The sequence below is a fragment of the Pseudogemmobacter sp. W21_MBD1_M6 genome, from assembly GCF_052119585.1.
Taxonomy (GTDB): Bacteria; Pseudomonadota; Alphaproteobacteria; order Rhodobacterales; family Rhodobacteraceae; genus JBGQOJ01.
In genome coordinates, this window is the sequence record NZ_JBGQOJ010000003.1 from 1 (window position 1) to 54,708 (window position 54,708).

60 protein-coding genes and 1 pseudogene (1 of these 61 only partly in view) are annotated in these 54,708 nt (G+C 62.0%); 42 read left to right on the forward strand and 19 right to left on the reverse strand.

All coding sequences use genetic code 11. The features are described from left to right. From ACEN2R_RS05490 to ACEN2R_RS05510, 5 genes are all read left to right on the forward strand, one after another. The coding region (locus tag ACEN2R_RS05490) for a transposase (protein ID WP_442040036.1) at positions 1–378 on the forward strand (378 nt) is incomplete at its 5' end. Between the two features lie 484 nt (positions 379–862). Next, positions 863–2,299, forward strand: a complete 1,437-nt coding sequence (locus ACEN2R_RS05495; protein ID WP_442040038.1) for an FAD-binding oxidoreductase — start codon at positions 863–865, stop codon at positions 2,297–2,299. A gap of 179 nt (positions 2,300–2,478) precedes the next feature. Further along, the gene (locus ACEN2R_RS05500) at positions 2,479–3,411 is read left to right on the forward strand and encodes a VOC family protein (RefSeq protein WP_442040040.1); all 933 of its coding nucleotides are present in this window, start codon (positions 2,479–2,481) and stop codon (positions 3,409–3,411) included. A 133-nt stretch (positions 3,412–3,544) separates the two neighbouring features. Next, entirely contained in the window at positions 3,545–4,492 is a 948-nt protein-coding gene (locus ACEN2R_RS05505; RefSeq protein WP_442040042.1) for a DnaJ C-terminal domain-containing protein, read from the forward strand. Beyond that, on the forward strand, positions 4,489–4,821 hold the full coding sequence (locus ACEN2R_RS05510; protein ID WP_442040044.1) for a hypothetical protein: 333 nt from the start codon (positions 4,489–4,491) through the stop codon (positions 4,819–4,821). The genes ACEN2R_RS05505 and ACEN2R_RS05510 overlap by 4 nt, the downstream gene beginning before the upstream one ends. A gap of 47 nt (positions 4,822–4,868) precedes the next feature. Here ACEN2R_RS05510 and ACEN2R_RS05515 read toward each other — a convergent pair whose 3' ends face one another. Next, complete coding sequence (locus ACEN2R_RS05515; protein ID WP_442040046.1) at positions 4,869–5,165, reverse strand: ArsR/SmtB family transcription factor; 297 nt, start codon at positions 5,163–5,165, stop codon at positions 4,869–4,871. A gap of 78 nt (positions 5,166–5,243) precedes the next feature. Between ACEN2R_RS05515 and ACEN2R_RS05520 the strand changes: the two genes are divergently transcribed. From ACEN2R_RS05520 to ACEN2R_RS05550, 7 genes are all read left to right on the forward strand, one after another. Further along, a complete protein-coding gene (locus tag ACEN2R_RS05520; RefSeq protein WP_442040048.1) occupies positions 5,244–5,465 on the forward strand; it encodes a YgaP family membrane protein in 222 nt (73 codons plus the stop codon). 4 nt (positions 5,466–5,469) lie between these two features. After that, on the forward strand, positions 5,470–5,892 hold the full coding sequence (locus ACEN2R_RS05525) for a YeeE/YedE family protein (RefSeq protein ID WP_442040050.1): 423 nt from the start codon (positions 5,470–5,472) through the stop codon (positions 5,890–5,892). A gap of 5 nt (positions 5,893–5,897) precedes the next feature. Then, positions 5,898–6,332 carry a DUF6691 family protein gene (locus ACEN2R_RS05530; protein WP_442040428.1) on the forward strand — a complete coding sequence of 145 codons (435 nt, stop codon included), beginning with the start codon at positions 5,898–5,900 and terminating at the stop codon, positions 6,330–6,332. A 117-nt stretch (positions 6,333–6,449) separates the two neighbouring features. Next, positions 6,450–7,334 (forward strand): MBL fold metallo-hydrolase, encoded by an 885-nt coding sequence (locus ACEN2R_RS05535; protein ID WP_442040052.1) that lies wholly within the window; start codon positions 6,450–6,452, stop codon positions 7,332–7,334. Positions 7,335–7,379: 45 nt separating this feature from the next. Next, the gene (locus tag ACEN2R_RS05540; protein ID WP_442040054.1) at positions 7,380–9,050 is read left to right on the forward strand and encodes a TIGR01244 family sulfur transferase; all 1,671 of its coding nucleotides are present in this window, start codon (positions 7,380–7,382) and stop codon (positions 9,048–9,050) included. Positions 9,051–9,172: 122 nt separating this feature from the next. Further along, positions 9,173–10,912: a SulP family inorganic anion transporter gene (locus tag ACEN2R_RS05545; protein WP_442040056.1), complete on the forward strand. Its 1,740-nt coding sequence runs from the start codon at positions 9,173–9,175 to the stop codon at positions 10,910–10,912. Positions 10,913–10,927: 15 nt separating this feature from the next. Further along, positions 10,928–11,356, forward strand: coding sequence for an EF-hand domain-containing protein (locus tag ACEN2R_RS05550; RefSeq protein WP_442040058.1), 429 nt, complete (start codon positions 10,928–10,930; stop codon positions 11,354–11,356). A gap of 39 nt (positions 11,357–11,395) precedes the next feature. On the opposite strand, the gene ACEN2R_RS05555 is transcribed toward ACEN2R_RS05550, so the two are convergent. Beyond that, entirely contained in the window at positions 11,396–11,887 is a 492-nt protein-coding gene (locus ACEN2R_RS05555) for a DUF1097 domain-containing protein (protein ID WP_442040060.1), read from the reverse strand. Between the two features lie 178 nt (positions 11,888–12,065). Between ACEN2R_RS05555 and ACEN2R_RS05560 the strand changes: the two genes are divergently transcribed. The 7 genes and pseudogenes from ACEN2R_RS05560 to ACEN2R_RS05590 all read left to right on the forward strand — a co-directional run bounded on the left by ACEN2R_RS05560 (position 12,066) and on the right by ACEN2R_RS05590 (position 17,401). Next, a complete protein-coding gene (locus tag ACEN2R_RS05560) occupies positions 12,066–12,575 on the forward strand; it encodes an Lrp/AsnC family transcriptional regulator (protein ID WP_442040062.1) in 510 nt (169 codons plus the stop codon). Positions 12,576–12,675: 100 nt separating this feature from the next. Beyond that, the gene (locus ACEN2R_RS05565) at positions 12,676–14,052 is read left to right on the forward strand and encodes an aspartate aminotransferase family protein (RefSeq protein WP_442040064.1); all 1,377 of its coding nucleotides are present in this window, start codon (positions 12,676–12,678) and stop codon (positions 14,050–14,052) included. Between the two features lie 18 nt (positions 14,053–14,070). Further along, on the forward strand, positions 14,071–15,252 hold the full coding sequence (gene doeA / locus ACEN2R_RS05570) for an ectoine hydrolase DoeA (RefSeq protein ID WP_442040066.1): 1,182 nt from the start codon (positions 14,071–14,073) through the stop codon (positions 15,250–15,252). Positions 15,253–15,256: 4 nt separating this feature from the next. Beyond that, positions 15,257–16,249 (forward strand): N(2)-acetyl-L-2,4-diaminobutanoate deacetylase DoeB, encoded by a 993-nt coding sequence (gene doeB, locus ACEN2R_RS05575; protein WP_442040068.1) that lies wholly within the window; start codon positions 15,257–15,259, stop codon positions 16,247–16,249. 138 nt (positions 16,250–16,387) lie between these two features. Further along, positions 16,388–16,597: pseudogene (locus ACEN2R_RS05580) on the forward strand (pyridoxal-phosphate dependent enzyme); the annotation flags it as partial. A gap of 358 nt (positions 16,598–16,955) precedes the next feature. Further along, positions 16,956–17,246 carry a hypothetical protein gene (locus ACEN2R_RS05585; RefSeq protein ID WP_442040070.1) on the forward strand — a complete coding sequence of 97 codons (291 nt, stop codon included), beginning with the start codon at positions 16,956–16,958 and terminating at the stop codon, positions 17,244–17,246. Further along, positions 17,243–17,401, forward strand: a complete 159-nt coding sequence (locus tag ACEN2R_RS05590) for a hypothetical protein (RefSeq protein WP_442040072.1) — start codon at positions 17,243–17,245, stop codon at positions 17,399–17,401. The genes ACEN2R_RS05585 and ACEN2R_RS05590 overlap by 4 nt, the downstream gene beginning before the upstream one ends. 115 nt (positions 17,402–17,516) lie before the next feature. Here the strand turns inward: ACEN2R_RS05590 and gph are convergent, their stop codons facing one another. Both gph and ACEN2R_RS05600 read right to left on the reverse strand, forming a co-directional pair. Beyond that, complete coding sequence (gene gph / locus ACEN2R_RS05595) at positions 17,517–18,188, reverse strand: phosphoglycolate phosphatase (RefSeq protein ID WP_442040074.1); 672 nt, start codon at positions 18,186–18,188, stop codon at positions 17,517–17,519. 37 nt (positions 18,189–18,225) lie between these two features. Beyond that, positions 18,226–18,894, reverse strand: coding sequence for a GntR family transcriptional regulator (locus ACEN2R_RS05600; RefSeq protein ID WP_442040076.1), 669 nt, complete (start codon positions 18,892–18,894; stop codon positions 18,226–18,228). Positions 18,895–19,042: 148 nt separating this feature from the next. On the opposite strand from ACEN2R_RS05600, the gene dctP reads away from it, so the two are divergent. The 5 genes from dctP to ACEN2R_RS05625 all read left to right on the forward strand — a co-directional run bounded on the left by dctP (position 19,043) and on the right by ACEN2R_RS05625 (position 24,807). After that, positions 19,043–20,032 carry a TRAP transporter substrate-binding protein DctP gene (dctP, locus tag ACEN2R_RS05605; protein ID WP_442040078.1) on the forward strand — a complete coding sequence of 330 codons (990 nt, stop codon included), beginning with the start codon at positions 19,043–19,045 and terminating at the stop codon, positions 20,030–20,032. Between the two features lie 75 nt (positions 20,033–20,107). After that, complete coding sequence (locus ACEN2R_RS05610; protein ID WP_442040080.1) at positions 20,108–20,656, forward strand: TRAP transporter small permease; 549 nt, start codon at positions 20,108–20,110, stop codon at positions 20,654–20,656. Next, positions 20,656–21,972, forward strand: a complete 1,317-nt coding sequence (locus ACEN2R_RS05615; protein WP_442040082.1) for a TRAP transporter large permease — start codon at positions 20,656–20,658, stop codon at positions 21,970–21,972. The genes ACEN2R_RS05610 and ACEN2R_RS05615 overlap by 1 nt, the downstream gene beginning before the upstream one ends. Further along, positions 21,969–23,300 (forward strand): malonyl-CoA decarboxylase, encoded by a 1,332-nt coding sequence (locus tag ACEN2R_RS05620; RefSeq protein ID WP_442040083.1) that lies wholly within the window; start codon positions 21,969–21,971, stop codon positions 23,298–23,300. The genes ACEN2R_RS05615 and ACEN2R_RS05620 overlap by 4 nt, the downstream gene beginning before the upstream one ends. Beyond that, the gene (locus tag ACEN2R_RS05625) at positions 23,293–24,807 is read left to right on the forward strand and encodes a malonate--CoA ligase (protein WP_442040085.1); all 1,515 of its coding nucleotides are present in this window, start codon (positions 23,293–23,295) and stop codon (positions 24,805–24,807) included. The genes ACEN2R_RS05620 and ACEN2R_RS05625 overlap by 8 nt, the downstream gene beginning before the upstream one ends. On the opposite strand, the gene ACEN2R_RS05630 is transcribed toward ACEN2R_RS05625, so the two are convergent. After that, positions 24,797–25,888, reverse strand: a complete 1,092-nt coding sequence (locus ACEN2R_RS05630; protein WP_442040087.1) for a Gfo/Idh/MocA family protein — start codon at positions 25,886–25,888, stop codon at positions 24,797–24,799. The two genes, ACEN2R_RS05625 and ACEN2R_RS05630, sit on opposite strands and share 11 nt — an antisense overlap. A gap of 8 nt (positions 25,889–25,896) precedes the next feature. Next, positions 25,897–26,598: a GntR family transcriptional regulator gene (locus ACEN2R_RS05635; RefSeq protein WP_442040089.1), complete on the reverse strand. Its 702-nt coding sequence runs from the start codon at positions 26,596–26,598 to the stop codon at positions 25,897–25,899. A 95-nt stretch (positions 26,599–26,693) separates the two neighbouring features. On the opposite strand from ACEN2R_RS05635, the gene ACEN2R_RS05640 reads away from it, so the two are divergent. From ACEN2R_RS05640 to ACEN2R_RS05665, 6 genes are read left to right on the forward strand one after another with little or no spacing between them, the layout of a single operon-like run. Then, the gene (locus tag ACEN2R_RS05640) at positions 26,694–27,851 is read left to right on the forward strand and encodes an LLM class flavin-dependent oxidoreductase (protein WP_442040091.1); all 1,158 of its coding nucleotides are present in this window, start codon (positions 26,694–26,696) and stop codon (positions 27,849–27,851) included. Next, complete coding sequence (locus tag ACEN2R_RS05645; RefSeq protein ID WP_442040093.1) at positions 27,851–28,744, forward strand: aldo/keto reductase; 894 nt, start codon at positions 27,851–27,853, stop codon at positions 28,742–28,744. Before ACEN2R_RS05640 ends, ACEN2R_RS05645 begins: the two co-directional genes overlap by 1 nt. A 23-nt stretch (positions 28,745–28,767) precedes the next feature. Then, complete coding sequence (locus ACEN2R_RS05650; RefSeq protein ID WP_442040095.1) at positions 28,768–29,262, forward strand: flavin reductase family protein; 495 nt, start codon at positions 28,768–28,770, stop codon at positions 29,260–29,262. A gap of 56 nt (positions 29,263–29,318) precedes the next feature. Next, positions 29,319–29,978 (forward strand): TRAP transporter small permease, encoded by a 660-nt coding sequence (locus ACEN2R_RS05655; RefSeq protein ID WP_442040097.1) that lies wholly within the window; start codon positions 29,319–29,321, stop codon positions 29,976–29,978. Further along, positions 29,978–31,267, forward strand: a complete 1,290-nt coding sequence (locus ACEN2R_RS05660) for a TRAP transporter large permease (protein WP_442040099.1) — start codon at positions 29,978–29,980, stop codon at positions 31,265–31,267. Before ACEN2R_RS05655 ends, ACEN2R_RS05660 begins: the two co-directional genes overlap by 1 nt. Positions 31,268–31,296: 29 nt before the next feature. Then, on the forward strand, positions 31,297–32,355 hold the full coding sequence (locus ACEN2R_RS05665) for a TRAP transporter substrate-binding protein (RefSeq protein WP_442040101.1): 1,059 nt from the start codon (positions 31,297–31,299) through the stop codon (positions 32,353–32,355). A gap of 171 nt (positions 32,356–32,526) precedes the next feature. On the opposite strand, the gene ACEN2R_RS05670 is transcribed toward ACEN2R_RS05665, so the two are convergent. The 8 genes from ACEN2R_RS05670 to ACEN2R_RS05705 form a co-directional block, all read right to left on the reverse strand. Further along, positions 32,527–32,742 carry a hypothetical protein gene (locus ACEN2R_RS05670; RefSeq protein WP_442040103.1) on the reverse strand — a complete coding sequence of 72 codons (216 nt, stop codon included), beginning with the start codon at positions 32,740–32,742 and terminating at the stop codon, positions 32,527–32,529. Positions 32,743–32,755: 13 nt separating this feature from the next. After that, a complete protein-coding gene (gene scpB, locus ACEN2R_RS05675; protein WP_442040105.1) occupies positions 32,756–33,409 on the reverse strand; it encodes an SMC-Scp complex subunit ScpB in 654 nt (217 codons plus the stop codon). Then, positions 33,402–34,199: a segregation and condensation protein A gene (locus tag ACEN2R_RS05680; protein WP_442040107.1), complete on the reverse strand. Its 798-nt coding sequence runs from the start codon at positions 34,197–34,199 to the stop codon at positions 33,402–33,404. Before ACEN2R_RS05680 ends, scpB begins: the two co-directional genes overlap by 8 nt. Continuing rightward, positions 34,192–35,202, reverse strand: coding sequence for a glycoside hydrolase family 3 N-terminal domain-containing protein (locus ACEN2R_RS05685; RefSeq protein ID WP_442040109.1), 1,011 nt, complete (start codon positions 35,200–35,202; stop codon positions 34,192–34,194). Before ACEN2R_RS05685 ends, ACEN2R_RS05680 begins: the two co-directional genes overlap by 8 nt. Continuing rightward, positions 35,203–36,216, reverse strand: coding sequence for an SPOR domain-containing protein (locus tag ACEN2R_RS05690; protein ID WP_442040111.1), 1,014 nt, complete (start codon positions 36,214–36,216; stop codon positions 35,203–35,205). It lies immediately after the preceding gene. Positions 36,217–36,299: 83 nt separating this feature from the next. Continuing rightward, a complete protein-coding gene (argS, locus tag ACEN2R_RS05695; protein ID WP_442040113.1) occupies positions 36,300–38,030 on the reverse strand; it encodes an arginine--tRNA ligase in 1,731 nt (576 codons plus the stop codon). Positions 38,031–38,098: 68 nt separating this feature from the next. After that, positions 38,099–39,979: a cation:proton antiporter gene (locus ACEN2R_RS05700; RefSeq protein WP_442040115.1), complete on the reverse strand. Its 1,881-nt coding sequence runs from the start codon at positions 39,977–39,979 to the stop codon at positions 38,099–38,101. Positions 39,980–40,029: 50 nt separating this feature from the next. Next, a complete protein-coding gene (locus ACEN2R_RS05705; RefSeq protein ID WP_442040117.1) occupies positions 40,030–41,190 on the reverse strand; it encodes a deoxyguanosinetriphosphate triphosphohydrolase in 1,161 nt (386 codons plus the stop codon). Between the two features lie 61 nt (positions 41,191–41,251). Between ACEN2R_RS05705 and ACEN2R_RS05710 the strand changes: the two genes are divergently transcribed. The 3 genes from ACEN2R_RS05710 to xth all read left to right on the forward strand — a co-directional run bounded on the left by ACEN2R_RS05710 (position 41,252) and on the right by xth (position 43,402). Beyond that, positions 41,252–41,575 (forward strand): HesB/IscA family protein, encoded by a 324-nt coding sequence (locus ACEN2R_RS05710; RefSeq protein ID WP_442040430.1) that lies wholly within the window; start codon positions 41,252–41,254, stop codon positions 41,573–41,575. Positions 41,576–41,826: 251 nt separating this feature from the next. Beyond that, on the forward strand, positions 41,827–42,549 hold the full coding sequence (locus ACEN2R_RS05715; RefSeq protein WP_442040119.1) for a hypothetical protein: 723 nt from the start codon (positions 41,827–41,829) through the stop codon (positions 42,547–42,549). Between the two features lie 73 nt (positions 42,550–42,622). Continuing rightward, positions 42,623–43,402: an exodeoxyribonuclease III gene (gene xth / locus ACEN2R_RS05720; protein WP_442040121.1), complete on the forward strand. Its 780-nt coding sequence runs from the start codon at positions 42,623–42,625 to the stop codon at positions 43,400–43,402. Here the strand turns inward: xth and ACEN2R_RS05725 are convergent. Both ACEN2R_RS05725 and dksA read right to left on the reverse strand, forming a co-directional pair. After that, positions 43,399–44,565, reverse strand: a complete 1,167-nt coding sequence (locus ACEN2R_RS05725; RefSeq protein WP_442040123.1) for an FAD-dependent oxidoreductase — start codon at positions 44,563–44,565, stop codon at positions 43,399–43,401. The genes xth and ACEN2R_RS05725 overlap by 4 nt on opposite strands. A gap of 75 nt (positions 44,566–44,640) precedes the next feature. After that, a complete protein-coding gene (gene dksA / locus ACEN2R_RS05730) occupies positions 44,641–45,063 on the reverse strand; it encodes an RNA polymerase-binding protein DksA (RefSeq protein ID WP_442040125.1) in 423 nt (140 codons plus the stop codon). A gap of 187 nt (positions 45,064–45,250) precedes the next feature. Here dksA and ACEN2R_RS05735 point away from each other — a divergent pair, with 187 nt between their 5' ends. From ACEN2R_RS05735 to ACEN2R_RS05775, 9 genes are all read left to right on the forward strand, one after another. Further along, the gene (locus ACEN2R_RS05735; RefSeq protein WP_442040127.1) at positions 45,251–46,090 is read left to right on the forward strand and encodes an AAA family ATPase; all 840 of its coding nucleotides are present in this window, start codon (positions 45,251–45,253) and stop codon (positions 46,088–46,090) included. Next, positions 46,090–46,530 carry a GNAT family N-acetyltransferase gene (locus ACEN2R_RS05740; RefSeq protein ID WP_442040129.1) on the forward strand — a complete coding sequence of 147 codons (441 nt, stop codon included), beginning with the start codon at positions 46,090–46,092 and terminating at the stop codon, positions 46,528–46,530. The genes ACEN2R_RS05735 and ACEN2R_RS05740 overlap by 1 nt, the downstream gene beginning before the upstream one ends. 2 nt (positions 46,531–46,532) lie before the next feature. Further along, positions 46,533–47,900, forward strand: a complete 1,368-nt coding sequence (locus ACEN2R_RS05745) for a DUF2927 domain-containing protein (protein ID WP_442040131.1) — start codon at positions 46,533–46,535, stop codon at positions 47,898–47,900. A gap of 3 nt (positions 47,901–47,903) precedes the next feature. Beyond that, positions 47,904–48,065, forward strand: a complete 162-nt coding sequence (locus ACEN2R_RS05750) for a hypothetical protein (protein WP_442040133.1) — start codon at positions 47,904–47,906, stop codon at positions 48,063–48,065. 4 nt (positions 48,066–48,069) lie between these two features. Further along, the gene (locus ACEN2R_RS05755) at positions 48,070–49,257 is read left to right on the forward strand and encodes a vWA domain-containing protein (protein ID WP_442040135.1); all 1,188 of its coding nucleotides are present in this window, start codon (positions 48,070–48,072) and stop codon (positions 49,255–49,257) included. 206 nt (positions 49,258–49,463) lie between these two features. Next, a complete protein-coding gene (locus ACEN2R_RS05760) occupies positions 49,464–50,612 on the forward strand; it encodes a M24 family metallopeptidase (protein WP_442040137.1) in 1,149 nt (382 codons plus the stop codon). A gap of 6 nt (positions 50,613–50,618) precedes the next feature. Next, positions 50,619–50,963, forward strand: a complete 345-nt coding sequence (locus ACEN2R_RS05765) for a hypothetical protein (protein WP_442040139.1) — start codon at positions 50,619–50,621, stop codon at positions 50,961–50,963. Then, positions 50,960–51,580 (forward strand): DedA family protein, encoded by a 621-nt coding sequence (locus ACEN2R_RS05770; RefSeq protein WP_442040141.1) that lies wholly within the window; start codon positions 50,960–50,962, stop codon positions 51,578–51,580. Before ACEN2R_RS05765 ends, ACEN2R_RS05770 begins: the two co-directional genes overlap by 4 nt. Positions 51,581–51,622: 42 nt before the next feature. Beyond that, positions 51,623–52,309, forward strand: coding sequence for a M48 family metallopeptidase (locus tag ACEN2R_RS05775; RefSeq protein WP_442040143.1), 687 nt, complete (start codon positions 51,623–51,625; stop codon positions 52,307–52,309). Between the two features lie 15 nt (positions 52,310–52,324). Here the strand turns inward: ACEN2R_RS05775 and ACEN2R_RS05780 are convergent, their stop codons facing one another. The 3 genes in view from ACEN2R_RS05780 to ACEN2R_RS05790 are tightly spaced (at most 41 nt apart) and all read right to left on the reverse strand, a layout consistent with a single transcriptional unit that may run on beyond the window. After that, complete coding sequence (locus tag ACEN2R_RS05780; protein ID WP_442040145.1) at positions 52,325–52,879, reverse strand: RSP_2648 family PIN domain-containing protein; 555 nt, start codon at positions 52,877–52,879, stop codon at positions 52,325–52,327. Then, positions 52,879–54,078, reverse strand: a complete 1,200-nt coding sequence (locus ACEN2R_RS05785; protein ID WP_442040147.1) for an RSP_2647 family RNA methyltransferase — start codon at positions 54,076–54,078, stop codon at positions 52,879–52,881. The genes ACEN2R_RS05780 and ACEN2R_RS05785 overlap by 1 nt, the downstream gene beginning before the upstream one ends. A 41-nt stretch (positions 54,079–54,119) precedes the next feature. Next, positions 54,120–54,708, reverse strand: partial view of a DUF6778 family protein gene (locus ACEN2R_RS05790; protein WP_442040149.1) — the 3' portion only. 62 nt of this gene lie beyond the right edge of the window; the window shows 589 of its 651 coding nt (coding positions 63–651); its start codon lies beyond the right edge, outside the window; it ends in the stop codon at positions 54,120–54,122.

A 54,708-nucleotide genomic window follows, 5' to 3' on the forward strand; every position in this document is an offset into this window, starting at 1 on the left:
GCCGCCGTGCATGACAGCCAGGCGGTGGATCAATTGTTGACGCGGGGGAACACCGGTTCCGGGGTCTGGGCCGACGCTGCCTATCGGTCGGCCGAGATCGAAGCGGTGCTGAAAGCCAGGAAGCTGACCAGCCACATTCACCGCAAGGGCAAGCGGGGCAAGCCGCTGACCCAGCAGGCTAAGGCGAGCAACCGCACCAAATCCACCGTGCGGGTCCGGGTCGAGCATATCTTTGGCGCGCAGGCCAATGACATGGGCGGCACCCTAGTGCGAACCATCGGCCTCGTGCGGGCCAAGGCCAAGATCGGGATGAAGAACCTCGCCTACAACATGCGCCGTCTCGGGCAACTGGGCCGCCTGAACCCATGCCCGGCATGAAAACCCGGCGACCGGAAGCGCGGATCAGGCCGCGAGGCCGCGTGGCCCCGGCGCAAAGAGCCAGGCGACAGACACAAAACCACCCACCGGCCCGCTAGTCAGTGGTCTCCGGCCACCTTCAAACCGGTAGCGCCGAGGTGTGGAGCTGAAAACTCGTAAAAATCGAGGTGCCCTATAGCTTCCCTTGGTCATAAGTCCCTCCGTGATAACGGAATGCAAAGCACGACACTGCGACTTTAGCACAGATCGGCCTAGTCCAGAAACTGAACCTTTTGGTCCAGACCTGCGACTGGCCACCTAAGGGTGCAATCGGCAATCATCGGGAATCGGTATAATATGTGCCCGGCGGCCCGTTTGATCTGACCGACTGTGCCGTCACAATACCCGGTTTTTTTGCTGTGATGCGTTAATTTGCGCGACCCTTCGCCCGTGGATCGGTGTTCCGGGCAGGGTGTCGTTGCCATTTCAATCAAGGGAGACGAAAATGACTGTCACTTTGAAAGCTTTGGATTCAGGGACAAAGACAATTCCCGATGACACACTGGACGCCCTGCGCGGGGCCGTGCGGGGCGCGGTTCTGCTGAAGGGTGACGCGGGCTATGACACGGCGCGCACAATCTGGAACGGCATGATCGACAGGCACCCCGGCCTTGTGATCCGTGCGCTGGGAACCAGCGACATCCAGACCGCGGTGAACTTTGCCCGCGACAACGGCGTGCTGATGGCGGTCCGCGCGGGCGGGCACCAGATTGCGGGCCATGCGGTGGCCGATGGCGCCGTGATGCTGGACCTGTCGCAGATGCGGTCGGTCCATGTGGACCCGGTGGGCCGCAGGGCGCGGGTTGGCGCGGGGTGCCTTTTGTCCGACGTCGACAAGGAAACACAGGCGCATGCATTGGCGGTGCCCGTCGGCGTCAACTCTACCACAGGCATCGCGGGGCTGACGCTGGGCGGCGGCTTTGGCTGGATCACCCGCAAGCACGGCATGACCATCGACAATCTGGTATCCGCCGAGGTGGTGACCGCCGACGGCAACATCCGCACCGCAAGCGCCGACCAGAACCCCGATCTGTTCTGGGCCATTCGGGGGGGTGGCGGTAATTTCGGCGTCGTATCCTCGTTCGACTATGCCTTGCACCCGATCGGGCCGCAGGTGATGTCGGGGCTGATCGTGCATCCCATTGATCAGGCGAAAACCCTGTTGCGCGACTTTCGTCAGATCTGCGCCGATGCGCCGGATGAGTTGACCGTCTGGGCGGTGATGCGCAAGGCCCCGCCCCTGCCGTTCCTGCCTGCGCAATGGCACGGAAAAGAGGTGCTGATCTTTGCCGCCTGCTATGCCGGCGACATGGCCGCAGGGGAAAAGGCGATGGTGGGCCTGCGCGCCCTTGGCGACCCGATCGCCGATGTGATTTCGCCGCATCCCTATACCGGATGGCAGGCGGCGTTTGACCTTCTGGTGCCGGGTGCGCGCAACTATTGGAAAAGTCACGATTTTACCGAACTGTCCGACACGGCGATCGGGGTCATCCTTGATGGGATCGACACCTTGCCCGATCCGCAGTCCGAGATTTTCATCGCCCATGTCGGCGGGGCGATGGCGCGGGTTGCAGGCAATGCCACCGCCTTTCCGCAACGCAATGCGCATTTCACGATGAACGTCCACACCCGCTGGGAGGATGCGAAAAAGGACAGCGCCTGCATCGGTTGGGCCCGCGACCTGTTCGACAAGGTGGCCCCCTATGCCACGGGCAGCGTCTATGTGAACTTCATGCCAGAGGACGAAAGCGGGCGACTTGGCGGCGCCTATGGCGACAACCTGCCACGGCTTAGCCGGATCAAGGCGAAATACGATCCGGGCAACCTGTTCCGCGTCAACCACAACATCCCGACGCAGGTGGCCGCACAGGCGGCAGAGTAACCCGTCGGCAGGACAGTGCCCGCGATCCTGCGCTGTCCTGCCTTTGCCAGTGGCGGGTGGCGGGTTCGCGCCGTCGATCGCGCATCATTTGCAGGTTTTGCGTCTTATCATTCGCACCGGATGCCCCTATCTTATGTCGTATCAAACATACCGCAGCCCCCTGCAACAGGAGCACCTGAATGATCACGCGGATTCAAGGCCTGCATCACATCACCTCCCTCGCAAGCGACGCCCGGACCAACAACGCGTTCTTCACAAAGGTGCTGGGGTTGCGGCGGGTCAAGAAGACCGTGAACTTTGACGCGCCGGATGTGTATCACCTGTATTACGGCGACGAGACCGGCACGCCCGGCTCTGTCCTCACCTATTTCCCCTTCCCGCAGATGCCCAAAGGCCGCGCGGGCACGGGTGAGGTGGGAACCACCGTTTTCGCCGTTCCCGAAGGCGCGCTTGGTTACTGGAAGGAGCGGCTGGCGACCTTCAATGCGGGCGAGATCGTGCAAGACACAAGGTTTGGCGAAGCGCGCCTTTGCTTTCAGGGACCGGACGGCGAGGGCTTTGCCCTTGTAGAGGCAAAAGGCGACACCCGCACCGGCTGGACCGATGGCGGCGTGCCCGCAGACGCGGCGATCCGCGGGTTCCATTCCGCGTCACTGCGGGTGCGCGACGGCAGCGCGATGGGCGAACTGCTGCGCTTCATGGGGTATGACATGCAGGAAACGGCGGGCAACGTCGCACGGTTCACTTTGCCCCAAGGCAGTGCCGCCACCGTGCTGGACGTCGAGACCCTGCCAGAGACCGCCCAGGCCAAACAGGGGACGGGGTCCGTGCATCACATTGCCTTTGCGGTGGAAAACCGTGCCGCCCAGCTGGAGGTGCGCGAAGCGCTGACCGGGGCAGGATACAAAGTAACGCCGGTGATCGACCGCGACTATTTCCGGGCGATCTACTTTCGCACTCCGGGCGGCGTGTTGTTCGAGGTGGCGACAAACGAGCCGGGCTTTGAGCGCGACGAGGACAGGGCGCATCTGGGCGAGGCCCTGAAACTGCCGGCGCAGCACAGCCACCTTCGGGCAGAGCTGGAACAATCGCTTCCACCGATCGTCGATTAAGGGCGCAAACACGACATCCGCCGGTCAGACGTGACGCGGCATAGCACCACACAGACGATCCAACCCCTTGTTGTTTTTACCGGTCTCCCCGATATTCAATGCATGTGCAGACCACCCTTAGGCTGGAGGCAACATGACCGACGATCCCTATGCGTCCCTTGGATTGACAAAAACCGCAACGGCGGACGAGATCAAAAAGGCCTACCGCAAGATTGCGCGGACCAGCCACCCCGATCTTAACCCCGACGACCCCAAGGCCGAGGCGCGGTTCAAAGCCGCGTCCAACGCCTATGACCTGCTGAAGGACCCCGAAACCCGCGCAAAATTCGACCGTGGCGAAATCGACGCCAGCGGGGCCGAACGGCGCGAGCGGCAGTTCTACCGCGATTATGCGGAATCCCCCCGCAACCCTTACCGGTCGGGCCAAAGGTTCGACGACGCAGAAGGGTTCGAGGGCTTTGGCGATACATCCGACATCTTTGGCGATTTTCTGCGGCAGGCCCGTCAGGGCGGCGCAGGCCGGTCGCAGCACGGCTTTCGCGCGGCAGGCCCTGACATGAGGTTCTCGCTGGAGGTGCCGTTCCTTGACGCGGCGAACGGTGGCAAAACGCGGATCACCCTGCCCGATGGCTCTGGCCTCGAGGTTACAATCCCCGAAGGCACCGCCGAGGGCCAGACGATCCGCCTGCGCGGCAAGGGCGGCCCCGGTTTCGGCGGCGGCCCGGCGGGCGATGCGCTGGTCACCCTGTCGATCCGTCCGCACCCCGTGTTCCGGCGCGAGGGCAACGACATCGTCATCACGCTGCCGATCACCCTGGACGAGGCCATTCTGGGGGCCAAGGTTCCCGCGCCGACCATCACCGGCAGTGTCAACCTGACCGTTCCCAAAGGCGCCAGCAGCGGCCAGATCCTGCGGCTGCGCGGGCGCGGTGTGAAACCGGCGGGCGGTGGCGCCAAGGGCGACCAACGGGTCGAACTGCGCATCGTTTCGCCGCCGCAAATCGACGACGCGCTTGCCGCCTTTATGGAAGACTGGCGCAAGACCCACAGCTATGATCCGCGAAAGGGGATGGCGACATGACCGACCGTTATTCCGAAGAAGAGGCCATTCTGGCCGTCGCGCAACTGACCCGCACACGGCTTGTGTCCTTCATCGAGGCAGAGATCATAACGCCCGTGCAAACCGGCGATGGCCACATGTTCCGCCAGATAGATCTGGCCCGGATGGAGTTGCTGTGCGAGCTGTCAGAGCAGTTCGATCTGGACGACGACGCGCTTGCCCTTGTGATCGGGCTGATCGACCAGCTGCACGGCGTGCGCGGAGAATTGCGCGCTGTATTGGGGGCTGTCGCGCTGGAAAGCGAAGAAGTCCGCGCGCGGATCGCCGAGGCCCTGCGTCAGCCGCTATAGGCCGTGACCCGGCGCTGGAATGATCCGGGTCAATGCCATCATCGGCATTATGTGCAATAAATCCCGTGCAGTGTGTTCAGCACTGTTTCGACTTCGGCACCATTCAGGGAATTGTAGATTGTCTGGGCGTCGCGGCGTGTCTTGACCAGCCCCGCCTCGCGCAGCAGCTTAAGATGATGCGAGACGGCAGGTTGCGACATGCCCAGTTGCCCGACAAGCGTCTGGACGCTTTTCTCTCCGTCCAGAAGAAGGCACAAAAGGTGCAGGCGCACAGGTGTGGAAAGCATCTGCATCAGGCGTGCGGCCTCGTCCATTTTTGGACCGAGTTCGGTCATATCCGACATTTACATTCTCTTACTTGAATATCAGTGATTATTTATATAAGTAATCCCCATCGAGATATCAACACAAGGAATCGCGCTATGTTCAAATCCGCAAATGTCGGCCCCACAGATCGCATAATCCGCCTGATCGTCGGCGCCATCCTGATCGCCCTGCCCTATGTCTACACCTCGCCGATCTGGGCCAATGGCGCTGTGCGCTGGGGTGTCCCCGCTGTCGGGCTGGTTCTGGTGCTGACCGCGCTGGTCCGGTTCTGCCCCGCCTACCGCCTGTTCGGCACGAGCACCTGCAAAGCGAAATAAACACATGACCGAATTTACTCCCTTCCTGTCGTTGGGCGGCGGCATCCTGATCGGGCTGGCCGCTGTCCTGTTCATGGCTCTTCACGGGCGCATCGCCGGTATGACCGGCATTCTGGGCGGTGTGATCCCGCCGCTGGCCTCTGACTGGCCCCTGCGCGCCGCGTTTCTGGCGGGGGCAATTGCCGCACCCGCGATTTTCGTGATGGCTGGCGGATCGATCCCCTTCGCTGTGCCCGTCGCAACACCCCTGCTGGCCATCGGCGGCTTTATCGTCGGCATCGGCGTCTACTATGGCTCTGGCTGCACCAGCGGGCATGGCGTGTGCGGTATGGCCCGCCTGTCGCCCCGGTCATTCGTGGCCACCTGCACCTTCATGATCGCGACCTTCGTCACGGTCTATGTCACGCGTCACGTTCTGGGACTGTAATCATGCTGAAACATATATCTTCCGCGCTGGTCGGCGCTGTTTTCGGCCTTGGCATTGCGATATCGGGCATGGCGAACCCCGCCAAAGTGCTGAACTTCTTCGATGTGTTCGGCACTTGGGACCCCAGCCTGATTTTCGTGATGGGCGGTGCCATGCTGACTGCGATGGCGGGCTACCGCATCGTGCTGGGTCGCCAGCCAAAGCCGATGTTCGAGCATCAGTTCGCAATCCCCACGAACAAGGCGATCGACATGCGCCTGATCGCAGGCTCTGCCGTTTTCGGCATCGGCTGGGGCATCGCGGGCTTTTGCCCCGGTGGTGCCATTCCGGCGCTTGGGCTTGGTTATTCCGAGACCTTCGTTTTTGTCGCCACGATGGTCGCGGGCCTTGTGTTCTCCCGCTGGCTGAACAGCCGCAAAACAGTCCTGTCCCGCGCATAACCGCGCGGGCCACGGCCCCCCCGCCCGCAGGCTGCGGCAAAATGTAAACTTACATATTCAATATACCTAATATATCTCCCGCTACATCCGACGTGAAACATCCGAATGGAGAGACCGATGACCACCTATCCCGTAAACATGGACATCCACCCAGAGGTTACCGCGTTCTTTGACGAAGCGACGAACACGATCAGCTACATCGTCAAGGACCCCGACAGCCAGTCCTGCGCCGTGATCGACAGTGTGATGGACATCGACTATGCCGCTGGCCGGATCACCTATGACCACGCCGACGCGCTGATCGACCACATCAAAAAGAACAACCTGACGCTGGAGTGGATCATCGAAACCCACGTCCACGCCGACCACCTGTCCGCCGCGCCCTATCTGCAGGACAAACTGGGCGGCAAGATCGGCGTTGGCGAAAAGATCATGGTCGTGCAGGAAACCTTCGGCAAAATCTTCAACGAGGGCACCGAATTCCAGCGCGACGGGTCGCAGTTCGACCGTCTGTTCAAGGATGGCGACACCTATATGATCGGCACGATGCCCGCCTTTGCGATGTATACTCCCGGCCACACCCCCGCCTGCATGGTGCATGTGATCGGCGACGCGACCTTTACCGGCGACACGCTGTTCATGCCCGATGGCGGATCGGCCCGCGCCGATTTCCCCGGTGGCGATGCCGGCACCCTGTATGACAGCATTCAGAAGGTTCTGTCCCTGCCCGACGCCATGCGCCTGTTCATGTGCCACGACTATGGCCCCAACGGTCGCGAGATCCAGTGGGAAACCACCGTGGGCGATGAAAAAGCGCACAACATCCATGTCGGCACAGGCAAGACCAAAGAGGACTTCGTCAAGTTCCGCACAGAGCGGGACGCGACGCTGGATATGCCCAAGCTGATCATCCCCTCCTTGCAGGTCAACATGCGGGCGGGCGAGGTGCCGACAGACAAAGACGGGCATCCGATGCTGAAAGTGCCACTGAACCTGCTGTAACGGCAGGTTCAAATCGTAACCCATCCACGGGAGGAAACGCGCGCGATGGATATCAAGAAGATCAACTCTGGACTGTCTGTCAGCCCGCAAATCGAGGTCGCCGAACTGGCCGAGATCGCAAAGCTTGGCTTTCGCTCTGTCATTTGCAACCGTCCCGATGGCGAAGGCGCCGATCAGCCGACCTTTCCCGAGATCGAGAAAAAGGCCCGGGCCGCAGGGTTGCAGGCGCGCTATATCCCGATCACGCCCGGCAAGGTGCAGGACGATGACGCGACCAAATTCTCGGACGCGCTGACCGAACTGCCGGGGCCGGTTCTGGCCTATTGCCGCACCGGCACGCGCTCTGCCACGCTGTGGTCGCTGGGCGAAGGTGCCAAGGGCACGCCGGTTCCCGATATCCTGTCCGCGACCAAGGCCGCCGGTTATGACATGTCCGGCGTCGCCCGCCGCATTGCCAATGGTGGCAGGACGCCCACCGATGTGGCCGATGTGGTCCATGACATCGTGATCGTCGGGGGCGGTGCCGCCGGTATTGCCGTGGCCGCCAGCCTGCTGTCGCGCGACAAGGATCTGGACATCGCCATCATTGATCCCGCCGATGTGCATTACTATCAGCCCGGCTGGACGATGGTCGGTGGTGGCATTTTCACCGCCGAAGAGACCGCGAAAACGATGGCCTCGCTGATCCCCCAAGGGGTCAAATGGATCAAGGCCGCCGTCAGCGCCTTCGAGCCGCAGAACAACGTGGTCATTCTGGATGGCTGCCGCGTGGTGAAATACACCCGCATGATCGTGGCGCCGGGGATTAAGCTGAACTGGAATGGCATCGAGGGGCTGGTGGACACACTGGGCCGCAATGGCGTCACGTCGAATTACCGTTACGATCTGGCACCTTACACCTGGAACCTCGTGCAAAACATGAAGCAGGGCCGCGCGCTGTTCACCCAGCCGCCGATGCCGATAAAATGCGCGGGTGCACCGCAAAAGGCGATGTATCTGTCGGGCGACCACTGGACCCGCACCGGCGCGATCAAGAACATCGACATCGCGTTCTACAACGCGGGCGGCGTGCTGTTCGGGGTCAAGGAATATGTCCCCGCATTGATGCAATACATCGACCGCTACGGCGTCGATCTGAAGTTCACGCACACACTGAAACGCATCGACGGCCCCGCGAAAACCGCATGGTTCACCAGGACTGACGCCGATGGCACGACCTCCGAGGTCGAGGCGAAGTTCGACATGATCCATGTTGTTCCGCCCCAGACCGCGCCCGATTTTATCCGCGTCAGCCCGCTTGCCGATGCCGCCGGATGGGTCGATGTGGATCAGGCCACCCTGCGCCACAAGACCTATGACAACATCTGGTCGCTCGGCGATGTGATGAACGCGCCCAACGCGAAAACCGCCGCCGCCGCGCGGATGCAGGCCCCGATCGTGGCCAACAACCTGATCGCGGACATGCGCGGGGCGTCTGCCGTGGCGCATTACAACGGTTATGGCTCCTGCCCGCTGACGGTAGAGCGCGGCAAGATCGTGCTGGCCGAATTCGGATACGGCGGCAAGCTGTTGCCGTCCTTCCCGAAATGGCTGATCGACGGAACCAAGCCGTCGCGGGCCGCATGGCTGCTGAAGGAAAAGATCCTACCGCCCATCTACTGGAAAGGGATGCTGCGCGGGAAAGAATGGATGGCGAAACCCGAAATCGCCAACTGACCCGTAACGGGGTCCAGCCGGCTTGCACGCGCCGCCGCGCGGGTGCAGGCCAATTCCCCCTGCCCGATGGCGCGCCGCACCCGCGCGCCCTTGGTGCCTGCTTGTGATGAAAGACATGCCCGATGGCCTCGCCTGCCCTGATCCGTTCCCTTGCCCGCTATGTTCCTGTTCTGGACTGGGGCCGCACGTATAACCGCGACAACCTGACCAACGATCTGGTTGCCGCCGTGATCGTCACCATCATGCTTGTGCCGCAATCGCTGGCCTATGCGCTGCTCGCGGGGCTTCCGGCCGAAATGGGGATCTATGCCTCGATCGTGCCGATCATCCTTTACGCGATCTTCGGCACCAGCCGCGCGCTGGCCGTGGGGCCTGTCGCCGTTGTGTCACTGATGACCGCCGCCGCCATCGGCAAGGTCGCGGCCCCCGGATCGCCCGAATACATCACCGCCGCCCTGACGCTGGCCTTTCTGTCGGGCGCGTTCCTGCTGGGCATGGGTTTTTTGCGTCTGGGGTTTCTGGCGAACTTTCTGTCGCATCCGGTGATCGCGGGTTTCATCACCGCGTCGGGCGTGCTGATCGCCACCAGCCAGATCAAACATATTCTGGGCATCAAGGTTTCGGGCGACACGATGCCCGAAATGCTGGAGGGGATTTTCACCCACCTGGGCGACACCAACCTGATCACGCTGGTCATCGGCGTATCCGCCACCGCCTTTTTGTTCTGGGTGCGCAAGGGGTTGCGACCGCTTCTGATCCGCGCGGGTCTGGGCAAGCGCCTGACGGACATCGGCACAAAGGCCGGTCCGGTGGCCGCTGTTGTCGTCACCACCCTTGTCGTCTGGCTGTTCGGTCTGGCGGATTACGGCGTGCGCGTTGTGGGCGAAGTTCCGCAAAGCCTGCCACCGCTGACCATGCCGTCGTTTTCCCCCGACCTTTGGGGTAGCCTGATCGGTTCTGCCATCCTTTTGTCGGTCATCGGGTTTGTGGAATCCATTTCCGTGGCGCAGACCCTTGCCGCCAAGAAACGTCAGCGTATCACGCCGGATCAGGAACTGATCGGTCTGGGGGCCGCCAACATCGGCGCGGCCTTTACAGGCGGCTATCCGGTGACGGGCGGATTTTCGCGGTCGGTGGTCAACTATGACGCGGGCGCCGAAACGCCCGCGGCGGGGGCCTACACCGCTGTCGGTCTTGCCTTTGCCGCCCTTCTACTGACACCGCTGATCTACTTCCTGCCGCAGGCAACCCTTGCCGCGACGATTATCGTGGCTGTACTTAGTCTGGTGGATTTCAGCATTCTGCCAAAAACATGGGCCTATTCGAAATCGGATTTCGCTGCGGTTTCCGCTACGATTGTCCTGACGCTGTTGTTCGGGGTCGAGGCGGGCGTCAGCGCGGGCGTGGCCCTGTCGATCCTGATCCACCTGTTTAAAACCTCGCGCCCACATATGGCAGTCGTCGGTCAGGTTCCCGGATCCGAGCATTTCCGCAATGTGCTGCGTCACGAGGTGGTCACCCAGCCCGAGATCCTGACCCTGCGCGTCGACGAAAGCCTGTATTTCGCCAACGCCCGGTTTCTGGAAGACAAGGTCTATGACATGGTTGCGTCCCGCCCCGACCTGAAGCATGTCATCCTGATGTGCCCCGCAGTCAACGCCATCGACATGAGCGCGCTGGAAAGCCTTGAGGCGATCAACGAACGCCTGCGCGACCTTGGCGTCACCTTCCACCTGTCAGAGGTCAAAGGCCCCGTCATGGACCGCCTGAAAACCAGCGACTTTTTGCATCACCTGACGGGCCGCGTGTTCCTGAGCCAGCATCAGGCCATCGCAGAGCTTAAACCAACCCAAGCCGCATAATCCAAAGGAATTCCTATGAAACTGATCCTCGCCGCCACCCTTATCCTGTCCGCAGGCAACGCCATTGCACAGGACGGCCCCGGCGCCCATTTCCTGTCCGTCTGGGATCTGGACAGCGACGGCACCGTCACACTGGCCGAGGCGCAAGAGCAGCGCACAAACGTGTTCAACACCTTTGACGAAAACACGGACGGCCAGTTGGACGCTGCCGAATATGCCGTCTTCGACGCGCACCGCGCCGAAGACGCGCAGCAAAACGGTATGGGCCACGGCGCGGGCGCACAGAAGATGCACGAAGGCATGGCAATGACCTTCAACGATGTGAACGCGGATGGTTCGGTCGCTCTGGACGAGTTTCTGACACAGGCAGAAGGCTGGCTGGCACTGGTTGACCGGAACGCCGACGGTGCCGTGACACAGGCCGATTTCGGCCCGAAAGCCTGAAAGTCCGGGCAGGCCTTCGCTGGCCTGCCCGCCCCCCGTCTAGGACTTGACCATCAGACCGGCGGCTTTTTCAGACACAAAGCCGAAGACGTTGCCAAGGACCAGCGAAGCCGCGATCAGCGCGCTTGCCGGGATCAGCGCCGATACATCGCCGATCGCCACGCCGGTCAGCAAGGCGAATGCCGCCGTCGACGCATAGCCGTACACACCGGCCGGAATGGTCGACAACGCGCGAAGATGGGCGCCCATCACCAGAACCACAACCGACAGCCCCACCAGCACGGATGTCACCACGACAGAGCCGCCAACGGTGCCCACGACCAACAGCGCCACAGTTGCCACGACAACACCCCAGATATGGTTGGTGCATGATTTGGTCAGGGCTTCGGTCTTGCCGCCGGTGTGGTAAAAGCTTCCCCAACCGATGAAAAGTGCCCAGACCTGAAGCCCGAAACCGGTGCCCAGACAAATCCAGGTCGCAACAGCGGCCAGCACGCCGATCGACAGAGCAAGTGCATTTATTAGGTTCATTGTATCCCTCCCTTTGATCCCTGATGGCATTCAGGGCTGCGCAAAGGCTAGGTCGGTCGGCGGGGTTTGCGTATTCGACTTTGGTTTATGGCACTTTGGTCTCTGCGACCCTCGGGCAATCGCGGTCCGGTTCTGGACAAACCGCGTCATTTGACCGAAGGCTTGGGCGACCCACCCGATGGAACCCGAACAGGCGACAATGACCCGACTGGATGCCCGAGATATAGAGATCCTGAAAATCCTGTCGCGCGAGGGGCGGATTTCCAAGGCCGATCTTGCGGCGCGGATCAATCTGTCGGCCTCTCCCGCGTGGGAACGCCTGAAACGGCTGGAGGCGGCAGGGGTCATCACCTGCTACCGCGCCGAGGTGGCATTGAAGCGAATCGCGCCCCATGTCACCATTTTTGTGACGCTGGAACTGGACCGCCACGACGCGGGCAGTTTCAGGACATTCGAGACGCTGGCAGAGGCAGAACCGCAAATCACCGCCTGCTGGGCGCTGGGGGGCGGGTTCGACTATCTGGTGCAGGTCGTCACCCGCGACATCGACAGCTATCAGCGGCTGATGGATGACCTGCTGGACCGCGGCGCGGGCATCGCGCGCTATTACACCTATGTCGTTACAAAGACGCTGAAATCCGGGGCATCGCTGCCCTTTGATGTGCTGCTTGGTCCCGACCGGCCCTAGACACCGAAGATTCGTCTGCGCGGCCCCCCGTTTTCGGACCCATGTTCTGCACCATCCTTGCTAGGGTTCCGCGAAACCTGATTTTTTGCCGGAGGATGCCATGCTGCTGAATGACCAACTGGACGAGTGGGATCGCTCTAGCTTTTTCCACCCCTCGACCCATCTGGCGCAGCACGCCCGCGGGGAAAGCCCCAACAGGATCGTCACAGGCGGCAAGGGCGTGTTCATCGAGGACCGCAACGGCACCCGCCTGCTGGATGCTTTCGCCGGGCTATACTGCGTCAACGTCGGCTATGGCCGGACGGAAATCGCCGATGCGATTTCGAAACAGGCGCATGAGTTGGCCTATTACCACTCTTACGTCGGCACCGGCACAGAGGCCTCTATCACCTGCGCGAAAATGGTGATCGACCGCGCGCCCGACACCATGTCCAAGGTCTATTTCGGCCAAAGCGGATCGGACGCGAACGAAACAAACGTGAAACTGGTCTGGTATTACAACAACGTCCTTGGCCGCCCCGCGAAGAAAAAGATCATCAGTCGCTGGCGTGGCTATCACGGATCGGGCCTGATGACGGGGTCATTGACCGGTCTGTCGCTGTTCCATAACCAGTTCGACCTGCCCCTGCCGCAGGTCAAGCACACGCTGGCCCCTTATTATTTCCGCCGCGAAGACCGCAGCATGACCGAAGCGCAGTTCAGCGCCCATTGCGCCGCAGAGCTTGAGGCGATGATCCTGACCGAAGGCCCCGACACCGTCGCCGCCTTTATCGCCGAACCGATGCTGGGCACCGGCGGCATCGTTCCGCCCCCCGCCGGATACTGGGCCGCGATCCAGCCGGTGCTGAAGAAATACGACATTTTGCTGATCGCGGACGAGGTCGTCACCGGCTTTGGCCGCCTTGGCACCATGTTCGGCAGCACCCATTTCGGCATGACGCCCGACATCATCACCATCGCCAAGGGGCTGACCTCTGCCTATGCGCCTTTGTCCGGCTCGATCATCTCTGACAAGGTGTTCAAGGTGCTGGAGCAAGGCACCGACACCTTCGGCCCCATCGGCCACGGCTGGACCTATTCCGCCCATCCCATCGGCGCAGCGGCGGGTGTCGCCAACCTGAAACTGATCGACGACCTTGGTCTGGTCGCGGCGGCGGGCGCGCAGGGCGCCTATCTGAACGCATCGCTGAAAGCAGCGTTGGCCGATCACCCATTGGTGGGCGATGTGCGGGGAGAGGGCATGCTGGCCGCCGTCGAATTCGTGCAGGACAAGGATGATCGCGTGTTCTTTGACCCCGCGCAAAAGGTCGGGCCGATGATCTCGGCCGAGGTGGCAAAGCTGGGCGTCATCGCGCGGGCCATGCCACAGGGCGACATTCTGGGCTTTGCGCCGCCGCTGTGCATCACCCGCGCCGAGATCGACACCGTGGTTGCCGCAACGATCGCGGCGGTGAATACTGTCGCCAAGACCCTTTAGCCCAAGGACCGCCCGCCCATGTCCACCTTCGAGGCAAACTTTCCCACTGCGGAATACCACCGCCGCATCGCCCTGACCCGCGCCGAAATGGACAAGAGGGGCCTTGATATGATCGTGGTCACCGACCCGTCGAACATGTCATGGCTGACCGGCTATGACGGCTGGTCGTTCTATGTGCATCAGGCGGTGGTTCTGGGGCCGACGGGCGATCCGGTGTGGTGGGGGCGCGCGATGGATATGGCCGGGGCGGAACGCACCGTGTTCATGCCCTCTGACCGGATCACCGGATATGACGATACCTTTGTGCAGAACCCCGAAAAGCACCCGATGCAGGAACTAGCCGCGCTGATCAGGGACATGGGTGCAGAAACGGCGCGTCTGGGCGTCGAGACCGACAACTACTACTACACCGCCGCCGCCCATATGACCCTTTTGACCCATCTGCCAAAGGCCGTGATCCGCGACAGCACCGGACTGGTGAACTGGCAACGCGCCGTCAAATCCCCGCGCGAGATCGACTACATCCGCCGCGCCGCCCGCATCGTCGAACACATGCACGACACCATCCTGCAAAAGGCCGAGCCGGGCATGCGCAAGAACGATCTGGTGGCCGAGATCTATCACGCGGGCATCACCGGCGCCGACGGGCATTGGGGCGATTACCCCGCCATTGTGCCCATGGCCCCCTCCGGGCTGGATGCCACCGCACCGCATCTGACATGGGACGACCAGCCGTTGCGCCGCGGCGAGGCGACGTTTTTCGAGATCGCCGGCGCCCACCGCCGCTATCAGTGCCCGCAGTCGCGCACGCTGTTCTTCGGCCAGCCGCCGCAAACCTACCGCGACGCGGAATCCGCCGTACTGGAGGCGGTCGAAGCCGGGCTGGAACAGGCGAAACCGGGCAATCTGGCCGAGGATATCGCCAATGCCTTCAACGCCGCGCTGAACGCCAACGGCTTTGAAAAGGACAGCCGCTGCGGCTATGCCATCGGCCTGTCCTACCCCCCAGACTGGGGCGAGCGCACGATCTCGTTCCGGCGCGGCGACAAGACCGTGTTGCAGGCCGGCATGACCTTCCACTTCATGCCCGCGCTTTGGCTGGACGACGGCGGGCTGGAAATCACCGAACCGATCCTGATCACCGAAACCGGAGCGGAATGCCTTTGCAACACCCCGCGCATACTTTTCGTCAAGGACTGACCCGATGACCGCAAACCCGATCCGCCCCACGATCCCGCTGGACCGCGACGGCGTCCACCACGGGTTCCTGCGTCTGCCCCACAGCCGCAACGACAGCGCGTGGGGGGCGGTGATGATCCCGATCACCGTGGTGCAAAACGGCAATGGCCCCACCGCCCTGCTGACGGGTGGAAACCACGGTGACGAATACGAAGGGCCGGTGGCGCTGCAACAGCTTGCCGCGACCCTGACCGCCGACCGGATCACAGGCCGCGTCATCATCGTGCCCTTCTTCAATGCGCCTGCTGTTCAGGCGGGCACGCGGGTCTCTCCCATTGATCAGGTCAACCTGAACCGCGCCTTTCCGGGCGATCCAGCGGGCACGGCGACATCCAAGATCGCGGATTACTTCAACCGGGTGCTGGTACCGATGGCCGATGTCGTGCTTGATTTCCACTCGGGCGGTAAAACGCTGGATTTCCTGCCCTTCGCCGCCATCCACATCCTGCCCGACGCACGCCAACAGGCCGCATCCGAGGCCGCGATGATGGCCTTCAATGCGCCCTATTCGATGCGGATGCTGGAAATTGACGGGGCCGCAATGTATGATACCGCCGTCGAGGCGCAGGGCAAGGTGTTCGTGACAACCGAACTGGGCGGCGGCGGCACAGCGACAACGCAAACCATTGGAATTGCAAGAAAGGGCGCGCGAAACCTGCTGATCCATGCGGGTATCCTGAACGGCAGGCCGGACATCGCGCCCAGTGTCATGCTGGATATGCCGGATAGCGATTGCTTTGTGATTTCGAACGACGCAGGCCTGTTCGAGCCGCTTGTCGATCTGGGCGATACCGTCACCAAGGACCAGCCCGTCGCCCGCATCTGGTCTGTTGACCGCAGCGGTCAGCCCCCCGTCACCTATACCGCCAACCGCGCCGGTCTTGTCACCGCACGGCATTTTCCGGGGGTGATCCAGATGGGCGATTGCATGACCGTTGTGGCCGTCGTGCTGACCTGAGGGGCCCGCAATGCATGGCTACGCAAATCCCTTTCGCGGTCCCGGTCTGCCAACCCACCCGCGCCCTGTCCTTTGGTCAATGCGGGTGCCGTTCAGGCGCTTCTGGCGTAGTGCCCTGCGGCCCATACCATCCCCCTGATCAAGGCCACGGGCACCGCCGGAGTTGCCGAAGTCTGGGTCAAGGACGAACGCAGCCGCAAGGGTCTTGGTAGCTTCAAGCTGCTCGGGGCCGAGTTTGTCATTGCCCGCGACGCAGCTGCAGGCGACGTCAGCACACGCACCTATGTCGCGGCAAGTGCGGGCAATCACGGCATGTCGGTCGCAGCCGGTGCCAGGGTTTTCGGCGCAAGGGCGGTGATCTATCTGGCGCGAACCGTGCCGGACAGTTTCTTCCAACGCCTGCGCTCATCGGACATGCGTCACCGACATCCACACATGGGTCGCCCCCGATCTGATGGACGACGGCGTTACTCTGCTTGCAGAAACCCTGACAGAGATAACACCACCGAACGGCCGCATCGGCACCCCATGGGCCCGGAAACACATCTGCGCATGCCTCTGGCGGATTTCGAACGCGTCAAGGCCCGTGTGCCCGGCCCCTTTACCGATGCGACCGGCACGGTCCGCCGCGTGCGCGAGGTGAAATCCCCCGCCGAGATTTCACGAATTCGCGCCGCCTGCGACCTTGCCACCCGCGCCTTTGACCATGTGCCGGACTTTGCCCGCGCGGTTGGTCAAACAAACCGCCGACACCGCGCATGTCACCAACCCGCTGGCCGCTGTGATCGCGGCCTGTCGGGCCCTCAGGGTCCGGCGGATCGGCTTGATCTCGGCCTATATCGCCGATGTTTCCGCCGCCTTGCGACAGGCGCTGACCGACTGCGGCCTGACCGTGCAGGCTTTCGCGTCCTTAGACGAAGAAACCGAGGCCCGTGTGGCGCGTATTGATCCCGCCTCTAGTCTTGCCGCGCGTTGCGGATCGGTGCTGATCCGATGATCGAGGCGGTCGTCCTGTCCTGCACCAACCTGAGCGCGCTGGACATCGTCGCGCAGGCAGAACTGCGATCGGGAAAGCCGCTGATCAGGTCCAATGAAGCCCTGGCCTGGATATGGCCGGACTGCCGCCTTTGCCTGCGGCTTATGGGTGTCTGATGCAGCACCGACCCTGATCATCTTACTTCTGCAAATATCCCCGCCGAAGGCAAAATCCTTGAACAAGGATTTTCCGCGCTCCGCGCGGGGTGAGTATTTGGTCCGAGAAGATGGGCTAGAACAAGGTGTGGCGGGTCACGTCCGCAGTGCATGCCAGTTCGAACTCGGGTGCGTAGCCCGCGATCGGTGTGACCTGATAGCCCCCGGTGAAATAGGCAATGGGAAGGCCCGCGTTGCGCGCCGTCCTATAGTCCGTCTCGCTGTCGCCGACATAAAGGGTGCGCGCGGGATCGGCGGACATCAGGGTCATGCAATGCAGCAAAGGCGCCGCGTCGGGTTTCTTGACGCTCAGGGTATCGCCGCCCACAACGACGGGGAAATAACGCAACAGATCAAGCGCCTGCATCGCCTCGCGGGCCGGGGCTTCGGGTTTGTTGGTGCACAGACCCAGTTGCACGCCTGCGGATGAAAGCTGCGCCAGCATCTCCGGCACGCCGTCATAGGCGCGCGTCAGCACGGTCAGGCGGCTGTTATAGATGACGCGGAAACGGGACAGGATCTTTGCCTCTTCATCCGGCGCGGGGCGTCCGCCCGTGGCGGTCAGCGCGCGCGCCAGAAGCACCTCTATCCCGCGTCCGATCATCGAGATGATCGTGTCCAGATCCAGTGTCGGCCGGTCGATTTCCGACAGGATCTGCGCGGTGGCCGCATGGATGTCGGGGGCGCTGTGGATCAGCGTTCCGTCAAGGTCGAAAATCACCGAAGTAAAGGGCATATGCTGTGTCATGCGGCCCTTATTCCCTGCAAAAGGAACAGGTGCAAGTCTATCCGGCCTTGCGGGCACCGGGCCTTGCATAGCCTGCCATCAGATCGTTGAATTTCTCGCCCTGAATGGCGACGTGTTCATGCAGGGCCTCGGCTACCTGATCGGCATTGCCTGCCTCAAGCGCCGCGACGACACGCTTGTGTTCGTCCATAGACTGCGCCATCCGCCCGCGCACCCGCAGCTGCATCCTGCGGAACGGTTGCAGGCGTTTGTGCAGGCGCTCTGCCTCGGCCGCCATAAAGCTGTTGCCGCTGGCGTGGTAGATCAGGTGGTGAAACCGCTCGTTCTCGAAATAGTAGTTGTCGGTGTCGCCCGCCGTGACCGCCGCCTGACAGGCGCGTTCGGTCTGTTTCAGGTCGGCCAGATCGGCATCGGAAATGCGCCGCGCCGCAAGACGGCCGCACATGGCCTCCAGCCCCGCCATCACCTCGAACATCTCAACCAGCTCGACCAGACCGGGGTGCCGGACAAAGGCGCCGCGCCGTGGGATCAATTCCACAAGCCCCGAGGCCGCCAGCATTTGAAGGGCCTCGCGCAGGGGTGTGCGCGAAACGCCGAATTTCTCGGACAGGGTGACCTCGTCCAACCGTTCGCCATCGGCGAAATCACCGACCACGACCATCTGTTCCAGCTTTTCGCGGATGCTGTCTGCACGCCTGAGTTCCATGCCCTGACTATGCGTCCGCCCCGCTTTGAATTCAATCCTGTATTTATTGTATACAAGATTATTGACTCTGGATGCACAAACTCTAGTGTTATCGTAGCGTCACGCGGGCGGGAGACCTGCGTGACAGAATCTTTCAGGGAGGAAAGAAATGAAACGCACCATCATGACTGCCGTGTCGGCCATCGCGGTAACAGCCGCCTTTGCCGTATCGGCCTCTGCCACCGAACTGCGCCTGTCGCACCAGTGGTCCACCGGCGACGTCCGCCACAAGGTTGCACAAATGGTGGCCGACGATGTCGCCGCCGCAGGTGTTGACCTGAACATCACGATTTTCCCTTCGGCCTCGCTGTTCAAGGCAACCGAGCAATACAAGCCCCTGTCGCGCGGCCAGCTGGACATGACCGTTCTGCCCCTGTCCTATGCCGGTGGCCAGCAGCCCGCCTATAACCTGACGCTGATGCCCGGCCTGATCAAGAACCACGATCATGCCGCGCGCATGAACACGTCACCTTTCATGGCGAAGCTGGAAGAGATCATGGCCGGCGATGATGTCATGGTTCTGGTGCATGGCTATCTTGCGGGCGGCTTTGCCAGCACCAAGGGCTGCATCACCAAGCCTTCGGATGTCGCAGGTCTGAAAATCCGGGCCGCAGGCAAGGCGTTCGAGCAGATGCTGGCCGCAGCGGGGGCCTCTATCGCCTCTATGGCCTCCTCCGAGATCTATAACGCCATGCAGACCGGCGTTCTGGATGCGACCAACACGTCGTCCTCGTCGTTTGTGTCCTACCGCGTCTACGAGCAGGTTAAATGCTATACCCCTGCCAGCGATGTCGCACTGTGGTTCATGTATCAGCCGCTATTGGTGAACAAATCCACCTTTGACGGCCTGACTGCCGATCAGCAGGCCGCGTTGAAGACTGCTGGCGAAAAGGCACAGGCGTTCTATCTGACAGAAGCGAAACTGGAGGACGACGCCTCTGCCAAGGTCTTTGCCGATGCGGGCGTGGAAATCGCCAAGATGAGCCCGGAAGAGTTCACCATGTGGCAGGATCTGGCCAAGGAAAGCTCCTACAAGGCCTTCGTCGAAGACCTGCCAAACGGTCAGGAGCTTCTTGATCTGGCACTGGCCGTCGAATAAATCCGACAGCTTTGCGGGCCGCGCGTGACGTGGCCCGCACGTCCTGCATTTCACATTCATAAAAGGGCCAAGAGCATGTCCATTCAAAGCTCTGCCACCGCCTTGCGACCGGGAAACAACCCGTTTCTGAAGGCCGTTGCTGCAATTTCCACACTCTGCGGCTGGGCATCGGCCCTGATGATCGTGACTGCGGTTCTGATCACCTGCCAGATGATTTTCATCCGCTTTGTTCTGAACGGATCGACCATTTGGCAGACAGAGGCGGTGATCTATCTTGCCATCGCATCGACGCTTGTTGGCCTGCCCTTTGTGCAGTTGCTGCGGGGTCATGTGAATGTCGATCTGTTTCCGATGATGCTGAAGGGGCGCGCGCGGCGGGCCCTGGCGATAGGCACATCCGTGGTGGCGATCGGGATCATCGGGTTGATGTTCTGGTATGGCTATGACGTCTGGCACGAGGCCTATGCGCGCGGCTGGACATCGGAAACCGTCTGGGCCGTCCGCCTTTGGATCCCCTATCTGTCCATCCCTGTGGGCTTTGGCCTTTTGTTGCTGCAACTGATCGCCGATCTTGTGGCCCTGATCCTGAAAATCGATACGCCCTTTGGGTTGGAGGAAGCATAATGGACCCGCTTATTCTTGGGGCCCTTGTCGGCCTGTCCACCATCCTTGTTCTGTTTTCGGGCCTGTCGGTGGCCATGGGGCTGCTGGTCGTTGCCGGTTTCTTTTTGGTGGTTTTCGACGGCACCCGCAGCCTGGAGCTGATGCCGGAAATCCTGTTCGGTGACCTGAACAATTTCGCCCTGCTGTCGATCCCGATGTTCATCATCATGGGCGCCTCTATCGCCTCGACCCGTGCGGGCGCCGATCTTTACGAGGCGCTGGAGCGGTGGTTGACCCGTGTGCCCGGCGGGCTTGTCATCTCTAACCTCGGGGCCTGTGCGCTGTTCGCCGCGATGTCGGGGTCGTCCCCTGCCACCTGCGCCGCCATCGGCAAGATGGGCATCCCCGAGATGCGCAAACGCGGCTATCCCGACGGCGTCGCTGCGGGGTCTATCGCGGCGGGGGGCACCCTGGGCATCCTGATCCCGCCATCCGTCACGATGATCGTCTACGGCATCGCCACGGAAACCTCGATCGGCCGTCTGTTTCTGGCAGGTGTCATTCCGGGCCTGATGCTGGTCGGACTGTTCATGGCATGGGCGATCTATTCGACCTGGCGGTCCGGCGCGGGGGCGGTTCTGTCGCCCGTCACCTATTCCTGGGCAGAAAAATTCGAGATCCTGCCCCGCGTCATTCCCTTCCTTCTGATCATCGCAGGTGTGCTTTATGCCATGTATGGCGGCATCGCGACGCCATCTGAAACCGCTGCAGTGGGGGCCGTTCTGTGCGTTGTGATCGCCATGGTGATCTACCGCCTTTATAACCCGCGCAAGCTGTGGGTGATCCTGCGCGACAGCACCAAGGAATCGGTGATGATCCTGTTCATCATCGGCGCGGCGGGCGTGTTTTCCTATATGCTGTCGTCGCTTTCCATCACCCAAAGCATTGCGCAGTGGATCGGTACGCTGGACGTGAACCGCTGGGTGCTGATGGCCGTCATCAACGTGTTTCTGCTGGTCGCGGGGTTCTTTCTGCCCCCTGTTGCCGTGATCCTGATGGCCGCCCCCATCTTGTTGCCGATCATCACGATCGCGGGGTTTGACCCGATCTGGTTCGCGGTGATCCTGACCATCAACATGGAGGTGGGCCTGATCACTCCGCCCGTCGGTCTGAACCTTTATGTGATCAACGGCATCGCCCCTGACATTCCGCTGAAAACCATCCTGCTGGGGTCGATGCCCTTTGTGGTTTGCATGTTTGTGGCTATAATCCTGCTGTGCTTCTTTCCGGGCATCGCCACATGGCTGCCCGACTATGTGATGGGGGCTGCCCGATGACCCGGTTGACCGACCTTCTGTCCACCCTGTTCGAACGCCGCTACTTCAGCGAACCGACCAAGGGCCGCCGCCCGATAGAGGCGATGTGCCACGACCTGTTGACCAGCCGTGGCGATGTGTCGGGGATGCAGTTGGCCCGCATGATCCTTGACCGCTTCGAGGCGCTGGAGGATGCGGGACGGCTGGCGTTCTTTCAATTCCTGACCCGCGATATGGATGTCGATCCTGCGGCTGTGGCCCAAGCCGCGACAGAGTATGGCGCGGACCGCAACAAAGCGACCTACAGCGCCCTGTTGCGCATCGCCGAGGCCCCGCGACAGGAGCTGGCGCGCCGCCTGAACCAGGTGCCCGGCGCCACCGCGCGACTGGTGGCCATGCGCACGGATCTGTTGCGCTTTGCCAAAGACGACCCGGCCCTGCTGCGCACCGATCAGGATTTTCAGCACCTGTTTTCGTCCTGGTTCAATCGCGGGTTTCTGGTGCTGCGCCGGATCAACTGGGACACGCCCGCCAGCGTTTTGGAACGCATCATCGCCTACGAAGCCGTTCATGCGATCGACAGTTGGGACGACCTGCGCCGCCGCCTGCAACCCGAAGACCGCCGCTGCTATGCGTTCTTCCACCCAGCGATGCCCGACGATCCGCTGATTTTCGTCGAGGTCGCGCTTGCCAAGGGTATCCCCGGTTCCATTCAGGCCGTTCTGGCCGAGGAACGCGCGCCGGTGCGGGCCACGGATGCCGATACGGCGGTCTTCTACTCGATCTCGAATTGCCAGTCGGGGCTTGCCGGAATTTCCTTCGGCAACTCGCTGATCAAACAGGTGGTGGCCGATCTGTCGCGCGACCTGCCGCATCTGAAGACCTTTGTGACCCTGTCCCCTATTCCCGGCCTTGGCCGCTGGATGGACGGGCAGGACGACGAACGGATCACCGCCCTGCGCTATGCCGCACGTCAGGGCGATACGAAAAAACTGACCGCCGAGGCCGACCCGCTGCGCGCCATCGCCGCCCATTACCTGCTGGAGGCCAAGCGCGACAACGGCCTGCCCGCCGATCCCGTTGCGCGGTTCCATCTGAACAACGGCGCCCTTGTGCACGAGATTCACGCAATGGCCGATACATCCGCCAACGGGCTGAACGCATCCTGCGGCGCGATGGTGAATTACCTTTACGATTCTAACCGGATCGAGGAAAATCACGAGGATTTCGCATCGACCCGCAAGGTCGTTGCCAGCAAGCCGGTTCAGGCGCTGGCCCGCACCGCCCGGACGACAGGAATGACCGCCGCAAAGGCGGGCGACAAGACAAGGACACCAAGCAATGCCTAATGTGCTGTATGACGCGCTGTTCGGACGCCATTCCGGCAGTCAGGCCCCCTTTCTTCACCTGACGGATGGCAGCACGCTGACCTATGACGCCTTTCTGAAACTGGCGGGGCGCTTTGCCCATACCATCACCGACGAGGGCCTTGTTGCGGGCGACCGCCTTGCCGTGCAGATCGAAAAATCACCCGAGGCGCTGGCGATCTATGCCGCCTGCGTCCAGACCGGCGTGATCTTTTTGCCGTTGAACACCGGATATATGCCCGAAGAGGTGCAGTATTTCGTCGAGAATTCCGGTGCCAGACTGCTGATCTGTGACGTTCGCAATGCCGTCGGGCTGACCCCGATTGCGGCAAACGCAGGTGCCGGCCTGATGACGATGAACGCCGACGGTTCGGGCAGCTTTTCCGCCGTCGCCGTGACCAAGTCCGACCGTTTTGCCACGGTGGACCGCACCGGCGATGACCTTGCCGCGTTCCTCTATACCTCTGGCACCACGGGGCGGTCCAAGGGGGCGATGCTGACGCAGACCAACCTGTTGTCGAACGCGCAGACGCTGGTGGACTACTGGCGGTTCACATCCCGCGACGTGCTGCTGCATGCCTTGCCGATCTTCCACACGCACGGGCTGTTTGTGGCGACGAATGTCACCCTGCTGGCGGGCAGCGCGATGATCTTCCTGCCAAAATTCGACCCCGCCGTGATGATCGCGCAAATGCCTAAGGCCACGGTGATGATGGGTGTGCCGACGTTCTACACCCGCCTGCTGGACGATCCGGCGTTTACCAAAGAGCTGACCGCGCATATGCGCCTGTTCGTGTCGGGCAGTGCGCCACTTTTGTCCGAGACCCATGTGCAATTCGAGGACCGCACCGGCCACCGGATTCTGGAACGCTATGGCATGACCGAAACCAACATGAACACCTCTAACCCTTACGACGGCACGCGCCGCGCGGGCACGGTGGGCTTTCCCCTGCCCGGTGTCGAGTTGAAGGTCACGGACCCCGCCACCGGCGCCACCCTGCCGCAGGGCGAGATCGGCGTGATCGAGGTGCGTGGGCCGAATGTGTTCAAGGGCTACTGGCAGATGCCGGAAAAGACCCGCGAGGAACTGCGCGAGGACGGGTTCTTTATCACCGGCGATCTGGGGGTGATCGACGATCAGGGCTATGTGCAGATTGTCGGGCGCGGCAAGGATCTGATCATTTCGGGCGGCTACAACATCTACCCCAAAGAGGTGGAGCTGATGCTGGACGAGCAGGACTGCGTAATGGAAAGCGCGGTGATCGGCGTGCCGCATCCCGACTTTGGCGAAGGCGTGGTGGCGGTTCTGGTGCCATCGAGCGGCAAACAGATCGACACCGACGCGATCATGGCCGACATCAAGCCGCGCATCGCCCGTTTCAAGCAGCCAAAGCGCATTGTGGTGATGGACGAACTGCCCCGCAACACGATGGGCAAGGTCCAGAAAAACGTGCTGCGGGATATGTTCGCGGACAGCTTTACAACGTAACCGCCTGGCCCGTTTCGGCAGAGCGTTGCGCGGCAAGGCCCATGGCCACCGCGCGCGCGCCGTCCGCCAGCGTGACCTCTATCGGGCCTGTCCCGCGCACGACCTCTAGAAATTTGGCGTGCTGGTAATAGGTTGAGCCGTTGTGGTCGCCTGCCGCCAACAGCGCCGGATCGACGGGAATATCCAGAACGACCGGCCCCTTTGGGTCGCGCGGGCTGACGATCAGTTGCGGCACGGGGGCCGCGCCCAGATGCGCGGGCCAGAACCGCCCCGGCCCCGGCACCAGACATTCGATCTTGCCCTTTGGCCCGACCGCGCTGATCTCTTCCTGATAGCGCGCACCTTCGGCGAACATGCACAGTTCCAGCATCGCCCGTGCACCATTGGCAAAATCAACGATGACATAGCCATTGTCCCAGATGTCGGACACCTGCCCGTCATAGACCTCGTGCAGATGGTTCACCGACTGACCGGCAGAGGCCATGACGCGCACCGGTTCAGATGCAACCACCAGCGCCATCAGATCGAAGAAGTGACAGCATTTTTCCACCAGCGTTCCGCCGGACTGCGCGTTGAAGCGGTTCCAGTTTCCGACCTTTTGCAGAAAGGGAAAGCGATGCTCGCGGATGGTCAGCATCTTTACTCCACCCGTCGCCTGCTCTGCCTGCGCGATCAGGGCGGCCACGGGCGGCATATAGCGGTATTCCATTGCGACCCAGACCGGCGCCGGATACGCCCCGCGCAGCACGGCGACCCGCGCCACTTGACCGACAGAGATGTAAAGCGGCTTCTCCACAAGAACGGGCAGCGGCCGGGTGGCGGCGATCTGCTCCAGTTGCTCAAGATGCAGATGGTTCGGGCTGACGATCAGCAGGCAGTCAAGCGCGGGGTGCGCCAGAAGCGCCTCGACCGAAGTGACAAACGCGGCCTCTGGTGCAAGCGCCTTTGCGGCGGCCGCCATGGCGGCATCGGGTTCAAAGACCGCAGCGACCCGCGTATCTGGCAAAAGCGCTATATTGCGCAGATGTTCCTGCCCCATCATCCCGCAGCCGATGATGCCATAGTTAACTATTTTCGACATTTATTTCCCTATTTCAGGCGTGAAACGTAGACTGACTTGTTATTATCGAACCAAGTGCGTGAAAACTCTGCCCGCGCGTTGTCCTGATCCCAGCTGATCCTTTCGATATACCCACAGGGCGCGCCCGGGACTTGACCAAAGGTATCCGGTGCCCAGTCCGGCACCGTATTGATCCCGATGCGATCCTCGGCACGCGAGATCCACAGGCCAAGGCGGGTCCGGTAAAACAGATACAGCGATTCAGACAGATCGCGGATTTCGATCCGGTCGGAAAAGCGCCCGTCCAGCCAGATTTCCTCGACCGCGACGGGGATCTGGTTCAACCTGCGCAGACGGCGAATGCGGTGCCCTTCGGGCGAAGGCCCGAAATCGGGGAATGCGGCGGGTTTCGGCAACCGTTGAACGGACAGCGCATCCGCCGTGGGCAGGCCGCCGCCCTCGGGCAGCTCCAGCCGGAACAAGGCATAGACGCCCGAGTGCTCTGCGCTGTGGCGGACATAGTTGCCCGATCCCTGACGCCGTTCCAGCAGGCCCTTTTCGGTCATATCCGCCAGCGCCTTGCGCAGGGTTCCCACCGAAATTCCCAGCTCTCCCGCCATCTCGCGCTCCGGTGCCAGACGCTCGCCGTCCAGCAACCGGCCCGCCATGATCTCGCGGATCAACAGTTCTGCCGTCTGGATGTATCTGGGCAGCGCGTTCCGGTCGGACATGGAATTCCCGATGTTGACGAATTAATTGATACACTATTGATGCATATCAAAGCGGATGCTACGCAAGTGGAAAATCGAAACCGGAAGGAGATTCGATGTCTGTCGTGCCCGTTACGTCGCAAGACCTTGATGCGATAGAGGTTTCGTGGTTCGCCGCGCTCTGCTCCGACGATTATGAGTTCCTTGGCGTGCCCGACGGCGCCCTTAGATCATCGTGGGACCATTGCAGCACCATCGTGAAAGAGGCCGAATCGCAGGGGTTCCGCAACATCCTGTGCCCCTCGTCCTATCAGGTCGGGCAGGACACCCTGTCGTTCGTCGCCGGATGTGCGTCGGTCACCGACCGGATCAACATGCTGGCCGCCGTCCGCTGCGGCGAGATGCAGCCGATCATGCTGGCCCGCACATTGGCCACGCTGGACCACATGTTGAAGGGTCGCCTGACCATCAACATCATCAGTTCGGATTTCCCCGGTCAAGTCGAGGACAGCAAGTTCCGCTATCAACGGTCCCGCGAAGTGGTCGAGATATTGCGTCAGGCCTGGACGCAAGACGAGATCAACTACAGCGGGCAAGTTTATGATTTTAAAGGCATTACCACCGCTCCTGCAAAGCCGTATCAGCAGAACGGCGGCCCGCTTATGTATTTTGGCGGCTATTCCCCCGACGCGCTGGACCTTTGTGCAGAGCATTGCGATGTCTACCTGATGTGGCCCGAAACCAAGGACGAACTTGCGGGCCGGATGAAGGCAGTCCATGCCCGCGCCGAGGCTTATGGCCGCACGCTTGACTATGGTCTGCGCGTCCACATGATTGTGCGCGACACAGAGATCGAGGCCCGCGAATACGCCGAACATCTGGTCAGCAAACTGGACGACGAGGCAGGCCGCGCGATTCGTGAACGGGCGCTGGATGCCCGGTCTTTGGGCGTGTCGCATCAGGCAAAGAACCGCGACCTGGCGGATATGGACGGCTTTATCGAACCGCATCTGTGGACCGGCGTCGGTCGTGCGCGATCCGGTTGCGGTGCAGCCCTTGTCGGATCGACAGATCAGGTTATGTCCGAAATCGAGGCCTACCGAAAAATGGGCATCCGCGCGTTCATTTTTTCGGGTTATCCGCATCTGGACGAGTGCAAACACTTTGGCAGCCGCGTCTTGCCACATCTGAAAACCTGTTCCCTGCCAGAGGCTTACGGTCGGGTTCCAACCGAAACACCAATGACCCCGCTTGGGGCAGGAGAGCGTCGCTGATGCAACGACTGACCATCGCCGAAAACCTGACATTCAGCCGCATGATCTATGGCATGTGGCGCTTGGGCGATGACGCCGACCACTCCCCGCATCACGTGCAGACCAAGATCGAGGCCTGCCTTGCGCAGGGCATCACCACCTTCGATCAGGCGGATATCTACGGCGACTACGGCGCAGAGGCCATTCTGGGCCAGTGCCTGCGCCAGACACCTGCCCTGCGCGACCAGATGCAGATCGTCACCAAATGCGATATCGTGGCCCCCTGTGGCCGTTATGCCGACCGCCGTGTAAAATATTATGACACAAGCGCCGCGCATATCGGTGCCAGCATCGACGCCTCGTTGACCAATATGGCGATCGAACAGATCGACCTGCTTTTGATCCATCGCCCTGATCCGTTCATGGACCACCATGAAACCGGCGCCGCCCTTGACGCGGCAATTGCGGGCGGCAAAGTCCGCGCGGTGGGCGTGTCGAACTTCAAACTGCACGACTGGACGCTGCTGCAATCCGCTATGAAGGCCCCGCTGGTCACCAACCAGATCGAGGTAAGCCTGATGGCGCCTGCGCCCTTCACCAACGGCGACATCGCGTATTTGCAGGAACGCGGGGTCGCGCCGATGGCATGGTCTCCTTTGGGTGGCGGCGCGCTGTTCAGCCCTGAAAACAAAGACTTACGCTGGAAACTTAAATCTGTCGGACAGGCATTCGGCGTTGACGAGGCCGCTGTAGCAGTGGCCTGGCTACTGGCGCATCCCGCAAAGATCATGCCAGTGATGGGCACGAATAATCTGGACCGCATCCGGTGCATGGGCGATGCTTTCAAGGTTCAGATGGACCGCGAAACATGGTTCGAACTATACACCGGGGCATTGGGACACGAGGTGCCCTGATGGCCGACGGAGGAACAGGACCGATGCACCAATTCACCCCCGGCCCCGATACGGTCCGTGATTTCCGCGACGCTCTTGGCCGGTTTGCAACCGGGGTGACGGTTGTGACCACGGCCAGCGCAAAGGGGCCGATCGGCATCACCGCCAACAGCTTTGCCAGCGTGTCGCTGGACCCGCCGCTTGTGCTGTGGTCGCCTGCGCGCGCCTCCAGCCGGTTCCCGTATTTCGCCGGGGCAAAGCATTTCGCGGTCCATGTGATGGGTGCAGAGCAGGTCGATCTGTGCCAGCGGTTCGCGCGGAACGGGTTCGATTTCGACGGGCTGGACTGGACAGAAAACAAGGACGGCGTTCCGGTGATTGCGGGGTGCCTTGCGCGATTCGAATGCACGACGGTTGCGGGACATGATGGCGGGGATCACCTGATCGTGGTTGCCTCGGTTGTGCGGGCGGCCCTGCGCGAAGGCGCGCCGCTGGTGTTTGTCGGAGGGGGATACGGCAGCCTTGATCCTGCCGTTTAAGGCACTGAACGTAAAACAATAAGGCCCGAAAACGGGCCATTTCGGGAGGATGGAACATGGCGCTTTTGCTAGGGTTGCTTGCACCCTTTCAAATGTTCAACACCCATGTGTTGCGCCTGGGGCGCGGCATCGCGGTGGTCTGCATGGCGTTGATGGTCATCATCATCCTGACGCAGGTTTTCTTTCGCTATGTGCTGAACGACGCGCTGAACTGGCCGGACGAGGCGGCGCGGTTTCTGATGCTCTGGATGACCGGCCTGATCGCGCCCACCGCCTTTCGGCGCGGCGGGTTCGTGTCGATCGACATGGTCCTGCGGATGCTGCCGCGCACGGCAGGCGCGCTGGTGTCGCTGGCGCTGCTGTGCACCTCGCTTCTGGTGCTGATCGTGGCGACGCGGCTGGGCATGAACCACGTCAATTCGGGGTGCCTGTTTAACTCTGCCACGTTGCGCATCCCCTTCACGCTGCATCTGGCCTTTCCGCTGCCCTTTACCGATCTTTCGGCGACGATCTGCACCAAGGACGACTATGCCTTCAGCTTTGAATGGGGATGGACGCGGCTGAAACTGGCCCACATGTATGCCTCGATCTATGTGGGCATCATCCTGCTGGCGCTTGTGAATATCGAACTGATCCTGCGGGCTGTCATAACAGTGTCAGGTGGCGGTGACAGGTTGCCGGTGCTGTCCACAGAGATTCCGGCGGGGGCTGAATAATGCTGATCTGGTTCCTTCCCGTCTTTCTGGTGTTCCTGCTGATCGGCTTTCCCGTGGTTTTCGGCCTTGTCTTTGCGCCGGGGATTTTGTTGTACCTGAACGGCCAAGAGCGCGACATCGCCCTGCTTTACCGCAACGTCTATACCGGCATGGACAGCTTTCCGCTGATGGCGATCCCGTTCTTCATGCTGGCGGGCGAATTGATGAACCGCGGCGGCATCACCATGCGGTTGGTCGAGTTCAGCCAATCGCTGATGGGCCATCTGCGCGGCGGTCTGGCGCATGTAAATATCCTGTCGTCGATGCTGTTCGCGGGCCTGTCCGGCTCTGCCGTGGCCGACACATCGGCGCTGGGGTCGATGCTGATCCCCGCGATGGAGCGACAGGGCTACACCCGCCGTTTTGCCGCCGCGATCACCGCCGCCAGCTCGGTTATCGGGCCAATCATCCCACCGTCGGGCATCATGATCATCTACGCCTATGTCATGGGCGAAAGCGTGGCTGCCCTGTTCCTTGCGGGCATCGTGCCGGGTATTCTGGTGGGCGTAGGGCTGATGCTGATGGTCAAGGTCATGGCCGACAAATACGATTTCCCCGTCGCCAGCGCCAAGACCACATGGGGCGAACGCGGTCAGGCCAGCCTGCGTGCCTTCTTCCCGCTGCTGACGCCGGTGATCATCCTTGGCGGCATCCTTGGCGGGGTTTTCACCCCGACAGAGGCCGCAGCCGTCGCCGCCGCCTATGCGATGTTCATCGGCCTGTTTGTGCTGAAAACACTGAGACTGCGCGATATCCCCGACGTGCTGATGCGCGCGTCGATGACATCTGCGGTTGTGCTGTTGCTGGTGGGGGCGGCTATGGCGTTCAAAACCGTGGTCAGCCTCAGCCATGCGCCCGAACATCTGGCCGCCGCCATTCTGGGCATGTCCGACAATCCGCTGATCCTGTTGTTCCTGATCAATATCTTGTTGTTCATTGTCGGCATGTTTCTGGACGCAGGCCCCGCGATCATCATCCTCGGGCCGATCCTTGGCCCGATCTTCACCTCGCTGGGCGTAGACTCCGTGCATTTCGCCATCATCATGAGCGTAAACCTGACCGTCGGCCTTGCGACGCCGCCCATGGGGCTGGTGCTGTTCGTGGCCTCGTCCGTGTCCGGCGAAAGGGTCGAAACCATCGCCCGCGCCATCCTGCCATTTCTTGCGGTCGAGGTGTTCGTGATCTTCCTGATCACCTACATCCCCGCAATTTCCATGACGATCCCGCGCCTTGCGGGTTTTGTGAACTAACTGCAAACAGCAACCCCAGGGAGGTAGACATGCTGAGAACCACGATAAAGTCGCTGATGATGGCGACCATTCTGGCAGGGGCGCCAATGGCCGCCTTTGCGGCGGATTTCACCATCCGCGCCACGGCCAACTCGAACGAGAACGACGAGGATTACGACGGTCTGGTGGTGTTCAAGAACTACGTCGAGGCCGCATCGAACGGCGCGATCGCCGTCGAGATGTTCATCGGAACACAACTGTGTTCGACTGGGGCGGAATGCCTTCAGGGCGTCGCCGACGGCTCTATCGACGTCTATATCTCGACCTCGGGCGGCGCTGCGGGCATTTTCCCCTATATTCAGGTGCTTGACCTGCCCTACCTGATGTCCAGCGACCGCATCGCCGAAACCGTCCTGTCAGGCGATTTCACCCGCGAGTTGCGCAAGATGGCGCTGGCCGATTCCGGCGACAAGATCCGCCTGATGACCATCGGCAACACCGGCGGCTGGCGCAATTTCGTCAACACAAAGCGCCGCATCGTGTCCCCCGCCGATCTGGAAGGGCTGAAGATCCGCACCGTGGTTGCCGACCTGCCGCAAGAGTTGGTGAAATCCATGGGGGCCTCGCCGACGCCGATCCCCTGGCCAGAGCTGTTTACCTCGTTGCAGACCGGCGTGGTCGAGGGGTCGCAGAACGGGATCACCGACATCATGGGAATGAAATTCCCCGATGCGGGCTTGAAATACATGACGCTGGACGGCCATTCCTACATGGGGGCGCTGTGGTGGATGTCGAACGACAGGTTCCTGGCGATGCCGGAAGATCTGCGCAAAATCGTGAACGACGGGTTCTACGCGCTGCAACAGGCCACGTTCGCCTCGCCCAAGCGCAAGTCGATCCAGGCCTATGCCGATTTCGCAGCCGTCGGCGGTGATCTTTATGTGCCGTCCCCTGCCGAAAAGGCCGCGTTCAAAGAAGCCGCAGCACCGGTGTTCGACTGGTTCAAAGCCAACATAGACAAGGGCGATGTGGTCTTTACCGCGCTGACCGATGCCGTCGCCAAAGCCGAAGCCGCCGAGGCAGCCAACAGCGCATCCGATCTGAACTAGCCCCAAAGGGGGCGCGGGCCATGCGGCCTGCGCCCCCTACCCGCCCGTCTAATCCTGCGGCCTATGCGGTGGCCAGCCACTGGATCAGCCTGCCATTCTTCTCGGCAAAAATACTCCCGCGCGGAGCGCGAAACCCCGCCCCAGCGCGCAACGCACGACATTCGACCCGATCTAGAACTTTCCGATCCGGCGCGCCATTCTGGCCATCTGCCGCGCCCGTTTGGCCGCGTCTTTTCCCGCCTTGGCCTGTGTATGGTCGGCGGGCGTCATGGCCGCAGCAGTCTTGCCGCGCCGCGACGCGACCTCGATGCCCTTGTTCACGCCCGTATTGATCAGCTTGCGCGTAACAATATTGACGATCATGTTGATCAGCTTCGTCATATCCATGGTTCGGCTCCAATCAATCCTCGAACAGTTCGCTCTGCCCGCTTTCGTCGTCGTCGTCCTCTTCGCCACCGTCTTTCGCGGTCAGCACCGTTCCGGGGGGGGGGCGGTTTTCCAGTAGCCCCGCCGACCGCAGCTCTTTCAAACCGGGCAGATCGCGGGCGCTTTCCAAGCCGAAATGGTCAAGAAATTCTTGCGTGACCACAAAGGTCACCGGGCGCCCCGGCGACATCCGCCGCCGCCCGAACCTGATCCATTCCATCTCGATCAGCTGGTCGACCGTGCCGCGCGAAACGGAAACCCCGCGTATTTCCTCGATCTCGGCCCGTGTCACCGGTTGATGATAGGCAACAATCGCCAGCGTCTCGATCGCGGCACGGCTAAGTTTGCGCACCTCGACCGTTTCCTTCTGCATCAGAAACCCCAGATCGGGCGCGGTGCGGATGGCCCAGGCGTCGCCCACGCGCACCACCCGCACGCCGCGCCCCTCATAGCGTTTGCGCAAGTAGACCAATGCCTCTGCCGGATCGCATCCATGGGGCATGCGCCCTGCCAGATCGCGGACCGTCACAGGGTCCGCCGTGGCGAACAGGATCGCCTCGACCATGCGCTCCTGCTCGCCCATGGGCGGCGCCTCGAACAGGCTTTTCTCGGTCTCTTGCTCAACCATTCGCGGGGCCCGCTTTCTTTCTGATCTGGATCGGGGCAAAGGTCTCGCCCTGCCGCAATTCTATCTTGCCCGCCTTCGCCAGTTCCAGCGAGGCGGCAAACGTCGCCGCCGTGGCAGAGCGGCGCATCACGGGGTCCACCTGCCACCCCTCGGGCAGCCAGGTCGTCAGATCAGACCAGTCCCCCGCAAAGCCGATCAACCCGCGCATCCGTTCCAGCGCCTGTTCCATCGTGTAAACGCGGTCGCGGTCCAACACGAAGGGCCGGAAATCATCCTTGGTGCGGATCCGGGCATAGCCCTGCATCAGGTCCAGCAGCGTCGCGGTATAGCGCAGGGTGCGCAGGCGCATCACGTCCTCTGGCAGGCCGCGCGCATAGAAATCCCGCCCCAGATGATAGCGCCCCATCAACTGCGCCGCCGCCTCTCGCATCGCCGCCAGACGTTCCAGTTGGAATGCCAGATGGGCGGCCAGCTCTTCGCCGGACGGCCCCTCGTCGCGTGGATCGGGCGGCAACAGCAGGCGGGATTTCAGAAAGGCCAGCCAGGCCGCCATCACAAGATAATCGGCCGCCAATTCGATCCGCAGCGCCTTGGCCTGTTCAATAAAAGTCAGATATTGCCGCGCCAGATCCAGCACCGAGATTTTGCGCAGATCCACCTTCTGGGTACGCGACAGGGTCAAAAGCAGGTCAAGCGGGCCTTCGAACCCGTCGACATCGATGATCAGCGCCTCTGCGGCCAAACGTGCCTCGACCGAATGTGTGCTTTCTTCCCACAGGTCCTCAGCCATTGCCGCGCCCCTCCATCAGCGCCGCGAACTCTGCCGTCAGACCGGGGATATCGGCGGGCACGACATCAGAGCGCACCGCTATTGCCCGGGCCGCCCGCACCATCGCGCGATCGGCCATTCGCCCCGCCCCGCGTATGACCGACTGCATGTCGCCAAGATCGCCGTTGCAGTGCAGCACCACATCGCAACCCGCGCGGATCGCGGCCTCGGCGCGGTGGGCGACCGTGCCTGTCAGCGCCTCCATCGAGATGTCGTCTGTCATCAGAAGCCCGTCAAAGCCGATTTTCTTGCGGATAAGCTCGATCATGATCGGCGAAGTCGTCGCGGGGAAATCAGGATCAATGGCGTCATAGACCAGATGCGCCGTCATCCCCATCGGCAGGTCGTTCAGCGCCTTGAAGGCGGCAAAATCTTGCGCCTCCAGCGCGGCACGGTCCTCGGTCACGACAGGCAGGGCCTTGTGGCTGTCCAGCTGCGCGCGCCCGTGGCCCGGAATATGCTTCAGAACCGGAATAACGCCGCCCGCCAGCAGCCCGTCTGCCACGTCACGCGCGGCTTTGACAACGCCCTTCAGGGTCGTGCCATAGCATCTGTTTTTCAGAAAAGGATGGGTGTTGTCCCTGGCAATATCGGCCATCGGCGCGCAATTGCTGTCGATCCCCACCGCGCGCAATTCATCCGCGATCAGTCGATACCTGATCCACATGGCGCGGCGCGCGTCCACCTTGTTCAACGCTTGCATCTGGTCCAGCGGCGGCAGCCACCCCCGCCAATGGGGCGGGCCAAGGCGCTGCACGCGCCCGCCTTCCTGATCGACAAGGATCGGCGCGTCAAAGCCCACCGCATCGCGCAAAGCGTCGGTCAGGCGGCGGGTCTGGTCGGGGGTTTCGATGTTGCGGGCAAACAGGATGAACCCAAGCGGCTTCACCTCTTTGAAGAACGCGGCCTCGTCCTGCCCCAGACCGGAGCCGCTGCACCCCAGTATGGCGGCAGCGCGCACCATCTACCGCGTCACCACCGGAATGCAGGCGGCATTTTCCGCCAGCAAGGCAGAGCAGAACCGCCGCGCATCATTGATATCGTCAAAGCCCATGGCGCGCAGGCGGTAAAAGGTGCGCCCGCCGCTTTGGGCCTGCTGGATGACACGGGATTTGCCCCCCAGATAGTCGCCGAACCGGCCCGACAGGCGGTCCCATTCCGCGCGGGCGACCTCGGGGGTGTCAAACGCGCCAAGCTGGGCCAGACGGGTGCCCGCAGGGATGGCGTTTGCGTCAACCTCGGCGATCGCCGCATTGGCCGCGCCGGGGTCCGAGGATACCGCGACAGCGGCGGCAACAGCGCGGGCGGCCAGGTCGATATCGGGGCGGATTTTTGGGCGTGGCGACCGCACGACACCGCCAATGGCCATCGCGACAGCCGCCTCGATCGCATCGGGAACGCCAGCAACATCGGTGGTCCCGGCGGCCAGAGGCGCCTGCCCTTCGGCTATTTTCTCGGCCATGGCCAGGGCTGCGGCGACGGGATCGGCGGCCTCGGCATCGTCAAGCACCACGTCCTGCGCGGGGTCAAGCAGCGTCGGCTGCACGACCGCAGGCAGCGCCAGATCGGTTTCTGCCGCCTCTGCCATAGGGGTTGCCTCTGGCGCGGGGGCAGCACTGGTGGCGGTGCCGGGGGGTTGATCCTCGGCGGTCAAAAGAACCGGTCTGGGTGCCAGCGTCAAACGGTCCGCAGGTGTTTCTGCCGCACCTTCGGCCTGAACAGAATTCACCGCAAGCCCTTGATAATCCGCGGAAATGCCGCCAGGGCTTTCGGGTTGCACCCGTGTCGGACCTTCCAGTGCGCGCACGACAGGAACGCCGTTCACATCGCGCATCGCCAGCTTGTAGCCCCAAACGCCCAGCCCGATCACAAGCGCGATCGACAGAGCGGCACCTGCCAGATTAACCACTTTTGTCGTGCCCGCGCCCTTGGGTGGCTCGTTCGAATATGCGTAATCGCCCTGACTATAGTCTGCCATGTCTGCCTCGCTGCCCGTGTGCACGATACCCTCGCGCCGTAGGTCGTGTTATCTGCCTCACGACCGACCGGTAGCGCTTGTAATCAGCGCATTTCCTCGGCGGGTGCGACGCCAAGAATACCAAGACCTGAGGAAATAACAACGGCTACGGCCCGTATCAGCGCGATTTTACCCGCAGATGCCTCCGCATTGCCCTCTTGCAGGAACCGAAGTCCGGGATTGTCGTTGCCCTTGTTCCAAAGTCCGTGGAAATCGGACGCCAGTTCATACAGATAGAACGCGATCCGGTGCGGCTCGCTGGTGCGGGCGGCGATTTCCACCAGCCGTGGCCATTCGGCCAGTTTTCTGGCAACCTGATATTCGGCGTCGTCCTGAAGGGCGGGCGTATCCTGCCCCAGCACGTCCATGCCCGCCTCTGCCGCCTTGCGCAGCACGGAATTGACCCGCGCGTTGGCGTATTGAACGTAGAACACCGGGTTGTCCTTGGACTGTTCCAGCACTTTGGTGAAATCAAAGTCCAGCGGCGCATCGTTCTTGCGGGTCAGCATGACAAAACGGGTGACGTCCGGCCCGACCAGTTCGACCAGATCGCTGAGCGTGACGAAATTTCCGGCGCGTTTGGACATCTTGAACGGCTCGCCGTCCTTGAACAGGCGCACCAGTTGGCACAGCTTGATATCCAGCGAGACCTGACCGTCGGACAGCGCAGACACCGCCGCCTTCATCCGCTTGACATAGCCGCCATGATCCGCGCCGAACACGTCGATCAGCATGTCATAGCCACGCTGCACCTTGTCGTAATGATAGGCGATGTCGGGGGCGAAATAGGTCCAGCCGCCATCGGATTTCTGCACCGGACGGTCCACATCGTCGCCATGCGCGGTCGAGCGGAACAAGGTTTGCTCGCGCGGCTCCCAGTCCTCGGGGGTTTTGCCCTTGGGTGGTTCAAGAACGCCGCGATAGATCAGCCCCTTGGCGTCCAGCGCAGCCAGCGCCTCTTCGATCTTTCCGGTGCCATATAGCGATTTCTCACTGTAAAATACATCCATCTCGACCCCGAGGGACGCCAGATCGGACCGGATCATATGCATCATCGCATCGGTCGAGAAATCGCGCAGCTCTTCCAGCCATTCCTCTTCGGGCTTGCCGACCAGCGCATCGCCGTAAGCCTCGGCCAGCGCGTAGCCAACCGCGACAAGGTAATCGCCGGGATAGGTGCCATCGGGGAATTCCACCTGCTGGCCGCAGGCCTCGAGGTAGCGCAGATAGACAGAGCGAGCCAGAACATCGACCTGTGCGCCGCCATCGTTGATGTAATATTCGCGGGTCACGTCATAGCCGGCGTAGTCCAGCAGACTGGCCAGCGCATCGCCAAAGACCGCGCCACGGGTATGGCCCACATGCAGCGGGCCGGTCGGGTTGGCCGACACATATTCGACGTTGACCTTTTTGCCCTGCCCCATGGTCGACCGGCCAAATCCGGTTCCCCGCGTCAGCGCCGCAGTGACGATGCCGCCCCAGACGCCCTTGTCCAACCGCAGGTTCAGAAACCCCGGCCCCGCCACTTCCGCTGTGACGATGCGCCCGTCGGCGGTCAGCTTGGCGGCCAGCGCCTCGGCGATGGTGCGGGGGTTGGCCTTGGCGGGTTTCGCCAGAACCATCGCCGCATTCGTGGCCATGTCGCCATGCGCCGGATCGCGCGGAGGTTCCACCGTCACAGCGGCAAAATCCAGCCCCTCTGGCAGGACGCCTTCGGCGGTCAGGGCGATCAGGCTGTCAATGACAAGGCTACGGATATCGGCAAACAGGTTCATCGGGGGTCATCCTTCGGGTTCGCCTGCGGGTTTAGCAGACCAAACGGGCGGGTCAACGCCCCCCACGCCTACTTCTTTGCGTCTTTCCGGGCCTTTTCCTCTGCTTCGGCCTTTGCCTCGTCCTTTTGCGCCTTTGCCTTGGTGTCGTCGGAACCGGGGGGGCGCAGAAAAATCAGGCGTGCCCCCGCCGCCGGTTTGATCTCTTCGTCGGGGTCCACCATCCGCAGCTCTCCCGACGGGGAAATCCGCGCGAACAGAACCGCCTCGGCGTTGTCGGTGCGCCAATCGGCAAAGCTCAGCTCCTCTGTCAGGGGGGTCATGCGAAAGCTCCAGTTTCTGGCCAGAAGCGCGTTCAACTCGTCAAAAGTCTCGCCCTTGCCGAACTTTTTGCCGCCCAGTGTCGTGGGCAGCGCATGCCGCGCCTGATCGCCCTTGGTGCGGCCGATCTGGAACACCTGCGTGCGACCGAATTCCGGCGCAAGATCGGTGGTCACCAGCGTGTTGTAGGCGTCGTTGTCGGTTGCCGCGATAACCGTCGCATAGCTGACCAGTTCGACATTGTGCTCTGCCGCCTCGGACAGGATATCACCGTAATAGGTGGGGATGCCCGCCTCGCGTGCGGTGCGCAGCCGGTTGCGGTTCGGGTCGGTCATCAGAACGGGGATCTGCGCCGCGACAAGCGCTTCGGCAAAGGCGCGGCTGAACCGCGAGCCGCCCACCAGCAGAACGCCGGGGGATTCCGCCTCGGCCAACCCAAGAAATCTGGCGAAAGGCACAAGGGTAAAGCCGTGCAGCACCACGGTCACCGCCACCAGTGCAAAGGCCAGCGGCGTGAACAACGCCCCGTCCTCGATCCCCAGATCGACCAGACGGGTGCCGAACAGCCCCGCCACAGCCACCAGAACCACGCCGCGCGGGCCGGTCAGCGCGATCAATAGGCGCTCTTTCGCAGGGATGTCGGTGCCGATAAAAGCCACAGCCACGGTCAGCGGCCGCGCGACAAACACCACAGCCAGCACAAAGATGATCGCCCGCCAGTCAAGCCGCTCCAGCGCCGAAAAATCAAGCGAGGCCGCCAACAGGATAAACACCCCCGACACCAGCAACACCGTCGCATGTTCCTTGAACCGGCGCAGCTCCGCGTAGCTGGGCAAACCGGCATTGGCGATCACAATGCCCATGATCGTGACGGCCAAAAGGCCACTTTCATGCAAGACCGTGTCCGCCAGGGCGAAACAGGCCAGAAGCACGGCGAACAGCACCGGAACCTTCATGAATTCGGGGACATGGCCGCGTTTGAACGCCGCAGACAGCCCGAAGCCCGCAATCGCCCCCAGCGCCGTCGCGATGGCGACCCCGACCAGCAGATCAATCGCCGCATTGCCCAGCGTGGTCGCGGTATTCAGGATCAGGACCGCCTCGAAGGCCAGAACAGCCGCCAGCGCCCCGATGGGATCGTTGATGATCGCCTCCCATTGCAGCAACGCCGCCGGACGCCGCGACAGGCGCGCCGTGCGCAGCAAGGGCGCAATCACGGTGGGACCGGTGACAATCATGATCCCGCCCAGCACCGCCGAGGCCTCCCATCCCAGCCCGGCCCCATAATGCAGCGCCAGCGCCGAGGTCAGCCACCCCAACGGTGCGCCGATAACGACCAGCCGCATCACCCCCTTGGCCGCATCGCGCAGCGATTGGAAATTCAGGGTCAATCCGCCCTCGAACAGAATGATCGCGACGGCGATGCTGATCATCGGGCCGGTCAGGTCACCGATGTCGCGCGCCGGGTCCAATACCCCGGTGGCAGGCCCGACGATAACCCCGACCAGCAACATCAGCACGATGGCAGGCATGTTCAGCCGCCACGCCAGCCATTGGCTGCCGACCCCCAATGCGCCAATCAGCGAAAACGCCATAATCGGCGTCATCGCCCCGTCCAGAGCTATAGACATGAACACATTCTCCGCATGGGTGCCGTTACAGGCACCGTTAACCTTAACGCCTAGGCTGTCAGTCGTGCATGTTCCTGCAGGGCAAAGCGGTCTGTCATCCCGGCAATATAGTCGGCCACGATCCGGGCCAGCGCGATTTCGCTGTCGGCCTCCGCCACGTCCTTGCGCCACTGCTTGGGCAATAATTCGGGCTGCGCCATGAACAGCGGGAACAGATCGTTGACCACCCCCGTCACCATCACGCGCATCTCTATCACCGACGGGGCGCGGTACATGCGATGATACAGGAAGTCCCGGATCACCTTCAGGCTGGTCCAGACCCTAGGGCTGAATTGCACCAGTTGCCGCCCCGCATGGCGCACGTCATAGGCCGTCTGCGGGTCAAGTTCCGCAATCCGCGCGCGGCTCACGTCGATCACATCCGAGACAAGGATGCCAAAGAACCGGCGCAAGGCCTCGTGACGGCGGCGATAGTAGTTCAGATCGGGGTATCTGGCGTCGACTTCGGCAAAGCACCCGTCCAGAAGCGGCAATTCCGCAAGCTCGTCCGTCGAAAACAGTTCCGCCCGAAGCCCGTCATGCAGGTCGTGGTTGTTATAGGCAACATCGTCGGAAATCGCCGCCACCTGTGCCTCGGCCGACGCATAGGTGCCCAGTTCCAGATCGTGCCGCGCATTGTAATCGGCCAAAGCATAGGGGATGTCGCCGGTCACGGGACCGTTGTGCTTGGCGATCCCTTCCAGCGTTTCCCAGGTCAGGTTCAACCCGTCCCATTCCGCATAATGCCGCTCCAGCGAGGTGACGATGCGGATCGCCTGCGCGTTGTGGTCGAACCCGCCGTAGGGCCGCATCAAAAGCCCCAGCGCGTCCTCGCCGGTATGGCCGAAGGGCGTGTGCCCGAGATCATGCGCCAGCGCCACCGCCTCTGTCAGTTCCGAATTGAGGCCAAGGGCTGCGGAAATCGTGCGGGCAACCTGCGCGACCTCGATCGAATGGGTCAGACGGGTGCGGAAATAGTCGCCCTCATGTTCGATAAACACCTGTGTCTTGTGCTTTAGCCGCCGGAACGCGCTTGCATGGATGATCCGGTCGCGGTCGCGCTGGAAACACGAACGGAACGCGCTTTCCTCTTCGGGATACAGTCGCCCGCGCGTTTGCGCCGGGTCAGAGGCGTAAGTCTGTCGCATGGTGTGTCCCTGTCCTTGTCGCATGACGTTGCTTCGCTTATATGGGAGTTATACGCCATTGGAAACCAAGGCTTACATCATGACCCTGACACTGCCCCCCAAAGTGACATCCCGCGCGTTTGACCGTCTGGCCGAGATCGGCGCCGCAGCCGACGGCAAGGCCCTGCGCATCGCCGTCGAAGGCGGCGGCTGCTCGGGGTTCCAGTATGACATCAAACTGGACGAGGTTGCGGCCGATGATCTGGTGCTGGAACGCGCCGGAGAGAAAGTCGTGGTTGATTCCGTCTCGTTGCCGTTTCTGGCAAATGCGGTAATCGACTTCACCGAAGAGCTGATCGGCGCGCGGTTCGTGATCGAGAACCCGAATGCCAGTTCAAGCTGCGGCTGCGGCACCAGCTTTTCCATGTAAGCCGGCAGAGGCGCCTTGCGGCGCCATTTCTTCTGGCACTTCGTGCGATGTGCGCTCCGCGCGGGGATATCTGAACCAAAAAGACAGGCAAGAAGACCGCTGTCATTCTTCTCGGCAAAAATACTCAATCTTTCTTGATGCTTGGCCGCTGGCGGCTGCGATGATCTTTTTCCTGACCTGCGGCAGAAAACAGTCGCCTTGAGGGGCCTTCGGGCTATCCTTGGTTCTGTGAAACGGGCAGGCGGAAAAAGATGACGGTCGTATTGATCCTTGGCAGCGGTCCGAATGTGACGACATGCCGGTCCTGGCCGCGCGCGCCATTTGATGTGATCTCGGTGATCAACAACGCCTGGCGGGTTCGTCCCGATTGGGACGAGGTGATATTTCCCGAAGATTTCCCGATCAACCGCAGACCCGCAGGTTTGAGCGCTGGTCAGCGGCTTGTTACCGCAGATGATTTTGTTCCGGCCCAGAACGCCCTTGGCGGGTTTGTCTATGCGGGGGGAACGATGGCGTTTACCGCCGCATATTACGCGCTGCACGCCCACCGGCCCCGCGTCATCGCCATGCTGGGCTGCGATATGGTTTACCCTGCGGCAATAAACACACATTTCTACGGCACAGGCACCGCGGACCCGTTGCGTGACGATGTCACCCTGCAAAGTCTGGAGGCGAAATCCGCGCGGCTTATGGCGTTGGCGGCGCGACAGGGCTGCGCGATGGTCAATCTTTCGCGCGATCCCAGCCGCCTTGTGTTTCCGCGCAGTGCTCCGGGCGGGGTGGTCACCGCCCGCCCCCTTGCCTTTGACCCCCTGCCCGTCGCAAATGCGCTGGACGCCGAGGCTGCCCTTGGTGCCTATATACCGTCTGGCCGCTATTGGGAAAGCGAAGTGCCGCTGGATGCTGCGGCTTTGGGGGCGATCGACGCGCTGTGGCTTGCGGCCCTGCCCGCCGGCCACCCGTGCCCTGTCTGAATAAACCGGGCGCTGGCGTCTTGTGCCGCACCGCCTTGCGCCGTTACAACCGGGCAAAGCACCGGAGGGTTCCATGAAAATCGCCACGTTCAACATCAACGGCATCAAGGCCCGCATCGACGCCCTGCCCGCCTGGCTGCGCGAGGCCGCGCCCGATGTAGCCCTTTTGCAAGAGATCAAGACCGTGGACGAGGGTTTCCCGCGCGGCCTGTTCGAGGATATGGGCTATAACGTCGAAACCCATGGCCAGAAGGGGTTCAACGGCGTGGCGATCCTGTCGAAGCTGCCGCTGGAAGACGTCACGCGCGGTTTGCCCGGCGACGATGACGACGAGCAGGCCCGCTGGATCGAGGCCACTGTTGTCGGCACCCGCGCGATCCGCATTTGCGGGCTGTATCTGCCCAATGGCAACCCTGTTCCCGGTCCCAAGTTCGACTACAAGCTGGCTTGGATGGAACGGCTTGCACAGCGTGCGCAGGCGCTGCTGGACGCCGAGGAGACCGCGTTGATGGCGGGGGATTACAACGTCATTCCGCAGGCCGAGGACGCGCGCAACCCCGACGCGTGGCGTGACGATGCGCTGTTCAGGCCGGAATCGCGTGCAGCGTTCCGGCGGGTTCTGAACCTTGGCTTTACCGAGGCGTTTCGCGCCCGCACCCGCGGCCCCGGTCATTATAGTTTCTGGGATTATCAGGCAGGCGCATGGGAAAAGAACAACGGCATCCGTATCGACCATTTCCTGCTGACGCCGCAATGCGCCGATCTGTTGCTGGACTGCCAGATCGACAGTGCCGTGCGCGGCGGCGACAAGCCGTCGGACCATGTTCCTGTCTGGCTAGAGCTGGACGCCTAGGCGGCGGTCGCGTCGAACCGGTAAAGCCAGTCGAACTTGCGCGCGGCCAGTTGCGGTGCCAATGTCGAGGCGATCCGCAGGGCCGAATGCGCGGCAAAGCGCAGCGGCGGGAACGCCAGATGGTAGTTTCGCGCGTTGCGGCTGGCGGCGTCGATCACCTTCGTGACCCTTGCGTGGCGGCGGCTTTGATACAGGGCAAAACCTTGGGTGGTGCTGTCGGTCATTGCCAGACTATCCGCCAGAACCCAGGCATCCTCCAGCGCCATATTCGCCCCCTGCGCCAGAAATGGCAGGGTTGGGTGGGCGGCGTCGCCCAGAATGGCGGCACAGCCCTGATGCCAGCGTTGGGCGACCGGATGGCGGAACAGGCCCCAAAGATGGGTCTCTTGCACGTCGTCCAGCATCACCCGCACGTCGGGCGCGAAATCGGCGAAAGCCTCGCGCAGGTTGGCGGGGTCGTCGCGGTGGTTCCAGCCCTCGTCGGCCCATGTGCGGCGTTCCTGAACCGCCACGATGTTGCGCAGGGTGCCACCGCGTAGCGGATAGCTGACGATGTGGCGACCGGGGCCCATATGCACGGTGACTGCGGTTGACGGATCCGCGGCAGGAACCACGGCGCGCCATGCCACCTGTCGGGTAAAGACGGGCGGCGCTGCGGGGTTCATGGCGGGGCGCACTTTGGAATGAAGCCCGTCTGCCCCGATCAGAACCTCTGCCTCGTGGATGGCCCCCTGCGCGGTTGTCAGATAGGCGACGTCAGGTTCTATATCGACGCCGGTGATATGGTGCAGCAGACGGATCTTGACGCCCGCCGCCCGCGTGGCATCGGCCAGAATGCCGATCAGATCGGCGCGGTGCAGAAAGAAGTAGGACAGGCCCGCGTCTTGCATCAGATCAAGCTGGAAGACCGGCTTGCCCTGCCTGTAGTCGCGCAGCACGACACGGCTGCCGCGCAGACCGGCGGCGGTGATGGCATCGCCCAGACCAAGGCCCCGCAGCACGGCAAATCCGTTCGGGCTGATCTGAAGTCCGGCGCCGACCTCCGACAAGGCCTCGGCCTGTTCCAGAACCGTTACATCCGCACCGCGAAGCGCCAGCGCCAGCGCCGTTGCCAGCCCGCCTATACCTGCGCCCAGAACGCAGACTTTCTTTCCGATCAACATCTTGCCATGCCCTGAAATAAAAACACCGGAGCAGTGACGCTCCGGCGTTTCAATCTGCGTATCCTGTCGTTCCGATCAATCGTCGCGGTGCACTTTTTCGCGGCGCTCGTGGCGTTCCTGTGCCTCCAGGCTCATCGTGGCGATAGGGCGGGCATCAAGGCGTTTCAACGAAATAGGCTCTCCTGTTTCTTCGCAATAGCCGAATTCACCATCGTCGATGCGCCGGATTGCAGCCTCGATCTTGCTGACCAACTTGCGCTGGCGGTCGCGCGTCCGAAGTTCCAGCGCGCGATCCGTCTCTTCCGAGGCGCGGTCTGTGACGTCGGGAATGTTGCGTGTGCCGTCTTGCAGGCCTTCGATTGTGTCGCGGCTGTCGTCCATCAGGTCGGACTTCCAGTTCAGCAGCTTACGACGGAAATATGCCAACTGGCGTTCATTCATAAACGGTTCGTCCTCGGCGGGACGGTAGTCTTCTGGAAGAAAAGATTCGGCTTTCATAGCGGCGTCCTTTTGCAGTCCGGCGGCTGGTCTGGCAGGTTGATCGGCATCCACAGTCATCCGGTCCTCTTTCGCCGATCATCTAGCGCAAGCCCACGGCATTGTCACTAGCCTTTAGTCCCTTTTTGATGCATTTCACACCTGAACCCGTGACATAAACACTTTGGTAGAGGCCGCGAGAAACACTATGAAATTCACCGGAACAGACGCCTATGTCGCGACCGACGATCTGACCGTCGCCGTCAACGCCGCCGTGGCACTGGAACGCCCGCTTTTGGTCAAAGGCGAGCCTGGAACAGGCAAGACGGAACTGGCACGTCAGGTCAGCGCGGCCCTGGGATTGCCGATGATCGAATGGCACATCAAGTCGACCACAAAGGCACAGCAGGGGCTGTACGAATATGACGCCGTCAGCCGGTTGCGCGACAGCCAATTGGGTGACGCGCGGGTGAACGATGTGAAGAACTACATCCGCAAGGGCAAGCTGTGGCAGGCCTTCGAGGCACCGGGCCGCGTGGTCCTGCTGATCGACGAGATCGACAAGGCCGACATAGAATTCCCGAATGACCTGTTGCAGGAACTCGACCGGATGGAGTTTCACGTCTACGAGACCGGCGAGACGATCCGCGCCGTCAACCGCCCCATCGTCATCATCACGTCGAACAACGAAAAGGAACTGCCCGACGCGTTCCTGCGCCGGTGTTTCTTTCACTACATTCGGTTTCCGGACATGGACACGATGCGCAAAATCGTGACGGTTCATCATCCCGACATCAAAGAGGCGCTGCTTGCCACAGCACTAACCCAGTTCTTCGATCTGCGCGACACGCCGGGGCTGAAGAAAAAGCCATCGACATCAGAGGTGCTGGACTGGTTGAAACTGTTGCTGGCCGAAGATCTGACCCCCGAAGACCTGAAACGCGACGGGGCAAAGGCGCTGCCAAAACTGCATGGTGCGCTGTTGAAGAACGAACAGGACGTTCATCTGTTCGAACGCCTTGCCTTTATCGCACGGGGGCAACGCTGATGCTGGATATCAGGCCCGTCACCCGATCCGACGAGGCGGACTGGCGCCGCCTCTGGGCGGCCTATCTGGCCTTCTACAACACAGAACTGCCAGAGGCGGTCTATGTCTCTACCTTTGAACGCCTGTTGGGCTGCGATCCGCAGGATTACAACGGCTTGATCGCGACGGTGGACGGCCGCGCGGTCGGCCTGACCCATTATCTGTTCCACCGCCACGGTTGGAAGATCGAAAACACCTGCTATTTGCAGGACCTCTACGCCGACCCGGACGTGCGGGGACAAGGCATAGGGCGCGCCCTGATCGAGGCGGTTTACGCTGCGGCAGACAAAATGGGGGCACCATCGGTTTATTGGATGACGCAGGATTACAATTCGACGGCGCGCAAGCTATATGACCGTATTGGCACGCTGACGCCCTTTATCAAATACGCAAGGTCATAAATATGTTGCGCATTCTGCTTTTCGCTTTTCTTGGCCTTGCAGCCTGCGCTCCTGTTGCCCCCGAACAACCCAACCGCCGTATGCCACCCGATGTTGTGTTACCCCCGATGAAAACCTTCGGGGCCGCGCGTGTGACCCCGCCGCAGCGATCCAACCGCGATATGGCCACCGATTTTCTGGAGCTGTCGTTCCAGATGGAAAGCGGCCGCAGCCTGCAGACTCTGACCCGCTTCGAGGGGCCGGTGACCGTCAGCGTGGCGGGCCCTGCCCCCTCGACCCTCGGCCCCGATCTGGATCAGGTCATTGCGCGGTTCCGCCGCGAGGCCGGCATCGACATTTCACGCGCGCCGAACGGCAAGAAGGGTCGCATCGCGATCGAGGTTCTGCCCCATGCCGAACTTCAGCGATTTGTGCCGCAGGCCGCCTGTTTCGTGGTGCCGCGCATGTCCAGCTGGGCAGAGTTCCGCGCCAATCGCCGCAGCCGGTCGCTTGACTGGTCGACCCTGACATCGCGCGATCAAGTGGCCGTGTTCATCCCCGACGACGTCAGCCCGCAAGAGGTGCGCGACTGCCTGCACGAAGAACTGGCGCAGGCGCTGGGGCCGCTGAACGATCTGTATCGCCTGCCTGATTCCGTATTCAACGACGACAATTTCCACACCGTCCTGACCGGTTTCGACATGCTGATGCTGCGGGTCTATTATTCCCCCGAACTGGCCAGCGGCATGTCGCGCGATCAGGTCGCGGCCCGCCTGCCGGCCTTGCTGGCGCGATTGAACCCCGCAGGCTTGTCCATGGCCAGCAATCCCGCAGGCCCCACCCCGCGCGTATGGGTCGAGGCGCTTGAAACCGCGCTGGGGCCACGCACCGCAGGTGCCGCGCGCCGCGCCGCCGCCCGCAAGGCCGTCACCATCGCCCGACAGCAAGGATGGACCGACACGCGGCTGGCGTTCAGCATCTTCGCCCTTGGCCGCCTGTCGTTGCCCACGGAAGCCGATCTGGCCCTGTCGTCATTTCTGACCGCAGGCCGGATCTATCAGTCCAGCCCGACGACACGGGTGCAGGCCGCACATGTCGCCATGCAGCTGGCGGTTTTCGCGCTGTCATCGGGCGATGCGGAAACCGCGCTGGGTCTGGTGAACGCCAATCTGGCCCCCGTGGCCGACGCGCAGAACGCAGCACTTCTGGCGACGCTGCTGATCATCAAGACGCAGGCGCTTGAAAACCTTGGCCGCCCGTCCGAGGCCCGCGCAGTGCGGCTCGACAGTCTGGGGTGGGGGCGCTATGGCTTCGGCTCGGATAAGGAAGTGCGCGCGCGGCTGTCTGAAATTGCGATGCTGTCCCCCAACGGGACAAAGATCAAAGGATAAACAATGGTTTGGTTCGGTTTGGTGATTGGTGCGCTTTGGGGCGCCTATCTGGCAAGCAAGCGCGGCGGGCGCAAGATGGATATGCTGCAATACGCGGCGGGCTTTGGCATCGCCTTTGCCCTGATCGCCCTGATCGCGAACATCATCATCCTGCGCATGATGTAGGCAGATGTTCCTGCCCTTCTTCCAGAATTTACGAGACGCGGGCGTGCCCGTTTCCCTGCGCGAATATCTGGCGTTTCTGGAAGGGATGCAGGCCGGTCTGGTGACCTATGACATAGACGGGTTCTACTATCTGGCCCGCACGGTGATGGTAAAGGACGAGCGGAACCTGGACAAATTCGACCGCGCCTTTTCCGCCAGCTTCAAAGGGCTGGAGGCGATCGCGGCCCAAGACGTGCTGAACGCCGTCGACATCCCCGAAGAATGGCTGCGCAAGTTGGCCGAAAAGCATCTGAGCGCCGGGGAAAAGGCGGAAATCGAGGCGCTTGGCGGCTTCGAGAAACTGATGGAGACGCTGAAAGAGCGCCTGAAACAGCAACAAGGTCGGCACCAGGGCGGCAGCAAGTGGATCGGAACAGCCGGCACCTCGCCCTTTGGCGCCTATGGCTATAATCCCGAGGGCGTGCGCATCGGGCAGGACCAAAGCCGCCACCAGCGTGCGGTCAAGGTCTGGGACAAGCGAGAGTTCAGGAACCTCGACGACACCATCGAACTGGGCACCCGCAACATCAAGGTCGCCTTGAAACGCCTGCGCCGCTGGGCCCGCGACGGCGCCACCGAAGAGCTGGATCTGGACGGCACAATCCGCGCGACGGCGGAACACGGGTACCTTGACGTGCAAACCCGCCCCGAACGGCGCAATGCGGTAAAAGTCCTGTTGTTTCTGGACGTTGGCGGATCAATGGACCCCTATATCCGCGTGGTGGAAGAGCTGTTTTCCGCAGCACGGTCCGAGGTCAAGCACCTCGAGTCATTCTATTTCCACAACTGCCTTTACGAAGGCGTCTGGAAAGACAACCGCCGCCGCTGGGACGCGGTTACGCCCACATGGGAGGTGCTGCGCACCTATGGACCCGACTACAAATGCATCTTTGTCGGCGATGCCAGCATGTCCCCCTACGAAATCGCCTTTGCCGGTGGCGCGAACGAGCATTGGAACGAAGAACCGGGTGACGTCTGGCTGGCCCGCGCGCGCGACCAGTGGCAAAGCCATCTGTGGATCAATCCGCTGCCGGAACAGCGCTGGCACTCTACCCAGTCCATCCAGATGATCCGCCAGATTTTCGGACCGGACCGGATGGTGCCGATGACGTTGCAAGGGATCGAACGCGGGATGAAATCCCTTAGCCGGTGATCCGGTCGCGACGCCTTCGGCGTCATTTTTTCTGGCACTTCGTGCGGTTGTGCGCTGCGCGCGCGAGTATTTGGACCGAGAAGAACATACAGACTCTTCTTGGAAAAATATCCTCGCCGAAGGCATCTTTTTCGTCCATTTCGCCTGCGCGGCTTGACCGGTTGATTGGAAACGGCAACGCTGGGCCTGAAAACGGGAGAGTCCTCATGCCCTTGCATTTTGACGACGCTGAATATGCTGCGCGAAAGATATTGGCTGTCAGCGCCCTGAACGAGGCCGGGCTGGACGCGCTTTTGATGTTCGCGCCGGAAAGCCACTTCTGGCTCTGCGGTTATGACACCTTCGGGTTTGCCATGTTCCAGTGCCTTGTGCTGACCGCCTCGGGCGACCTGCATCTGTTGACCCGCGCGCCGGATCTGCGGCAGGCGCAGCATACCTCGACGCTCTGCGACGACGAAATCCACATCTGGCACGAGCGCGAAGGGGCCACGCCCGCGACCGACCTGCATGACCTGCTGGTCACACTTGGTGTTGTCACAGGCCGCATCGGGATCGAGACCCGGACGGTTGGCCTGACCGACTGGAACGGGCGCATGGTCCGGCAGGAACTGGGCGATCTGATCGAGGCGTCAGAGGTGATCAACGCCCTACGTCGCGTTAAATCGGTGGCCGAAATCGCCATGCACCGGCGTGCCGCGGCCCTGTCCGACGATGCGCTGGACGCGGGGCTGGCGCTGACGAAATCCGGCGCATTCGAGGGTGATATCCTGGCCGCGATGCAGGGTGCCGTGTTCAAGGGGGGCGGCGACTATGCGGGGAACGAATTCATCCTCGGTTCGGGCGCAGGTGCCTTGCTTTGTCGTTATTATTCAGGGCGGCGGCATCTTGATGCACAGGATCAGCTGACGCTGGAATGGTCGGGTGCCTATGCCCGCTATCAAGCCGCGATGATGCGCACCGTGGTTATCGGCACGCCGCCCAAGGCACAACTGCGGATGCATGCGGCGGCCCGCGACGCGATGGAAAGCTGCGAGGCCGCGATCCGCCCCGGTGCCTCGATGGGCGATGTGTACAAGGCGCATGCCGATGTCCTTGATCTGCACGGCATGACGCATGCCCGCCTGCAGGCTTGCGGCTATGGTATGGGTGCGGTCTTTAGTCCGATCTGGGCCGATTTTCCGATGTTCTACGAGGGCAATCCGGCATTGATGCATGTGGGACAGGTGTTTTTTCTGCATATGATCGTGATGGATTCCGACAACGGTCTGGCCATGACGCTGGGGCATTCGGTTCTGGTAACCGAGACCGGCATCGAACGTTTGTCGCGCCATCCGCTTGATCTGATCGTAAGGTAACACATCATGCGCAGCACTCTCATCCGCCTTTGGTCCGACCACAAGATCCTGACACTGGCCTTTGGAACCGCGCTTTGCGTCACTGTGTTTTTCGGGGTGCGATTGGCGCTGTTCAGCCTGTATTGGGCCGACCCCGATCATCACAGGCAAGCATTGGAAGACTGGATGACGCCGCGCTATGTCGCCCATTCCTACCATCTGCCACCAGAGGACGTGATGCGCGCGCTTTCTGGTGGGGCCGAGGTTGCGCGCCGCCCGACACTGGCCGATCTATCTGAAATCACGGGACAATCCCTGGACGACATGCAAGCCGTGATTGCAGCGATGACGGCCGAAAAGGCGCGTCCGTGACCGAATTCCTGCTCCTGCTGATCACCGGATACGGCACGCCTGTTCTGGTTGTTGTGACGTTTCTCAGCTGCCTTGCGCTGCCTGTGCCCGCCTCGTTGATGATGCTGGCGGCCGGCGGTTTTGCGGCGGCGGGCGATCTGGATCTGTCGTTGGTCTGGGGGTCCGCGCTGGTGGGGGCGGTCGCAGGCGACCAGACAGGATACGGGCTGGGCAACTGGGGGGGCGCGCGGCTGGCGCGTTGGACGAATGCCCGGCCGTCGCGTGCGGCGATGCACCGCAAGGCCCTGCGGATGGCGCAGAAATTCGGCGGGCTGGGCGTCTTCTTCAGCCGCTGGCTGTTCAGCCCGATTGGCCCCTACGTCAACGTCGCGGGGGGCGCGGCGGGGCTCGGGTGGCTTGAATTCACGCTGTGGGGGATCTCAGGAGAAATCGTCTGGGTCAGCCTGTACGTCGGGCTTGGCTATGCCTTTGCCGACAGGATAATCGAACTGGCGTCCCTTCTGGGCAGTGCAAACGGCTTTCTGGCCGGGGGGATTGTGACAGCCGGCTTGGGGATCATGTTAATGAATGCGCTGGCAAAGACGCGCAAGCGGCGGCACCGCCCGCCACAGATATGATCAAGGCTTGCCCTTGACGGCACAGCGCCCCATATCTTGGGCATGTTGAAATTCACTCCGATCCTCCTGGCCGTTGTCTATGCCCTTGTCCTCTACCGGTTTTCGGTCTGGCGGACCTCCAAGGAACTGGACCAGAAATCAACCGAACTTGCCGATCCGACGATCAAGCGCCTGACCGACCGGATGGCGCAGGCGCTGGACCTGCCCAAAATAAAGGTCCATATTTACGAGATCGAGCCGGTGAACGGCCTTGCCGCACCGGATGGGCGCATCTTCATCACGCGCGGGTTCTTCAAAAAATACCGCGCCGGAGAGGTCTCGGCAGAGGAGCTGTCCAGCGTCATCGCGCATGAACTAGGCCATGTCGCCCTTGGCCATTCCCGCCGCCGGATGATCGACTTTTCAGGCCAGAACGCAATCCGCATGGTTCTGGCCACGGTCCTGTCGCGCTTTGTGCCCGGCCTTGGCGCGTGGATCGCCAATATGCTGACCTCGGTTCTGGCCGCGCGCCTGTCGCGACAGGATGAATACGAGGCGGACGCCTATGCCTCGGCCCTGTTGCTCAAGGCGGGGATCGGAACGGAACCACAGGTCACGCTGTTTCAAAAGCTCGAGGCCTTGACCGGCGGCGGTGGCAATGCCCCCGCCTGGCTGCTGAGCCACCCAAAAACCGCGGACCGGATCAAGGCGATCAAATCGAACGAGGCCAAGTGGCAGCCCCTGCCCTGACCCGTTCTTTGTTCTCTAAATATCCAAATCCACGGTCAACGCCTTTGCAAGCCTCGGCAAACGCGCCTTTTTCAGAAGGGACCGCATGGGCTGCGGCTGGCCTGACAGGCGCTCGGCCTCGGCCCTGACCCGGTCTGCCACGGCCCGCACCACATCGGGGGCCTCTGCGAACAGCTCTCGCAACAGGCCATCGGGATCGCGGCGGATAATACCATGCTGCGCCATGATGTTGCTGGGGAAGTCTTTGGTATTCAACGTCAAAAGGCTATCGGCCTGCCCGGTGATCGCGGCGGCCAGCACATGGGTGTCGTCGGGGTCAGGCAGGTAAAGCTGCGCCTCGACAGCGGGATCTGCGCCGACCATAGCTGCGGGGAACCGGGCCTTCAGCGTCGCAATCTCGCCCCGCGCAAAGGCAGTATCGACGGGGCCCAGCTTGACCGTGGCCCGCGCCCATTCCTCTAGAATCCGTTCGGACCAGAGGGGCTGCAACAGCCCCTCTTGCGCCACGCCGATCACCACCTCGCGCATCACCGTCGGGTAAAGCACGCAGGCGTCGATCAGAACGCGCATCAGTCCAGCCGGTAGAACAAGGTCTTGAGATAGCCACTTTCGGCCAGTTGTGGCAGCAGCGGATGGTCCGGGCCGGCACCGCCGGTATAGATCAGCTGGCTCGCACGCCCTGCCCGCCCGATCCCGTTAGAGCTCGCCTTGCGGAATTTTGCCAGATCGGCGGCATGGGAACACGAACACAGACCCAGATAGCCACCCTTGGCAACCAATGGCGCCGCCAGACGCGCGACACGCTCGTAGGCGCGCAGACCGGCCTCCAGCGCGTTTTTAGACGGTGCGAAGGCGGGCGGATCGCAGACGACCACGTCAAATTGCGCGCCTTCTTCGCCAAGGGCCGTCAACACGTCGAATGCGTCGCCCTTGCGGGTTGTGAACTGATCGGCAAAGCCCGAGGCGGCAGCGCCCTGAACCGCAAGGTCCAGCGCAGGCACGGAACTGTCAACGGCCAGCGCCGATGCGGCCCCGCCAGCCAAAGCGGCCAGACCGAACCCGCCGACATGGGAAAAGACATCCAGCACCCGTGCGCCTTTGGCCAGCGAGGCCGCAAAGGCGTGGTTGGGGCGTTGGTCGAAGAACAGGCCGGTTTTCTGGCCCCCCAGAATATCGGCCATATAGGTCGCGCCGTTCATCGTGACCGGCACAGGCGCGTCCAGCGCCCCGTGCAGCACGACCATCTCTTCGGTCAGACCTTCCAGCGCGCGCACGCGGCTGGTGCCGTTCTTGACCACGTTTTTCACGCCGGTCACGGCCATCAGTGCAGCGGCCAGTTCGTTTATCATCAATTCTGACCATGCAGCGTTGGGCTGGATCACAGCCGTATCACCGAACCGGTCGATGATCACGCCGGGCAGCGCGTCGCCCTCGGCGTGGACAAGCCGGTAGAACGGCGCATCGAACAACCGCTCGCGGTGGGCCAGCGCGAATTCAAGACGGGCGGTCAGCCATGCCTGATCGACGACCGCGTCGGGGTTGCGGTCCATGATCCGGCAAAAGATCTTGGAGTTCGGGTTCACCGTGACAATGCCCATCGGCTTGCGGTCGAGATCCTCGAGCACAGCAAGCGCACCGGGCTGCAAAGCCTTGGTGCGGCGGTCGGTGACGACCTCGTTGGCATAGACCCAAGGAAAGCCGTGGCGGATTGCGCGGGCTTCGGCTTTGGCGTTGAGGCGCACAATAGGCAAAGGAGAGGACATGTTCATGCCCTCCCCTTAGTGTCTTTTTCAGTGATCGGAAAGAGGGATCAGAGGGCGTTCACCACCGCCACGTCGGAATTATCGCTGAAGATGGTCTTCTTCTGCTCTGCCGTGCCGGGGCGGGTCAGTTCCAACTGGATGACGCGGGCCAGATGTTCGGTGATCTGGACCTTCTCGGTAAAGCCGCGTGCCTCTGCCTCGATTGCCGCGTTTCCGCCCAGACCCTTCAGGTCAGAGTTGATTTCGCGGGCCGGCAGGATGATCGCGCCGGTCGTGGCGTCGCGCACCGTCATGACGAACTTGATGTTATGCACACCACCAAAGCTGTAGCGGGCCTTTTCGGACAGGGCGTGAAACCGCGCGACCTGAATATCGACGATGACGGGCTGGCCCGTGTTCTTCATCGACGCGACCCCGCGTTTCATCCCGGCGTCGAACATCGCCGCAACCTGCGCATGGCGGTCGCCCCGCGCTTCGCCGCGCCAGACGATGTCGCCCTGAGGGTAAAACAGGTTCGCTTCGGAAACGGACAAGGATTCGGGCACCGACACGCGGACATCCTTGACCGCGAATGACAACGACCTTGTGCTTAGAATGGGGCTGTCCATGGTTGATGCGCGGGTCGCGGTGTCTACC

What these genes read in the sequence shown, in the direction of transcription:
- ACEN2R_RS05495 (WP_442040038.1), top strand. Translation starts at nt 863, where the DNA reads ATGACTGTCACTTTGAAAGCTTTGGATTCAGGGACAAAGACAATTCCC.
- ACEN2R_RS05500 (WP_442040040.1), top strand. Translation starts at nt 2,479, where the DNA reads ATGATCACGCGGATTCAAGGCCTGCATCACATCACCTCCCTCGCAAGC.
- ACEN2R_RS05505 (WP_442040042.1), top strand. Translation starts at nt 3,545, where the DNA reads ATGACCGACGATCCCTATGCGTCCCTTGGATTGACAAAAACCGCAACG.
- ACEN2R_RS05510 (WP_442040044.1), top strand. Translation starts at nt 4,489, where the DNA reads ATGACCGACCGTTATTCCGAAGAAGAGGCCATTCTGGCCGTCGCGCAA.
- ACEN2R_RS05515 (WP_442040046.1), bottom strand. Translation starts at nt 5,165, where the DNA reads ATGTCGGATATGACCGAACTCGGTCCAAAAATGGACGAGGCCGCACGC.
- ACEN2R_RS05520 (WP_442040048.1), top strand. Translation starts at nt 5,244, where the DNA reads ATGTTCAAATCCGCAAATGTCGGCCCCACAGATCGCATAATCCGCCTG.
- ACEN2R_RS05525 (WP_442040050.1), top strand. Translation starts at nt 5,470, where the DNA reads ATGACCGAATTTACTCCCTTCCTGTCGTTGGGCGGCGGCATCCTGATC.
- ACEN2R_RS05535 (WP_442040052.1), top strand. Translation starts at nt 6,450, where the DNA reads ATGACCACCTATCCCGTAAACATGGACATCCACCCAGAGGTTACCGCG.
- ACEN2R_RS05540 (WP_442040054.1), top strand. Translation starts at nt 7,380, where the DNA reads ATGGATATCAAGAAGATCAACTCTGGACTGTCTGTCAGCCCGCAAATC.
- ACEN2R_RS05545 (WP_442040056.1), top strand. Translation starts at nt 9,173, where the DNA reads ATGGCCTCGCCTGCCCTGATCCGTTCCCTTGCCCGCTATGTTCCTGTT.
- ACEN2R_RS05550 (WP_442040058.1), top strand. Translation starts at nt 10,928, where the DNA reads ATGAAACTGATCCTCGCCGCCACCCTTATCCTGTCCGCAGGCAACGCC.
- ACEN2R_RS05555 (WP_442040060.1), bottom strand. Translation starts at nt 11,887, where the DNA reads ATGAACCTAATAAATGCACTTGCTCTGTCGATCGGCGTGCTGGCCGCT.
- ACEN2R_RS05560 (WP_442040062.1), top strand. Translation starts at nt 12,066, where the DNA reads ATGGAACCCGAACAGGCGACAATGACCCGACTGGATGCCCGAGATATA.
- ACEN2R_RS05565 (WP_442040064.1), top strand. Translation starts at nt 12,676, where the DNA reads ATGCTGCTGAATGACCAACTGGACGAGTGGGATCGCTCTAGCTTTTTC.
- doeA (WP_442040066.1), top strand. Translation starts at nt 14,071, where the DNA reads ATGTCCACCTTCGAGGCAAACTTTCCCACTGCGGAATACCACCGCCGC.
- doeB (WP_442040068.1), top strand. Translation starts at nt 15,257, where the DNA reads ATGACCGCAAACCCGATCCGCCCCACGATCCCGCTGGACCGCGACGGC.
- ACEN2R_RS05585 (WP_442040070.1), top strand. Translation starts at nt 16,956, where the DNA reads ATGTGCCGGACTTTGCCCGCGCGGTTGGTCAAACAAACCGCCGACACC.
- ACEN2R_RS05590 (WP_442040072.1), top strand. Translation starts at nt 17,243, where the DNA reads ATGATCGAGGCGGTCGTCCTGTCCTGCACCAACCTGAGCGCGCTGGAC.
- gph (WP_442040074.1), bottom strand. Translation starts at nt 18,188, where the DNA reads ATGACACAGCATATGCCCTTTACTTCGGTGATTTTCGACCTTGACGGA.
- ACEN2R_RS05600 (WP_442040076.1), bottom strand. Translation starts at nt 18,894, where the DNA reads ATGGAACTCAGGCGTGCAGACAGCATCCGCGAAAAGCTGGAACAGATG.
- dctP (WP_442040078.1), top strand. Translation starts at nt 19,043, where the DNA reads ATGAAACGCACCATCATGACTGCCGTGTCGGCCATCGCGGTAACAGCC.
- ACEN2R_RS05610 (WP_442040080.1), top strand. Translation starts at nt 20,108, where the DNA reads ATGTCCATTCAAAGCTCTGCCACCGCCTTGCGACCGGGAAACAACCCG.
- ACEN2R_RS05615 (WP_442040082.1), top strand. Translation starts at nt 20,656, where the DNA reads ATGGACCCGCTTATTCTTGGGGCCCTTGTCGGCCTGTCCACCATCCTT.
- ACEN2R_RS05620 (WP_442040083.1), top strand. Translation starts at nt 21,969, where the DNA reads ATGACCCGGTTGACCGACCTTCTGTCCACCCTGTTCGAACGCCGCTAC.
- ACEN2R_RS05625 (WP_442040085.1), top strand. Translation starts at nt 23,293, where the DNA reads ATGCCTAATGTGCTGTATGACGCGCTGTTCGGACGCCATTCCGGCAGT.
- ACEN2R_RS05630 (WP_442040087.1), bottom strand. Translation starts at nt 25,888, where the DNA reads ATGTCGAAAATAGTTAACTATGGCATCATCGGCTGCGGGATGATGGGG.
- ACEN2R_RS05635 (WP_442040089.1), bottom strand. Translation starts at nt 26,598, where the DNA reads ATGTCCGACCGGAACGCGCTGCCCAGATACATCCAGACGGCAGAACTG.
- ACEN2R_RS05640 (WP_442040091.1), top strand. Translation starts at nt 26,694, where the DNA reads ATGTCTGTCGTGCCCGTTACGTCGCAAGACCTTGATGCGATAGAGGTT.
- ACEN2R_RS05645 (WP_442040093.1), top strand. Translation starts at nt 27,851, where the DNA reads ATGCAACGACTGACCATCGCCGAAAACCTGACATTCAGCCGCATGATC.
- ACEN2R_RS05650 (WP_442040095.1), top strand. Translation starts at nt 28,768, where the DNA reads ATGCACCAATTCACCCCCGGCCCCGATACGGTCCGTGATTTCCGCGAC.
- ACEN2R_RS05655 (WP_442040097.1), top strand. Translation starts at nt 29,319, where the DNA reads ATGGCGCTTTTGCTAGGGTTGCTTGCACCCTTTCAAATGTTCAACACC.
- ACEN2R_RS05660 (WP_442040099.1), top strand. Translation starts at nt 29,978, where the DNA reads ATGCTGATCTGGTTCCTTCCCGTCTTTCTGGTGTTCCTGCTGATCGGC.
- ACEN2R_RS05665 (WP_442040101.1), top strand. Translation starts at nt 31,297, where the DNA reads ATGCTGAGAACCACGATAAAGTCGCTGATGATGGCGACCATTCTGGCA.
- ACEN2R_RS05670 (WP_442040103.1), bottom strand. Translation starts at nt 32,742, where the DNA reads ATGGATATGACGAAGCTGATCAACATGATCGTCAATATTGTTACGCGC.
- scpB (WP_442040105.1), bottom strand. Translation starts at nt 33,409, where the DNA reads ATGGTTGAGCAAGAGACCGAGAAAAGCCTGTTCGAGGCGCCGCCCATG.
- ACEN2R_RS05680 (WP_442040107.1), bottom strand. Translation starts at nt 34,199, where the DNA reads ATGGCTGAGGACCTGTGGGAAGAAAGCACACATTCGGTCGAGGCACGT.
- ACEN2R_RS05685 (WP_442040109.1), bottom strand. Translation starts at nt 35,202, where the DNA reads ATGGTGCGCGCTGCCGCCATACTGGGGTGCAGCGGCTCCGGTCTGGGG.
- ACEN2R_RS05690 (WP_442040111.1), bottom strand. Translation starts at nt 36,216, where the DNA reads ATGGCAGACTATAGTCAGGGCGATTACGCATATTCGAACGAGCCACCC.
- argS (WP_442040113.1), bottom strand. Translation starts at nt 38,030, where the DNA reads ATGAACCTGTTTGCCGATATCCGTAGCCTTGTCATTGACAGCCTGATC.
- ACEN2R_RS05700 (WP_442040115.1), bottom strand. Translation starts at nt 39,979, where the DNA reads ATGTCTATAGCTCTGGACGGGGCGATGACGCCGATTATGGCGTTTTCG.
- ACEN2R_RS05705 (WP_442040117.1), bottom strand. Translation starts at nt 41,190, where the DNA reads ATGCGACAAGGACAGGGACACACCATGCGACAGACTTACGCCTCTGAC.
- ACEN2R_RS05715 (WP_442040119.1), top strand. Translation starts at nt 41,827, where the DNA reads ATGACGGTCGTATTGATCCTTGGCAGCGGTCCGAATGTGACGACATGC.
- xth (WP_442040121.1), top strand. Translation starts at nt 42,623, where the DNA reads ATGAAAATCGCCACGTTCAACATCAACGGCATCAAGGCCCGCATCGAC.
- ACEN2R_RS05725 (WP_442040123.1), bottom strand. Translation starts at nt 44,565, where the DNA reads ATGTTGATCGGAAAGAAAGTCTGCGTTCTGGGCGCAGGTATAGGCGGG.
- dksA (WP_442040125.1), bottom strand. Translation starts at nt 45,063, where the DNA reads ATGAAAGCCGAATCTTTTCTTCCAGAAGACTACCGTCCCGCCGAGGAC.
- ACEN2R_RS05735 (WP_442040127.1), top strand. Translation starts at nt 45,251, where the DNA reads ATGAAATTCACCGGAACAGACGCCTATGTCGCGACCGACGATCTGACC.
- ACEN2R_RS05740 (WP_442040129.1), top strand. Translation starts at nt 46,090, where the DNA reads ATGCTGGATATCAGGCCCGTCACCCGATCCGACGAGGCGGACTGGCGC.
- ACEN2R_RS05745 (WP_442040131.1), top strand. Translation starts at nt 46,533, where the DNA reads ATGTTGCGCATTCTGCTTTTCGCTTTTCTTGGCCTTGCAGCCTGCGCT.
- ACEN2R_RS05750 (WP_442040133.1), top strand. Translation starts at nt 47,904, where the DNA reads ATGGTTTGGTTCGGTTTGGTGATTGGTGCGCTTTGGGGCGCCTATCTG.
- ACEN2R_RS05755 (WP_442040135.1), top strand. Translation starts at nt 48,070, where the DNA reads ATGTTCCTGCCCTTCTTCCAGAATTTACGAGACGCGGGCGTGCCCGTT.
- ACEN2R_RS05760 (WP_442040137.1), top strand. Translation starts at nt 49,464, where the DNA reads ATGCCCTTGCATTTTGACGACGCTGAATATGCTGCGCGAAAGATATTG.
- ACEN2R_RS05765 (WP_442040139.1), top strand. Translation starts at nt 50,619, where the DNA reads ATGCGCAGCACTCTCATCCGCCTTTGGTCCGACCACAAGATCCTGACA.
- ACEN2R_RS05775 (WP_442040143.1), top strand. Translation starts at nt 51,623, where the DNA reads ATGTTGAAATTCACTCCGATCCTCCTGGCCGTTGTCTATGCCCTTGTC.
- ACEN2R_RS05780 (WP_442040145.1), bottom strand. Translation starts at nt 52,879, where the DNA reads ATGCGCGTTCTGATCGACGCCTGCGTGCTTTACCCGACGGTGATGCGC.
- ACEN2R_RS05785 (WP_442040147.1), bottom strand. Translation starts at nt 54,078, where the DNA reads ATGAACATGTCCTCTCCTTTGCCTATTGTGCGCCTCAACGCCAAAGCC.